Raw genomic sequence first — 57,671 nt, forward strand, 5'->3', positions numbered from 1 at the left:
TGGCGGTGACCGACGCCGTGGCCGCGACGTTGCTGGCGGTGGGGACTGGGGCTGGCGCGGGGGCCGCCGTGCCGGGGTAGGCCTGGAGTTCGGCGAGTCCGACGTTTCTGGTGGTGCCGCTGACGGTGGTGACGGTCAGCCGCAGGCTGGTGGTGGCGCGGTCGGGGAAGCTGACGCTGGTCGCTAGGCCGGCGTTGTCCAGGGCAGGGACCGGGACGGTGGTTCCGTCGGAGAAGGTCAGGGTTGCCCCGGTGACCTGGTCGTTGCTGTTGGGCCGGTCATAGAGCACGACCCTGTTGAGGGTGACGGCGGCGGGGAAGGTGAGGTTGAGGTAGCTTCCGGCCCGGCCGCCGACGGTGGCCCATTCCCGGGTGGCGTCGACCGGGTGACCGGCGATCACCCCGTCGACGGCCTTCGCGGCGGTCTGGCCCGACGTCGTGTTCTGGGAACTGGCGGTGACCGCCGCCGAGGCTGCAACGTTGGCGGGGTCCGGGCCGGCTGCGGGCGCCGCTGCGGGCGGCGCGACGGTGTAGGACCGGGACAGCCATTTGCCGACCGAGTTGTCGGAACATTCAAGGGCTGTGGTGCAGGTCTTGGAATCATGCTGGGCGTAGGCCAGGAAGGCATCGGTCTTGGCCGTCAGATCGGGATCGGCCACATTGGACGGGCGCTGGGAGGTTAGGTAGCCCTGGTAGCCGGTGATCGTGTGGGGCACGGTGTAGAGCTGCTGGGCGCCGAGCACGAGGTAGGCGACGGTGTGGTGGTCGCTGTGGTCTCCGTCACCGTAGCTGCCAGCGAAGTCCAGCGTGGCAATCTGGTCCGGCCGATAGCTGTTCATCAACGCCAGCAGGGTGCTCCGGAGCTCCGGGAGGGTGTACGAGGAGGAGCGGTTGACCGCGGTGATTGTGCTGATCGCGCCGCTGTAGAGCTTCTGCAGACTCTCATAGCCGTAGTTGGAACCGCCCCTTCCATCGCGGTGCCCGTCCGGCAGCCGGATGAAGGCCAGCGAGAGTTGTGTTGCCCCGTCCAGGGTGGCCACCGGAATCGGGTGCCCGGCGATACCGGCATCCGAAATTGACCAGGAGTTGCCGGTCCCGGCGAGGTGGGCATAGGCGGCCTTCACCCCGTCCTCGCGCGCGCTCCAGTAGTCCGCGTCGTCATTGGCGTCGCCGGCCGTGAGATAGACCGTGCGCACGCACAACCCGTCGCGGATGGCCGAGAGGAGCCAAGGGCTCTGGAATATCAGGTCGTCATCCTGGTGGGCGACGATGTTCATCGCCGTTCCGGCCGGACACCCGGGAGCCGCCGGGGCGTGGGGTGCGGTCGCCATGCTCCCGGTGAGCGCCGCGACTAGCGCTACCGCCAGCAGAACCAGGGACCCTCTGCGAGGCCGGGGAAACGGCATTTGACTCACCCTCACTGGTCATCAAGCAATTGCTCCTGGTGACAACCGCGCTGCCCGTTGCCGCCAGCTCTCACACGAGCCCTTACTGTCGAGGATGGTGGCCGTGTGGCACCTCACACCACGAGGGAAGCTACCCGAATAGGCCGTCACGGCACCCGTCTTTTGGCGCCCGCTACTTGGCCCCGGGGACAAGGGAAAGCACGTAGCGTCGAACGGGCGTTGCTTTCATTTGCCGGCGGTCCCGCCGGCGGCGGCAGCGACCCGCCGCGCCCTGTATTTCAGATCGGTAACGCAAGCTCCTATGCTTAGCTGGAGCCTTTGTAAGGATTTGGGGGCGAGTAGTCGTGAGGAAACCGTTATATGAGTAGTGTTCTGACAATCCGCGGAGGCGTCCCGCTGACTGGCCGCGTCACCGTGCGGGGGGCCAAAAATCTGGTCCCGAAGGCCATGGTGGCCGCCCTGCTGGGCAACGAGCCATCCGTGCTGCGCAACGTCCCCGAAATCAAGGACGTCGAGGTTGTCACCAGCCTGCTTCAGCTTCACGGCGTCACGGTGGAGAAGGACCCCATCACCGGGGATCTGACGCTCGACCCGACCAACGCGAAGACGGCGTCCCATACGGCGATCGACGCGCACGCCGGCGATTCCCGGATCCCGATCCTGCTGTGCGGTCCCTTGATCCACGCGATCGGCGAGGCCTTCATCCCGGACCTGGGCGGCTGCAAGATCGGTGACCGCCCGATCGACTACCACCTGAACGTGCTGCGGCAGTTCGGTGCCGTGGTGGAGAAGCGTCCCGGCGGCATCCACATCTCCGCGCCCGGCGGCCTTAAGGGCGCCAAGATCTCGCTGCCGTACCCCTCCGTCGGCGCCACCGAGCAGGTGCTGCTGAGTGCCACGAGGGCCGAAGGCATCACCGAGCTCTCCGGTGCGGCCACGGAGCCGGAGATCGTCGACCTGATCGCTGTGCTGCAGAAAATGGGTGCGATCATCAGTGTCCAGACGGACCGCACCATCCGGATCGAGGGTGTTCCGGACCTCGGCGGCTACAACCACCGAGCCCTCTCGGACCGCAACGAGTCGGCATCGTGGGCGTCCGCGGCGCTGGTGACGCGCGGCGACATCTTCGTCGAGGGCGCCACCCAGCGCGACATGATGACCTTCCTCAACACCTACCGCAAGGTCGGCGGCGGGATGGACATCGGCGAGGACGGCATCCGCTTCTACCACAAGGGCGGCAAGCTCAACCCGCTGGTCCTCGAAACGGACGTGCACCCAGGCTTCATGACGGACTGGCAGCAGCCGCTCATCGTGGCCCTGACGCAGGCCGAGGGCGTGTCGATCGTCCACGAAACCGTGTACGAGAACCGCTTCGGCTTCACCGAAGCGCTAATCCGGATGGGCGCCAACATCCAGGTCCACCGTGAATGCCTCGGCAGTGTGCCGTGCCGGTTCGGCCAGCGCAACTTCCTGCATTCCGCCGTGATTTCCGGGCCCTCCCAGCTGACCGGCACCGACATCGACGTGCCCGATCTTCGCGGGGGATTCAGCCACCTGATCGCGGCTCTGGCTGCCAACGGCACCTCCCGGGTCACCGGCATCGACATCATCAATCGCGGCTACGAGCGCTTCACGGAGAAGCTCGCGGGCCTGGGCGCCGATTTCGACATCACTCCGGCCGAGTAGCGGGTACCACGTGAAGGAATCGGCCAAGAGCCACATCACTTTTGTTGTCGTGGCCGGGATTGTCCGTCCGGTCATGAACCTTCTGATGCGGAAGGAATGGATCGGCCTGGAGAAGCTGCCCGCCGGCGGCTTCATCGCAGCACCCAATCACTGCACCGAAATTGATCCTCTGGTGGTGGCACACCTGCTCTACAACCAGCAGCGGATGCCGCGCTTCCTGGCCAAGGCCGGACTCTTCAAGGTGCCCGTGCTGGGATTCGTGCTGCGCGCCACCAAACAGATCCCGGTCGAACGCTCGACGGCGGGCGCAAACCGCTCGCTGCAGATCGCCAAGGAAGTGGTGGATGAGGGCGGAGCCATCATCATCTACCCTGAGGGCACGCTCACCAGGGACCCCGAGCTGTGGCCGATGAAGGGCCACACCGGTGCCGCGCGGATGGCGCTTCAAAGCGGAATCCCCGTGGTGCCGATGGCTCATTGGGGTGCGCACGAGGTCCTGCCGCGCTATGCCAAGCGGCTCTACCTCTTTCCGCGGAAAACCTCTCGCCTGGTGGTGGGCGATCCGGTGGACCTCAGTGCCTTCGCCGGGCGTCCGTTGGACAAGGCGACCCTCGCCGAGGCCACCAACGTGATCATGGCGGCCATCACGGAACTCCTTGCCACCCTCCGCGGCGGACAGCCTCCGCTGGTCCGCTGGGACCCTGCGGCCCATAATCAGTCCACCCACGGCCGCTTTATTGAGCAAGGCGGAAAAACTGGCGGTCCTGCAAAACCAGAAGAGAAACTTGGGGATAGCGACGAATGACATTCGATCAAACGCGGGGACTGTCGGCCACGAGAGTTGCTGTACTCGGCGCCGGATCCTGGGGGACCACTTTTGCGAAGGTGCTCGCCGACGCGGCCACTGCCTCCGGCGTCGAACGCGACATCCGGATCTGGGGCCGCCGCGGTGAAGTAGTCGACCAGATCAACCTCAAGCACCGGAACGAGCAATACCTCAAAGATATTGCCCTTCCGCCCAGCATCACCGCTTCAACCGATGTCGCCGAGGTCCTCGCCGGCGCTGAGCTGGTGGTCCTGGCCGTTCCGGCCCAGACTCTGCGGCCGCAACTGCGCCAGTGGAAGAACCTGCTGGCACCCGGCGCCCTGGTGGTTTCCCTCATGAAGGGACTCGAGCTGCATTCCGATGCCCGGATGAGCGAGGTGATCTCCGAGGAGCTCGGCATTCCCGAAAACCGGATCGCAGTGGTGTCGGGACCCAACCTGGCCATGGAGATCGCCCGGGAGGAACCCACCGCCTCCGTCGTGGCCTGCTCCGATCCGATTGCGGCCGGCTGGATCGCCCGCAGCTGCACCGCCCCGTACTTCCGCCCGTACACCACAGGCGACGTCGTCGGCGTCGAAATCGGCGGCATCGTCAAGAACATCATTGCCCTGGCCGTCGGCATTTGCGAAGGCAAGCAGATGGGTGACAACACCAAGGCCTCGGTTATCACCCGCGGCCTCGCGGAGACCTCCCGGCTGTCGCTCGCCCTGGGCGGCGAGGCGCAGACGATGGCCGGCCTCGCCGGCCTCGGCGACCTCGTGGCGACCTGTTCCTCGCCGCTGTCCCGGAACCACACGGCCGGACGCCTGCTGGGCAAAGGGTTGACCCTGGACGAGGTCGCGGCCGAAATGACGCAGACGGCTGAGGGCATCAAATCCGCCCAGGCCGTCCAGGAGCTGGCTGGCAAGCTCGGCGTTGAGATGCCCATCACCGCGGCGGTCGTAGCCGTGCTGGCAGGAAAACTGTCCGTCGACCAACTGGGGCCGCTCCTGCTGTCCCGGGACCTGAAACCTGAAGGCGATTACTGAGCGTGTCTGAAGAAAACATGAGCACAACGGGACGATCCGCCCAGGCACGGCCCCGGGTGGCGGTGCTGTTCGGCGGACGCTCCAGCGAACACGCGGTGAGCTGCGTGACGGCCGCCGGGGTCCTCGGCGCCATCGACCAGACGAAGTACGAGGTCATCCCGATCGGGATCGCCAAAACCGGCCAGTGGGTGCTGGCCTCCGGGGACACCCATGACTGGTCGCTCTCGGCCTCATCCCTGCCCGAGGTCGCGTCCTCGGCGCGGACCGTCGCGCTCACCGAAATCGGCGGTGAACACCAGCTGATCGTGGCCTCCCCGAACGAGGTCCCGCAGGAACTGGGCGCCGTGGACGTGGTGTTCCCGCTGCTGCACGGTCCGTTCGGCGAGGACGGCACCGTCCAGGGCTTCCTGGAACTTTCCGACACCCGATATGTGGGCGCCGGTGTGCTGGCGTCGGCCGTGGGCATGGACAAGCACTTCATGAAGGTGGTGTTTGAATCCGCCGGGCTCCGCGTGGGCCCGTACATTGCCGTGACGGACCGGCAGTGGCGCAACGACCCCGAGACCGTCCGCAAGCGCGTGGACCAGCTCGGCTTTCCGGTCTTCGTCAAGCCCGCGCGGGCGGGTTCGTCCATGGGCATTTCCAAGGTGGACTCGCTCGAAGGCCTGGACGCCGCGATTGAGGCAGCCCGCGAACACGATCCTAAACTCGTCATCGAGGCGGGCATCGTCGGCCGCGAAATCGAATGCGCCGTTCTGGAAGGCCGGGGAACCAACGCTCCCCGGACGTCCATGCCAGGAGAGATTTCCGTGGCAGGAGGCGGGCACGAGTTCTACGACTTCGACGCCAAGTACGTTGACGACGCCGCGGCCCTCAGCTGCCCCGCCGATCTCCCGCACGAAGCCATCGCCCGGGTCCGCGAGCTGGCCGCCGTCGCCTTCGACGCTGTCGGGGCCGAGGGCCTGAGCCGGGTCGATTTCTTCTACACCCCCGAGGGTGAGCTCATCATTAACGAGATCAACACCATGCCCGGGTTCACGCCCAAGAGCATGTACCCGCAGATGTGGAAGGCCTCCGGACTGGGCTACGCGGAGCTGATCGACGAACTGATCTACCTGGCCCTGCACCGCAAGACCGGCCTGCGCTAGGGCCCTACTGGCTCGGCGGCAGGTTCTGCAGGTCTGCCTGACCCACGCAGTTCCGCGCCGCCGGTACCTTCGCAGCGGCTGCGGCCAGGTCTGCGAGCACGGTGGCGGAACTGATCCTGTCCGGGTCCATCAGGATCTCCGTGGCCGGTTCGCGGCCGAACGTGGTCAGAGTCCACACCGGGTCGCCCTCCTTGATGACCCAGTCAACGCCGTTCACGCTGACGCAGCGGTCGGTCGTCGGCCCCGGAACATTCACCCCACAGCGCAGGATGACCAGGGACGGGTCGCCCCACGCTGCGGTGGCCTGGCTGTTGGTCTTCCGCAGCTTGGCCTCGCCGATCGCGTCCGGCAGCGCCACCATCATGGGGGCGCAGGCGGCGTTCGCCGCGTCTTTGGCGGGCGCGACGTCGACAACCGGAGCGCAGGCGCTCAGCACGAACCCTGCGGCCGCCGCCACGGCCAGAAGGCGGAGCGGACGTGCGGAGGCCGGGAAACGGAGCTGATGCATTGTTTAAGCCTATCCCGGCCTGCCGCGCGTCGCCGCACGGCGGGTCGCTCGTGAGCACGCCGGATGAACCTGAGATGAACGGCCCAAGTCGGCGTCGAGTAGACTGGAAAAATCGTGCAACTCTGGGGCGCTGCCGGCAATGACGTCCTTTTTGGCCAGAACCACGCACCATCGATTAGCTCATGTATCTGGGGGAGGGACGGCCATCACGTCGCGCAGCCTGAAATTCGACATTGTACGCACCGGACTGTCAGCACTGCTGGTCGCCTGGGCCCTGTCGGCGCCGCTCCCTTCCGCGCAGGCTGCAGATTTGCCTTCACCCGTTCCGGTACCGGAAATTGTCCTGCCTACTCCGGCGCCCCCGGAGATCGTGCCGCCAGCGGACCCCTCCGAGCCGGCAGATCCCGTCGTGCAGCCCTCCGACCCCGTCGTAGAGCAGCCGCCGGCAGTCGCTGAGTCGCCGGTCGTTCCCTCGCCGCCGGCCGCAGAGACGCCCGCCCCGGCTACAGCCCCGGCGCCGGGCTATCTGGTCGCTCCGCGGCAGGCTCCCCGGATCACCCAGCCCGCCGCACCGGGGATCGCGGAACCCGTCAAGACTTCAGTCGAGGCGACGGAGACGCCGTCGCCCACTCCCGAACCCAGCCAGTCGACGGCACCCGCGGCCGCTGCCCCACCGGCCGAACCTCCAGCCGTCATGCAGGCACAGATCCAGGCCGCCGTCGCCGTCGCCACCGGCAGCCCACTGGCGGTCCAGGTGGTCACGGTGTTGATTCTGCTCGCCGCCGGGTTCGCGTACAACAGGTTCCTCAGCGGGAAAAGCGACAGCTTCGCCTCCAAGGCCGGAGAGTAAGCATCCGGATGCGAAAACATGCCGGGCTGGACTCTGCCCGCCCTGAAGCGACAACCTCCCCGGTCCGCATGACGCTGCTGACGCACTCTTACTGGCCGGAGCACAGTCCGCCCCAGCGCCGGTGGACGGCCATGATCAAGGAATTTTCCCGCTTAGGCTGGGACGTCGACGTTGTGGCGCCCGTAGCGCACTACCCCTTCGGTCGCCGGGCGCTGCCCCGGCGGTTGGCAGGCAGGCCCTTCGTGCTGCAGGACGGACAATTCACCGAGAAGATCCTCCGCGTCCCGTATCTGCGCCACGGCAACTCCCGCGTCGCGCGCCTGGTGGACCAGTGCTTTTCGGCGGCGCTCTCCGTGCCCGCGGGCCTGCTTCTGCGCAAGCCCGACGTCGTCATTGTCACCGCACCAGCATTGCCGTCCCTGCTTGCCGGATACGCGCTCGCGAAGTTGCGTGGCGTACCGCTGATAGTCGAAATGCGGGATGCGTGGCCTGACCTTGCCCGCGATGCCCGCCTCGTCCAGGGAAGCGTCAAGAGCGTCGTGGAGCACGTCGTTGATTTCGTCCAGCACCGGGCAGACCTCGTGGTCACCGTGACCGAGGGTTTCGCCGAAACCCTTCGTTCACGCGGAGTCCGCAGGGTGGACACCATCAGCAACGGACTGCATTTGGACGCCATCCCGGTCCTCGATGCACCGGACCTGGAACGGCCCGTATTTGAGGCCCTTTACCTCGGGAACCACGGCGAGAGCCAGCGGCTGGAGGTTGCTATCCGGGCCAGCGCCTTGGTGGGCGATTCGATGCACCTGCACATGGTGGGGCACGGAACGCGGCGCCGGGCCCTTGAAAAGCTCGCCCGGGAGTTGAAAGCGCCGGTGACGTTCCACGCGCCGCTTCACGGGGAGGCCATGATGAAGCGGTACGCCTCAGCGGACACCTGCCTCGTTTCCCTCCGCGACGACTGGAAATCCTTCGAAACCACCGTTCCGTCCAAGACCTATGAGGTCCTGGCCGTAGGCCGCCACGTGACAGCAATGGTGCGCGGCGAGGCGGCCCGCGTCATTGCCGACGCGGAAGCCGGCGATATCGTGGCCAGCGACCCGGAGGCCCTGGCGGCCCTGTGGCGAGCGCTGGCCGCCGACCGGGGGCGACTCGTCCGCAACGGTGACAGCCGGCAGTGGGTCAAAACCCATGCCGAGTATGGGCTGTTGGCCAGCCGGTATGTGGACATCATCTCTGAACTCCTGGGCAAGGCATCCGTAGACCCCCGATGATCCAGGCCCTAAGAAACACGCGGCTCGCCGCGCACACTGCAGGACAGCACCTCGCAGACGATCCGATGCTGCTTTTCCTGCAGGTATCGCGGCGCGTCCCGTCCTCGGTGGTCCGCCCCCTGGCCCGGCTCACCTGCGCAGCGGCACCCAGGGGTTCCGCCGCCGTACCCGTGTTGCTCGCGTCCCTAGCACGCGGCGACACCGACGACGTCTCACGACGGCTGAGGATCGCCGCGGACCGCAACGTCTCCGGTGAAAAGGCCCGGAAGCTGGCGGACATCGCGCTCGTGGCCAATCAGCCGGAGCTCTCGGACCTCCTGCTGGCCGGTGCAGGCAGTGCGCCCGGCCGCAAGTCTGCGCAGGCACGCAGGCTCTGGTATGCCGGGGACCTCAGTGGCGCCGTCGCCGTCCTCGAGGGGTCCAACCGCGCGGGACGGCAGCAGCAGGCTCGGCTGGCCGGCGAGGCAGCCGTGTACACCGGCGCCGGGCCCTCATTGCGCCGGCAGGCGTTCACCCCCGTACCCGGCCGGGTGCTGCATTTGCTGACAAATTCCCTGCCCCACACCGCCAGCGGCTACGCCCAGCGGTCCCACTCGGTCATGGCGGCGCAGCAGGAGGCAGGCTGGGACGTACTGGCCGTCACACGGCTGGCCTACCCCGTGCAGGTAGGGAAGCTCCTGGCCCAGGCCAGGGATGTCGTGGACGGAGTCGAATACCGCCGTCTGCTCCCGGCGCGGCTGGCGCCGACCATGGACGCGCGGTTACAGCAACAGGCCGAGGAACTGCTGAAAGTGGCGCTGGAGTTCAAGCCCGGCATCCTCCACACGACCACCCACTTCGTTAACGGCCTGGTGGTCCGGGCGGTGGCTGAGGCCCTGGGGATTCCCTGGGTGTACGAGGTCCGCGGACAGCTGGCTGACACGTGGGCCGCCACGCGCGGACCTAACGCCCGGTCCAGCGAAAAGTACCGGCTCTTCCGGGAACGGGAAAGCGCCGTCATGCGCGACGCCGACCTCGTAGTGACGCTGGGCCAGGCCATGAAAGCCAACATCGTCGCGGCGGGCATCCCCGGGGAGAAGGTGCTCATCGCCCCCAACGCGGTGGGCGGGGCCTTCCTCGAGCCGCCGCTGGATCCGGCCGGCGCACGCCGCGAGCTGGGACTGCCGGAGGACGGACTCTTCATCGGCACCGTCAGCAGTCTTGTGGCCTATGAAGGCCTGGATGATCTCGTGAGGGCCTTCGCGCTCCTAGCGACGGAATACCCGCAGCTGCGCCTGCTGATCGTCGGTGACGGCGTTTCCAGACCCGCCCTGGAGGATCAGATCAGAGCCCTGGGACTGTCCGACCGGGCAATATTTACGGGGCGGGTGCCGCGGGATCTGGCCCCGCTCTACCACCAGGCTCTCGACGTCTTTGTGGTACCGCGCAAGGACCTGGACGTGACCCGGGCGGTGACTCCGCTTAAGCCCGTCGAGGCCCTGGCGAGTGCCCGGCCAGTGGTCGGGAGCGACCTGCCCGCACTTCGGGAGATAATAGACGACGGCGGTAACGGGATACTTGCCCCCGCCGAGAACCCCCGTGAGCTTGCCCAGGCGATCTCCACGCTGCTCTCCGACGCTCGCTACAGGGCGGCGTTGGGGCAGGCAGGCCGTGCAGCGGTGCTGGCCGAGAGGACCTGGGCGGCCAACGCCGAGGCCCTGACCACCCGCTACGCTGGGCTGCACCATGACCATGAGGAGAACGAATAGTGTCCGCAGATAGTGCAATAGACCCGGAGACGGTGGCCGTACAGCCGCTCTCCGTGGACATGCGGCGGCTGACGCGAGTCGGTTCGCGGCCATCGTTCCTGGATTATCTCGTCCGGCTCTGGGACTTCCGGCAGTTCATGTTCTACGACGCCCGTGCCCGCATTCAAAGCGGGACGCGCCGTGACCGACTGGGCAGCGCCTGGCTGCTGCTGAACCCCGTCTTCAATGGCCTGACCTACTTCCTGATCTTCGGGCTGCTGCTGAACACCAGCCGCGGGATCGAGAACTTCGTGGGGTACCTGGTGGTGGGCATCTTTGTGTTCCAGTACAGCTCCGGTGCCATCACGTCCGGCGCGCGCTCGATCCGGAATAACAAATCCGTGGTCCAGGCCTTCAACTTCCCGCGGGCAGCGCTTCCCATCGGCGCCAACGTGCGGGAGCTGCTCAGGGCGGTTCCCCTCATCCTGGCCATGCTGCTAATAGTGGTGGTGCTGCCTCCCGCGGAGGAAATCACCTGGCTCTGGATTCTTGTGGTACCGGCCATCATGCTGCAGGCGCTCTTCAACCTCGGGGTGGGACTCATCCTGGCCAGGATCATCTCCCGGGTCCACGACGTCACGCACCTGCTGCCTTTCGCGCTCCGGGCCTGGATGTACGGTTCCGCCATCTTCTTTTCCTACGACCGGTTCGTCACACATCCCGAAATCCTGGCCGTCATCAAACTCAATCCCTTGTTCAACGTGATCGACATCGTCCGGGACTGTGTCCTCTACGCCAGGGTTCCCCAGTGGCAGTCGTGGGCCATTCTCGCTGCCTGGGCCCTCGGGGCGCTCGGCGTGGGCCTCGTCTACTTCTGGAAGGGGGAGGAATCCTATGGACGCGGATGACCAGGAGCTCTACATCGAGGGCCACCCCTGCGTGGTGGTGGATAGCGTTGAGATGCGTTACCGCGTGACCTCCAGCGCGGCTTCTGACGCCGACACCGAAGAGGCCGCACCGCGCCTCTTCCGCCGCGCCGTCCGCAAACCCAACATGGTGACCGTGCACGCCCTGAACAGGCTGTCGCTCGTCGTCGAGCGCGGCGAGTCGGTGGGCATTATCGGCCGGAACGGCTCGGGCAAGAGCACGCTGATGAAGATCATCAGCGGCCAGTCCAAGCCGTCCAAGGGTGCCGTATTCGCCTCCAGCACCCCCATCATGCTCGGCGTGAATGCTGCTCTCGTGCAGGACCTTTCCGGCGACCAGAACGTGATCCTCGGGTGTCTCGCCATGGGCATGAGCCGGGCCGAGGTGGACGAGAAGTTCAACAGCATCGTTGAACTGTCCGGACTCGAGAAGTCCATCCACCTGCCGATGAAGTCCTACTCCTCAGGCATGGCATCCCGCCTCCGCTTTGCCATCGCAGCGAGCGTGGACCCGGAGATCCTCCTGGTGGATGAGGCACTCAACACCGGTGATGCCCAGTTCGCGGACCGCAGCAAGCTGCGGATGGATGAGCTCCGTGAACAGGCGGGCTGCGTATTCCTGGTCAGCCACAGCCTGGACACTATCAAGGACATGTGCACCCGGGCGATCTGGCTCGACAAGGGCGACCTGATCATGGACGGTGAGCCTGAGGCAGCCATCAAGGCCTACCAGGAGTTCACCCGCCACCTCTCCAAAGGCAACAACATTTCGGCCACCAGGATCCTCGACGAAGCCAAGGCGAATCTCGTGGCCACCGAGGTCCGCGGGCGGTCCTCACGCCGGAGCCGGGGTTGATGGCTGGTCTCCGGGAGGTCCGGACAGGGCTGTGGCATCTGCGGAGGGGAGGGCCGGCGCAGTTCAAGTCCTGGCGGTCCCGCCAGCGGATTGAACAGGGCTTTGCCGCGCCGCGCAACGTCCAGGGCGTCGAAGCGGCCTGGACCGGCCGCGGACACAAGCGGCGGCTCTCGCTCCTGCCGGCGATCCTGCCGCAACAGCAGCCATCCCGGCCGGATGTGCGTGCAGCCGTCATCCTGGATGATTTTTCCGCGCTGGCCTTCGGCTACGAGTGGTCCACCCTCCCGGTCCATCCGCACACCTGGCGCGCTGACCTGGCAGCCGGTGCCGTCGACCTGTTGTTCGTGGAATCGGCGTGGGCGGGAAATGGCGGACTGTGGCGCGGGAAACTGGCCGGCCCGAACGGTCCGAGTGCCGAGTTCCGCGAACTCGTCGGCTGGTGCCGGGAGCAAGGCATCACCACCGTCTTCTGGAACAAGGAAGACCCGCCCCACTATGATGACTTCCTCCCCGCCGCCCGGCTCTTCGATCAGGTTTTCACCTCCGATTCGGGCCGCATTCCGCAGTACCGGATGGATCTGGGCCATGAGCGGGTCAGTTCCCTTCCGTTCGCAGCCCAGCCCGCCATCCATAACCCGGTCAGGCCGGGACACGGCCGGCACAGCAGGGATGTTGCCTTCGCAGGGATGTACTTTGCCCATAAGTATCCTGAGCGCAGGGCCCAGATGGACTTCCTCCTCGGCGGTGCGCTGGACGCGTCCGCCAGGATGCGAACTGGCCTGGAGATCTTTTCGCGCCAGCTCGGCGGCAACGCCGAGTACCAGTTCCCGGCACCGCTGGACTCACGCGTTGTCGGTTCGCTGAGCTACCCGCAGACGCTGTCCGCGTACAAGGCGTACAAGGTTTTCCTCAACGTCAATTCGGTCGTCGACTCGCCCAGCATGTGCGCCCGGCGGATCTTTGAGATCACGGCATCCGGCACGCCTGTCGTGACCGCGCCCAGCCTGGCCATGGCGCAGTTCTTCACCCCCGCGGCGGTGCCCGTTGCCGCCACCCGCAAGGACGCCGAACACCTCACCCGCGCGCTGGTCTCCAACCCCGAGTTGAACGACCGCACCGCGCACCTGGCCCAGCGCACCATCTGGGCGGGCCACACGTACGCCCACCGGGCGGACACCGTCCTGCAGCACGCACTCCCGCGGCTGAAGGCCGGTGTGGGCCGGCCGTCGCTTTCGGTGCTGTTGCCAACCATCAGGCCGCAGAACCTTGAGAGTGTTTTCCGAACCCTTGCAGGACAACGCGGCGTGGAACCGGAACTGGTGCTGCTCACGCACGGCTTCCGACTCTCCACCGAACGGCTGGCGGAGCTTTCCGACCAGTCCGGGCTCCGGAACGTTGTGCTCCTGGAGGCGTCGCGGGAGGTTTCGCTGGGGGAGTGCCTGAACAGATGCGTCGCCGCGTCCGCTGGCCAGGTCCTCACCAAGATGGACGACGACGACCATTACGGCCCGCACTACCTGAGTGACCAGCTGCATGCGTTGTCGTACTCGGGTGCGGACGTAGTGGGCAAGCAGGCGCACTACATGCACCTTGAGCGGTCCAACGCGGCCATCCTGAGGTTCGCAGCCAGGGAGCACCGGTTCACGGACTTCGTGATGGGACCGACCATCATGGCCCGCCGGGACGTCTTCACGGACCATCCGTTCCAGCCCGTCACGGTGGGAGAGGACACCGCATTTCTCCGCGCCGTCCATGCCGCAGGTAAGGTCATCTATTCGTCGGACCGGTTCAATTACTTCCAGGTGCGCACCGGCGATGGACACACTTGGCAGGTCGAGGATGCCGAGCTGCTTGCTTCGGGCGACATAAAATTCTACGGAAAGCTGCACGGACATGTTGACATCTAGAACTGCCGAGACCGGGGCGAGCATCAGGACGGTCGCCGTCGTCGGCCTGGGTTACATCGGTCTGCCCACGGCAGCCATCCTGGCCACCAACGGTCTGGAGGTCATCGGGGTCGATCTGAACCAGGACACCGTGGACGCCGTCAACAACGGTCACGTGCCGTTTGTGGAACCTGACCTGGGCATCCACGTCGCGGGCGCGGTCAGCCGGGGAAGGCTCCGAGCCCAACTCGAAACTCCGAGCGCGGATGCTTACATCGTTGCCGTGCCGACGCCGTTCAATGCCGACAAGTCCGCGGACATGTCCTACATCGCAGCCGCCGCCCGTGCCATCGCGCCCCAGCTGAGCGGCGGTGAGCTGGTGATTCTGGAGTCGACATCACCTCCCGGGAGCACCCGCCGGCTCGCCGAACTCATCCTGGGCATCCGCCCGGACCTAAGCCTTGACGGCCGGGACGGCAAGGCTGCCCTTCTGGTGGCGCACTGTCCCGAACGGGTACTGCCGGGCCGGATCATGATCGAGTTGGTGACGAACGACCGTGTGGTCGGTGGCCTCACCGCGGAGGCCGCCGAGGCCGCGGCCGCGCTGTACGGAGTGTTCTGCCAGGGCGAAATCCACCTCACAGACGCCGCGACCGCCGAGATGTCCAAACTGGTGGAGAACGCCTACCGCGATGTGAACATCGCGTTTGCGAACGAACTATCGGTCATCAGCGACAACCTGGACATTGACGTGTGGGAGCTCATCCGTCTGGCAAATCATCATCCGAGGGTCAACATCCTCCAACCCGGACCCGGCGTCGGCGGGCACTGTATCGCTGTGGACCCCTGGTTCATTGTGGCCGCTGACCCGGATAATTCCGTCCTGATCCGTACCGCCCGCGAAGTCAATGACCGCAAGCCCGGCCACGTCGTGGAACAGGTCCGGAAAGCTGCCAGCGGCGTCAGCCGTCCGGTGATTGCCTGCCTGGGCCTGTCCTTCAAAGCAAACATTGACGATGTCCGGGAGTCGCCGGCGGTGGAGATCGTCCGTCGAGTGGCCACGTTGCAGCCACATGCGGATATCCTTGTCGCGGCGCCGCACAAGAATCAGCTGCCGCAGGAGTTGGCTGAGTGTGGCAACGTCCGGCTGGTGGAAACCGATAAGGCGATCGAGGCGGCCGACGTTGTGGTGCTGCTGGTCGATCACGACAGGTTCCGTGAGATAGAGCCGTCGAGCCTTGAGGGCAAGAAGGTCATCGACACCCGCGGTTTCTGGCGCTGAAGAAGTCGCCGAAAGCGTTAGGCGCTTGTCGGCAAAACGAAAAATGAGGGTCCAGGCCGCTGACAGCGGCCGGCCCAGGGGAGAGTAATGGATAACCGAAGTGACACATCCGCGCGGCTGCCCGCCGGCAAGCATTTTGCAGTCACCTGGAGCGTGCCTGTGGTGCACGGCGGTAGAACAAACTCCATGCTGCACCGCTCCCGGGCCTTCGCCGCCGAAGGCGGCGCGCCGGTGGAAATTCTCACCTTCGACAATTTCCGGGACTACCCGGACATCCGGAAGACGCTCACCGAGCAGGGGAAACTGACCGACGGCGTCACTCTTCGCAACATCTGGGAAGACCTGGCCCACCTTGCCGGCGATGCCCCCGTTCTCCCGGCGGAGGAGCTCGCCGGGTTCACTCCGCTCGGTGAGTCCGGAACGCCCGTCACCACGGTGGAGGGCGGCCCGAGCGGACGGACCCAGCGGTTTGCTGCTGACGGCACCACGCTGCTGCAGACGGACTACCTGCGAGAGGACGGAACGCTCTTCCTTTCGGACCGCAACGATGTGGAAACCCCGGGCCAGCACGGGGGCAGGTCGCTCACCCTCTGCAATGCCCAGAGCCTGCCGGTGGAGAAGTGGCGTTCATCCTGGGAAATGTACCGGTCCTGGCTGGATCACCTGACCGACGGTGACGACTCGTTCTTCATCGTGGACAACAAGCACGCCTCGACGTTCATGAAGACCTATCGGCGGCCATCCGCGACCGTATTTCTGATGGTCCATGATTCCCACCTCGCCACGGCTGTCAACGGGCCGGCGTCGCCGCTTTCGGGCTCCGGCGACGTGGTCGTCCCCCGCTTCGACAACTTCGACGGTGTGGCAATCCTGACGCAGATGCAGGCCGGGGACATCAGGGCACGCGTTGGGGACATCGGCAACATCCATGTCATACCCAACAGCCGTGCGGTGCCCGTCCAGCCCGTGGAAGGTGACCGCGACCCGACTGCCGGCGTCCTGCTGGCCCAATTGCGGCCCCTCAAGCAGATCGATCACGCCATCCGGGCGGTAGCCGACGTGAACCACCGCCTCGAGACCACCGCCACGTTGGGTATCTACGGCGAGGGCGACGAGGGTTCCAAGCTGGAAGGCCTCATCCAGCGGCTGGGCGTATCCGCACTGGTCCAGCTGAAGGGCCACACCCATTCGCCGGCCAAGGTGTTCGGCGAATCCTCTTTTTCGCTGCTGACGAGTTCGTCCGAATCGTTCGGCCTGGTGATCCTGGAGAGCATGTCCGCCGGCTGTGTACCCATCGCGTACGACATCCACTACGGCCCGTCGTCCATCATCACGCACGGCGTCAACGGCTACATCGTCGAGTACGGGAATGAGGAGGCGCTGGCCGAGTGTGTGGCAGCGTTCTTGGCACTGCCGGCAGAACAGAAAGCCGAAATGCGGGAAGCCGCGATTTCCAGGGCCGTCGACTTCTCCGACGCCCCTGTCGTTGCCATGTGGTCCGAGGCATTGGCGGCCGCGGCTGCCAGGAAAGCCGTCCCCGCCCCGGAACTCAGAGTGGCTGTTACGGACACTGTCTGGGGGACATGGTCTGACGGGGCACTCGATTTACGGGTAACCGCCCAGCTGACCGCTGAGAGCGACAGCCTCGAGGCGGCGACGCCGCGTTTCCTCTGCAGGCTCAGGGTCCGGGGCAGCGAGTCCTTCTTCAGGGCATCCGGTGAGTTGACCGGACAACCTGCCGACGGCGAATGTACAGTCGTGTTCCGCTTCGCCCCGGACGTCATGCAGGCGTTGAGCGAGTCCGTCGTGGACGCCACCCTTGAGACCCAACTTCTGGGCCGCCGCGTGACGTCGCGGCTGCCCTTCCGTGCCCCGGTCCCGACTCCCATGGACATCTATGGAACAGTGCACGGAAACCTGAGCCTTCGCCCGCTGCAGCCCGCAGCCTCCATATCCACAGCCAATGCAGTCTAAGTTTTCGGAGAACGTTATGAACCAGCAGGACGCGCGCGATGACCAGGCCAGCAGCCTTCCGTCCCTGCCCCAGGGGTATCACTGTGCCATCACCTGGGGGATCCCCACGGAGTACGGCGGAATGACAAATGCCCTCCTGCACCGTTCGCGGGCGTTTAGCCAGGAGGCAGGGGTGCCCGTGGATGTCCTGACCTTTGCCTGGTCACTTGGCTACAGTCAAATCCGTCGCGAGCTTGAAGCCGCCGGTGAGTTGATACCGGGGCTGCGGCTGCGAAACCTCTGGGAAGAACTGGGCCAGCTCACGGAAAGCCAGCTGGCATCGGCGAAACCCGGCAGGAACGTCGTCGGCGAGTTTTCGGCGATTGGCGCGGCGGAGGAGTCGACGGACGAAACAAGCGGCGGGGTCCTGCGCCGCCGGGTCCGTCATGCCTCCGACGGGAAGACGGTCCTCCAGATGGATTATTTCCGGCCGGATGGAACTGTCGTGGTCTCTGATCGTCGCGACGTCTCCGCCAGGGGAGTCGAGGGCGGGCGGTTGGTGTCCCTGTGCGGTTTCGACGGCCGTCCTGTGGCCTCCTGGAACCAGATCTGGCCGCTCTACCTCTTCTGGCTTGACTGCGTGGTCGCAGGCCGCGAGTCCTTCATGATCGTCGACAGCAAGTCGACCGCCAATTTCATGACCCGCTACCGCCGCGACAACGTCGTCACCATGCACCTGGTGCACAACTCCCACATGGCCAGCGGCGCCATTCCCCCGTACGGGGAACTCAGCCCGACCCGGCGGTATGTGTTCGAGCGGTTGAGTTCCTTCGACTCCGTGGTCTTCCTGACCGAAAACCAGAAAAAGGACGTGGATCTGGTCTTCGATAACCCCCCGAACACCTGCGTGATCCCGAACAGCAGATCTCTTCCCGCAGCGTCGGACCCGGAAGAAGGCCACGCTCCTGAGCTGGGGGTCATCCTGGGGAGCTTGACCGGCCGCAAGAGGCTTGACCACTCCATCCGCGCCGTGGCAGAGGCGAGAAAGTCCTCCGGCGCGGACTACTTCCTCGAGATCTACGGCCAAGGCTCAGAACAGGCCGCACTTTTGAAGTTGATTGACTCGATCGGCATGCAGGACCACGTCGCCTTGCGGGGTTACTCTATTGATGCCCGGCAGGAATTCGAGCGTGCTTCATTTACGCTCCTGACCAGCAAGCTGGAGGGGCAGGGGCTGGTCCTGATCGAGGCCATGAGTGCGGGATGCATCCCCATCTCCTACGACGTGCCCTACGGTCCCGCCGACATCATCCAGGACGGCGTCAACGGCTTCCTCGTGAAGGCGGGCGATATTTCGGCGCTGTCCGAGAGAATCCGTCAACTAAGCACCATGGGCGAGGAAGATCTCAAGAACATGCGCCGGGCGGCGGTCGCCAGGGCTCATGCGTTCAATGACGAGATGGTCGTTCTGAAGTGGGGGGCTGCCATGCGGGACGCGATAGAACGCAAACTGTGGGCCATGCCGGTCCCTCCGGTCCCGAACGTCGCGAACTAGAAACTGTACGATCTGCCCGCGACGGTCCGACGCCGGCTTCCGTTGCGGCTGAACGGCCACTGACTCCCTCACACTAGCCTGCGCCAATTTTGCGCCTACCCTGCGTCTCCTCTGGGCCACCAGCCGATAGCATCATCTCGCTACCTGCCGACAGTTGGCTGGAAAGTACCTGTCAGGTTCTTTCTCGACCGCCGTCAGCAGTTGGACGATGGATCACTTCGGGACAGGATTCCGGTGAGGGTGATCCCTACCTAAGGGTGTCAGATGCAGACCAAACGCTTGCCCAAAGCACTTCGGAAGTCCGCCATCGCGGTACTGACAGCGCTCCTGCTCTTCTCCAGCGTCGCGATCGCGCCCGCATCCGTAGCCTACGATCCTGGGTATGCGGTGCCGGCGGGATTGAAGAGCACGGGGCAGACGGACACGACGGTGAGTTTGTCCTGGGTGAAGTCGGCGAATGTGCCGCGGTATCGGGTGCAGGTGTACACGAAGGCGGATATGAGTGATGCGGTGTATTACCGGTTCACTGATTCGGCGGTGGTGATTCCCGATCTGGCGAAAAGCACGGAGTACAAGTTCCGGGTGCGGGGGATCAGTGCCGATGGGCTGGTGTCCCTGACGGCGTACTCGGCGGCGCTGACGGCGTCCACTGCCTCCACGGCGCCGGCGCCGACGTATGCGGTGCCGACGGGATTGAAGAGCACGGGGCAGACGGACATGACAGTGAGTTTGTCCTGGGTGAAGTCGGCGAATGTGCCGCGGTATCGGGTGCAGGTGTACACGAAGGCGGATATGAGTGATGCGGTGTATTACCGGTTCACTGATTCGGCGGTGGTGATTCCCGATCTGGCGAAAAGCACGGAGTACAAGTTCCGGGTGCGGGGAATCAGTGCCGATGGGCTGGAATCCCTGACGGCGTACTCGGCGGCGCTGACCGCGTCCACGGCGTCCACGGCGCCGGCGCCGACGTATGCGGTGCCGACGGGGCTCAAGACCACGGTTACGGGACAGGGCTCCATCTCGGTCTCCTGGAACGCCGTGGTCAATGCTCCGGGATACCGGGTGCAGGTGTACAGCAGGTCCGACATGAGCGACTCGGTCTACAAGCGGTTCACAGAGGTGTCCGGCGCTATGTCCGGGCTGACTCCCAATACGGCCTATTTCGCAAGGGTCAGGGTCATTGGCACGGCGGGCGAAAACCTCACCGCCTACTCCCCGGCTGTTACATTCACCACGCCCTCTGATTCCATTACAACTCCTACGGGATTCACCGGCACCACCACCCACCGGACAGTTGACCTGACCTGGAACGCTGTCCCCAATGCGCCGGGATACCGGCTGGCAATTGCAACCAAGGCGGATATGTCGGATGCCGAGTGGCGCCGCTATTACGGACCCAACACGGCGGAAATCCGGGGACTCAACGCGCGCACCGCCTACTACTTCCAAGTCAGGGTGATTGACGAGGCCGGGACCGGCCTCAGCGCCTATACGCCGGTGCTGAACCTGGCCACCAAGGCGGAGCCGCCGGCCCCGCTGGCCCTCAGCAACCCGTTGACGGTGGCAAGCTACAACGTGATGTGCGCAAACTGCGCTGTCGAAAGCGACAGCAACCCCAACGCCCTTCCCTGGTCCGAACGGCGCAGCGCCATCGTCGGCAACATCAAGTCACGGATGCCGGACATTATCGGCGTCCAGGAGGCCTCCCAGGGCTGGCTGAACGAGCCCGGCCAGACAGGCGGGCTGTCGCAGTTCGAGGATCTTCTGCAGCGCCTCAAGAACGCCGGAGCCAACTACGCGATCAGCAACAATAAGCGCAACAACTGCGTCGAGTCCACGACACCCACAAATTGCGTTTATGCAGACCAGGGCGCATCGCAAGGGACCCGGATCTTCTACAACGCTGCGACCATCGAAATCGTCAAGACGGGAAGCAAAGCACTTCCCCTGGCCAGCGTCCCGGAAAACCCCCGGTTCTTCGCCTGGGCGATTGCCAAACAGAAATCCACGGGAAAGCTCTTCTTCTTCGGTGACACGCACCTGTCCACCAGCAAGGCCGACGGATTCTATGAACTCCGGAAGCGACAGGCGGAAACAATCGTCAGCGTCATCAAGCAGGAAAACTCCGCCGGCCTGCCGGTCCTCATGACCGGCGACCTGAATTCGAGCAAGTGGCAAAAACCATCCAACGCCCCCTACGACGTCTTCACAAACTCCGGGCTCGTTGATCCGCTGGGCAACGACTACTGGCAGGAGTTCCCGAGCATGGCGGCCACGGCTGAGAAGCGGATCAACACGCACCTCGACAGCTGGAATGGTTTCGAAACACGCGCGCCCGCAACGGACGACAAGTCAGCAAACGGTTCATACATCGACTACATCCTGACGTCCAAGATGCGCGTCTCGCAGTGGGAAACAGTGGCAAACATCGACAGTGCCGGCAACTTCGCCGGGATCATTCCCTCTGACCACAACATGATTGTGGCGAAAGTCGGCCTGCCCTGACCCGCGGCGGGCGGTTCCGTCTCAGGACCTATTGACGACAACAGCTGTGGGCGCCCAGGGCGTCCACAGCTGTTGTCGTACCGCCATCCGGAGAATGGCGTGTTCATTCGGTTACCCGATGCCTGACGTAACTCCGGGCTTCTCCTGGCCCGGCCACAGCGCATCAAAGACCCGGCTCGTGGCGTCCCCGTCGCAGTACGGCGCAAACATCTCCACGAACGCCGCGTACTTGGGCTTGTAACGGCGGGAAACCGACGAGATGTTCTTGATGGACCGCACGACTTCCGCGGTGGTAGTGTGCAGCGGGCCGGGCGCCTTTGCCTCCAGATCGAAGTAGAAGCCCCGGGTCTCGTCGCGGTACCGGGCGATGTCCGGCGTCAGGAAGATGATCGGTTTGCCGGTGACGCAGAAGTCGAACATGACGGACGAATAATCGTTGACCAGGATGTCCGCGGCCGTGTACAGGTCGTTGACTTCGGGGTACTCGGTCACATCAATGACGAACTCGTTGGCCGCCGTCTGCCGCTGGCCGGCAATGTTGTGGTGCCCACGCAGGAGCAGAACGTAGTCGTCGCCAAGCTGCTGCTGGGCTTTCTCGAAATCGAGGTACGTGACCATTTCGTATTGCCGCGAGGCGTTCTTGGCGTCATCGCGCCAGGTAGGGGCGTAGAGAATCGCGGTCTTACCCTCGGGAATGCCGAGCCGGCCGCGGATTGCCGGCCGGTCCTGTTCCATCCGCTTGAGGGTGAGGCTGTCGTTGCGGGGATAGCCGTCGGCGACAACACGCCCCTCAAAGCCGAAGCATTTTGCCAGAACGCCGGCGGCGTAGTCGTTCTGCGCCAGGAGGGCATCCCAGTACTCGGCCTCGCGCCACATGAGGTTCCAGTACGACAGCGAGAAGTTCGTGCGGGCGACGTCGTTGCCGAGCTTCTTGAGGGGGGTTCCGTGCCAGGTCTGGATGTACACCTGCCCCTCGCGCTTGCGGAAGTAGAACGGGAAGTTGTTGTTGTTGATCAGGATTCTGGACTCGGTCAGGAGCTGGTACCACCGCCGGGATCCAATGAGGACCGGTTCGGTTCCTGCGGGCACCGGCACCGCGAAGTCGGCAACAGCCCAATACATCGGCCACTGGCTTCCCCGGCGCTGGAATTCCTCCAGCAGTCGCCGCGGGCTGTCCGTGGCGCGTCGTCCGCCGAAGCACATGAACAGGATCGCGTCCTTGAGTTCGGCCTCACGGCCCACCGTTACCGGGGTGCGCAGCAGCTGCTGGCCGAACCGTCCCACCTCGTCCGCCGCCAAGGGCGGCCGAAGGTGGATGGTCAGGGCGGCGTTCTTGGGGGTGCGGCTCACTCCGACTTCCACCCGGTCGGCCGCTATCCGCCGGGGCATCTGCGACTGAAGCCCGGACGACGCCGGGATCCAGTACCCCTGGTGGTCAGCGACCCCCGGGGGGACGAAGCGCACGCTGTACGCGCCGGCCTCGGGCATCACTTCCTCGCCGCCCCACGGGTGCTGGGGCAGCAGGAAGTCGGCAGTAAACGCGTTGCTTCCGTCGTTGGTCCGCACCGTCAGCGCAACGTCCGTTGCGGGGATGACCGCCTTCCCGCTGGAGAGCACGAAACGGGGCGCGTGGATCACCGGCAGATCCGCAGTGCCCTCGATCCGCAGCGTGCGCTGATCCGCTGACACCTCAACGGAGGAGGCGATAACGCGGGTCGTGCGCTCCTTCAAGGTCACAAACCCGTAGCCGGTCAATCCCAGCCTGAGGCTTCGGGTCTGGTCGGACTGGGCTTCGAGCTCCGAAGAACCTTCCGGCCAGGCAACCGGCCGCGGGGTTTTGAATCCGCTGTCCAAGCGCAACCGCCACTCATACTCGGCGGTCGCGACGGCACCGGCCGCCAGGTCGGGCACGTCGATGACGTAGAACGCCCGGTCGCCGTCCACACTGAGGCAGGTGGCCGTCTCGCGGATGCCGAACTTCGGCGACTCGAGGGAGACCTTCGCGGGCACCGGGGCGGAACGGGCTTCCACTGCCAACTTCAGGGTCCGCCCCGTCAGCTCCAGTGCGGTGGCAACATACTGGGGGGTGACCGGAACAAACGTCAGGCCGGTCGTGGCGGGTCGCATTTCCACGGCCATCCGGGATGCGTCCAGCATGGGTCCCACCGGCAGCGTGCCGGTGGAACCGTTGGCGTCCCGGCGCGTCAGGGGCGCCTCGAACGTCCTGCCGCCAGCAGTGACAGTCAGCAGCACGTGCCACTCGGCGGTGCCGCCGGACCCGGGTCCTTCCAGCATCGCGGCCGGGTCCATGATCGTGCGGAAACCGGCCTCGGCGTAGGAGGTCCAGTTGTCGCCGGATTCCCAATCGATGGACTGGTCCGTGTGGCGCTGCACCGCCAACGCGACAGGTTCCCCGCCGTCGGCGTTAACCAGGGACACCAGAATGGAAAGGTTCCCCTCGACGGGATCCACAGATGAGATGTACGCGTGACCGCCGATTGCCAGGCGGCCGTCAGCCTGCCACGCGAAGTGCGTCATCTTGCTGACCAACCGCAGGTCGACCTCGCGGCAGGACAGGAGCTCCGGTTCGTAATGGGAGAGCTCGGCCAGATACTTGGGCTGCGCCGATAGCGTGGACCCGGTGACCTGGGTGGGGAAGCTGGAGTTGTAGTCGCTCCGGTGGTTGCAGATCCTGACGACGTCCTCCCGCAGGTCCGCGAGGACAGCCGAGAGGATCAGTCGGTTGTGGATTCTGAGGCCGTCCCAGTCCAGCTCCAGGCCTTCACTCAGGCGGCGGACCGTGGTGTGGAGCCGGTCCCAGAAAGCCTGGTCGGTGCGGGGGACCACTTCGTAGAAGCGGAAAAGGCCGTTGCCCAGCTCCTGTGACAGCACCCGCCGGTACACTTCCGGGGCGAGGCTGGGGCGCAACCTGGCGGCGAGGGACTCAAGCCTGCTGAGGCGGTCCTCCAGGTACTGCATTTGGCAGAGCAGTTCGCGAGCCAGAGGGCGGACGGAGGCGTCCGCGGAGGTATTAACGACCTTGAGGTCAAGGATGTCAAACGATTCTGCCCGGGAGTAAAGAGTGGGAACCGCCTCGTACTGCCAGTGCTCACGCCCGGTCGCAATATCGGCGGTTGCCGATGTCCAGAAATCCCGCCGAAAAACCTTGTTGCCGAGGGCGCCGTCACGCAGAATGCCCGGAAGTTCCGAAACAGTCACAGCCGGCCGAGGCTCTGCATGGATGTCCCGCTGCCATACCGGCGTGGTGCTGGTCTTGCCCTTGGCCATTCCGGTCATACCGACGGCGAAGGACGAGCCGCTCTGACGCAGGGACCGGAACATGGGATCCAGGCTCGCCTTTTCGACCACGTCCCCGGCAGTAAGAAACACCAAATAGGGTGCCCGGCTCTGCGCGACGGCGTGGCCACGGGCTGCCTCTTCGCGGGAGCCTGCCAGGGGGAGGTACTTCACCCGGGCGTCGCGCTTCGCAAACTCCCGGACCTGCCCTCGGCCCAGGCCGGCCAGGGAGGTGTCCACGACAATCATTTCCATGGCGGCCGGCTCTTGGCCCACCAGGCTGCGCAACGTCACGGCCGGATCGCCGGCGTCGTCAGTCAGCAGGACGATGACGGCGAGCTGGGCCCGCTGCAGGGGCGCAACGGGCTTCGCCACGGCGGCCCGTTGGAGTTTTGCCAGGCTGGCAGGGTGCGCCACTTTGCGGATCTGCTTTTGCTGCTCCGGCGGCAATGCCCGCCACACACGCCGAAGATTTCTCTTAGCGGCAGCTTTCAGCGCAGCTAGTGCTTGGCTCTGCTTGGGATCTGGCATTCTTGGATTCGCTTCCCTCGTCCGGATCCAACCGGTGGTTGTCACTTCATTTCATTTGCTGCACGTCAATGGTGGTGCGGGGCGCAGCGGCCCGGCGCGTTCAGTCAATAGTGGCACGTCGCCGCGTCCGGCCGTCCGCGGGGCCTACGTCAAAAGGGCTTCCGCAGTATCAGGTCGACGTTCTGGTCCCCTGCGGATCCCGTCACGTCAGAGTGGTCGAGGCCGGGCCGGTTCAACGCCAGTTCAAGGCTTAAGGCAGCCATGGATGCCGGACTGTGAGGTCCTTCATAGAGCACGCTCTCCGGGGCCGAGTGGTCTACCAGGGTTGCGGCAATGGAGAGCGTTCCGTCTCCGTTGTCCATGAGTTCAACCACTCTCGATTGCTGCGGACAATCAATGAGCGACGCCGTCGTGATTTCCCAGAATCCACCCTGCTCAAATTCGGATTCGTGCGGTGTCACCTGGTGCCTGTGCGTGTGGCCGTTCAGCCAGGCCACCACGTTCGGAAAGCGGGAGATGAGCTGCAGTACAGCTGGACGGTCCAGGGGAGGTTCGCCGCTGCCCGGCGAACGCGTGACCTCGTCAAAGTAATGCAGTGGGTGATGGCTGAACAGGACCACGAGTCGATCTTCAATGTCCCTTGCGGTGCGTTTGCCCTTCGGATCGTAGGACTTCGCGGACACACCCTCGAGTTGCTCTTCCAGCCACGCCGCCTGGGCGGCGTCCAGCACTGCCCCGCCGCCGCCGTCGGGACTCGCCGTGTTCAGCATGATGCCGACAACCTGCGGCGATATGTCAAAGGTGTAGTACGGCTGGCCGTCGGGGCGTTGGGGGCCGGACGCCCCGCCAACGCCCCGGCCATTGCCTGCAACAGAATCCATGAAGTCTGCCTTGCTGAACTCGCGGCGGAGTTTGGAGGCCTGCACCTTTCGCGCAGGCATGGACGACATCAGGGCCCGGCGTTCGTTTGCGCTGGACTCATTGACTGTTTCCCAGAAGTCCAATTCGTCGATGCCGGGGGGCAGCCGCATCGGAAGCCGGTCACCGACACGGAGAGTGTCGACGAGGTCGGTTTTCGCCGAAACTGGATCCCCGGCTGAACGCCCGGCCTCGTCGTGGTTTCCGACGCCGACATACCAGGGGAAGTCCGAGCCCTCCGCGCCCACCGGCCTGATGGCCGCTTCGAGGAGCCCCGGCACGGTGGGATAACCGTGAACGGCTTTCCAGTCATCCTGGGGTGCCAGCGAGGGTTCCGGCTCCGGATGCCAGACGTTCTGCGACAGTTCCAGGGGGGCCGGTCCGTGGTCCTGGACACCCTCGTACGTGTCGGCCGGGTGCGATGTCACGGGGACGCCTTTGAATACCCCGACGGCGGCCGACAGTTCGCTGAGGGCAAAGGCGTTCGTGAGATCTCCCGTGGTGACGAGGCAATCCAGAGGACGTTGACTGATCGGGCCGCGTCCGACGGCGTTGAGCTTCCGGACCGTTGCGTCCAACACATGAACGGTGAGCAGGTCCTGCGGCCGGAACAGCCCCGAGGGGGGATACCCGTCGGTGAAATCGAAGTACTGCCAAAAGAAGGACAGCCGCCCGGGGTTGGCTGCGTCGAGAACGTGGCTATCCGTCAGGTGCCCGAAAGCAGCCAGCCCCGTGCGCTCGCCGTTGGCACTGCTGTTGCGCGCGCACAGCTCCTCGCGGACCTGGGTCGCGAGAGCCGGCCCTGGGCCAAGCTGCCGGTAGGGCAGCCGGGGCACGCGCTGCGGTCCGGGGACAACCGTGGCGTCCAGGGTCGTTCTCGGGGAAACCGGGGAAGGCCCCAGGTGCGCGCCGCCGCCAGTGTCCGTGCCTGCCTTGCCGGTGGAGTCGGACAACCCCAGCAGGGTGACTCCGGTCGCACCAGTGAGTGACCACTTGATGGCGTCCCGTCGCGATACTTGCATCCTGCCCTGTTGTCGCACTTGCTGGTGTGGCCCTTTGCTGTTGGGGTCGGCTGGGCGGAGGTCAGGACTGGTGTACAGCAGACGTCACCGGATTGCGGGCTGCCGCTAGATACTCGCGTTGGCCCTGACCAGGTCGTCCGGGAAGTCAACTTCAACGGCGTAGAAGTCGCTGATGTCGACCGGAGTCCATTTGACCTCGTCCTGTTTGATGGTCAGCTCGATTGCCTTCTCGAAGTAGTCCTGGTCGTCGACTTCAATGAGTCGCTTGAGGAGCTTCTTCTTGTCTTTGGAGCTGACAAAGTTGATGCCGACGGCCTCACCGTGGGCTGCGTCGGCAGGGACAACCTTGGACAGTTCCAGGATCTTGCCGTCTGTGTCGGTGGTGTACTTGACTTCCTCGTCCGAGACTGAGGAAATGTCGACGGTGATGAAGGACTCGTCACGCTTGATGTAGGGCAACAGCATTTCAAGAATGTCCGGGTCGAAGACGACGTCGCCGTTCATCCACAACACGCCGCCCTTGGCGGAGTTCCGAAGGGCCTTCAAGAGGCTCTTCGAGGTGTTCGTCTGGTCGAAGTTCTCGTTGTACACAAAGGATGCGTTGGGCACGTGTTCGAGGATCATCTCAAGCTTGAAACCGACAGCAATGGTGAGCCGAAGTTTCTTGCCAAACTTATTCTGCAGGTTCTGGACCTGCTGGTGCATGATGGTCCTGCCATCACTGAGCTCCGTCATGGGCTTCGGGTGAGGACGCGCCAAGCGCGTGCCCATTCCGGCAGCCAGAATTACGGCTTGAATTTTCATTAGTTTCCTCTTCAACGAGTGTGCCTTGGGACGGGGAGCGGCGGGCCGAAGCATCACTCGATCATGCGTCTCGGTACCGTAAAACGGGCCAAGGTGAGCGTCCCCCGCAGAAAAGCATAGCCGCTCGACGGCCGCCCACCCAAGAAAGCCAGCAACCTTACGGTATCTCTGCGTTTACCTCCCCGGCCCCGACTGTTAACTTCCCCGGCCCGGGCTCCCTGCGCTGTCGGTGCGTTGTGGCACTAACCGCCGGTGAACTCGCCGATGCGCGATCCGACGCCGAGAAGCTCTGCAATGGCCGCTACGGTTCGGCCGGCGGCCTCGCCATCCCCGTAAGGATTGACGGCGTTCGCCATGGCGGCGAAGTGCCCGGGGTCCTTAAGCAGGCGTGTCACCTCGGCAACAATCCGCTCCTCATCCGTGCCGATGAGAGCCACAGTCCCTGCCTTGACGGCTTCGGGCCGTTCGGTATTTTCCCGCATCACCAGCACGGGCTTGCCGAGGCTCGGAGCTTCCTCCTGCACGCCACCCGAATCTGTGATCACGAAGTGCGCCAAGGACAGCAGCCGCGTGAACTCGCCATAGGGGAGAGGCTCGGTGACAACGACATTGGCTTTTCCTTCGAGTAGCGGCAGCAACGCGTCGCGCACTATGGGATTCTTGTGGGCCGGCAGGACTATCACCAGTTCGCGCTCGGCGTCGGCGATCCGGGCCAGGGCCCGGGCCACGCCGCGCATCGCGTCCCCCTGGTTCTCCCGGCGGTGGGTTGTGACCAGGAGGATTTTCGTGCCGCCAGCTGCCAGGTCCTCGAGTTGCGGGTCAGTGAAGGGAACGGACTTGCCCACGGTGGTGAGGAGGGCGTCAATGACGGAATTACCGGTAATGACGACGTCTTCCGGCCTGATTCCCTCCGCGATCAGGTTCCCTTTGCTGGTGCTCGTCGGTGCCAGGTGCAGGCTCGCGATCTGGCTGGTGATCTTGCGGTTCGCCTCTTCCGGGAAGGGGGAGCGGAGGTCACCGCTGCGGAGCCCTGCCTCGACGTGCACCACGGGGATCCCGTGGTAGAACGCTGCTATCGCGGCGGCGGTGGAGGTCGTGGTGTCCCCTTGGACCACCACGGCATCCGGCCGCGTGTGGGTGAACAGCTTCTCCAGCCCGTCGATGGTCCGTGTCAGGATGGCGGACAGGGACTGGCCGTGCTGGAGGATGTTCAGGTCGTGGTGGGGCACGATCCCAAAGAGTTCGTTGACCTGGTCCAGCATTTCGCGGTGCTGGCCCGTCACCGTCACGATGCAGCGAAACTGAGGCGAGAGCTCAAGGGCGTTGATCACCGGCGCCATTTTGATGGCCTCGGGTCTGGTGCCAAAGATCGGCATGATGCTGTGCATGGAGGTTCCCCCAAGGATACGCGGGCGGTGCGGTCTGGTAAGACCGGTCGGACGGGGGTTCAGCCCAGAAGCAGAAGGGCAATGACCAAGGCGGGGACGCTGACGGCGACGAGAATGACTGCTATCAGCGCTGCCAGGCGCTTGCGGCGGTAGGCGACTTCCCCGTCGTCGGGGTCCAACGCGGCAGCGCGTTTGGCTGAGGCCGCGCTTCGAGGGGCCAAGGGAATGGGCTCAACACCAGGAACCAGGAGCGTGTCCGGAATTTCCTCGTGGAACGCACGCCGCCGCAGGTGGCGCGGGGCCGCCACTGGCCGGGGAGCATCGTCGGCGGGAACATCCAACAGCCGGTCCTCCTCGCCTCAATACATCGTCACAAGGCTGAGGGACTCAACCTGATCGCCTCCAATTCTTACATTCCCGTCCGCTGATCCGTGCATTCCGGCCGCAGGGACACATCAATCAGGCCTCCGGTTTCAATGACAAACCGCCGCAGCCACTGCCCCGGACTCAGCACGGGATGGGAGGCGACCATCTGGACGTCCGCCGTCGTGCACTGCTCAATCAGCCGTCCGGCACGGGTGGCGTGGTAGCTGGACGTCACCACGGTGACGGACTTCCACCCGTTTGCGCCAACAAGGCCGGCAATGATCTCTGCCTCACTCCGGGTGTCCATGCCACCGGGGCGGAAACAGACCAGTCCCGGACGGGGGAACACGGCCGAGTTGCAGATATCGTCGGCCGCCGCATTGCCCAGGGTGTCCGTGTGGGACAGCACCAGCACCGGTGCTTCGAGCTGGTCCCGGAGCTTCTGCGCCACCGGCAGGCGTTCGGATGCGGCCCCGCCCAGCACGATCACGGCGTCCGTGCGGTGCACGCTCAGGGGATCCACGTTGACGAACAACTGGATGGCCACCACCAGCCACAGCATCACGGCGCCGGAAACGGCGCCCAGTACCCAGCGGACACGCCGGGGTGCGGCGTTCAGCGCGGGCAGTGGCGGGGGCATGCCTACGAGTCTCGCATGGCCTCGCGGGAGCGTGGAAAACGTTGCCAGCGCGGCGCCTTGGGACAGTTTTGCCAGGAGACCCCGAAGCAACGAGCCTCCGCTGTTGTTGTCGCCCCGCGGTAGCGTAGGGCTGTGCCTGAACACAAGACTGTCCCCCCGTTTAAAGCGACCTTGCAAGGGACCCCGCCTGGAGCGATCCTGCCCAAAGCGCCCCTCACCGTAGCGGAGCTCTCCGAATCCGAGCTCCTGCAACGCATCTTCCCGCGCCTGCACTACGGCCAGGAACACAACCCGTCCCTGATCCTGGGCCCGGGCGACGACGCCGCGATCGTGGCAGCCCCGGACGGTCGGACAGTCTTCAGCATCGACACCCAGGTGGCCGACCAGGACTTCCGGCTCGAATGGAACAACGGCTACCGGACCACGGGCTATGACGTCGGCTGGAAGGCGGCCGCGCAAAACCTCAGTGACATCAACGCCATGGGGGCCCGCGCCACCTCCCTCGTCGTCAGCCTCACCATGCCCCCGGACACTCGGGTCGCCTGGGTCGAGGACTTCGCCGACGGACTCAGTGCCGGCATCCGGGAACTGGGCGCCCCGGACTGCGCCGTGGCCGGGGGAGACCTCGGCCGGGGCCGCGAACTGGCTGTCAGTGTGGCGATTCTCGGCACGCTCGACGGCGGCTCACCCGTGCTTCGCTCCGGCGCCCGCGCGGGGGACATTCTGGCGCTGGCGGGGACTGTGGGGCGCGCCGCGGCGGGTCTCGCACTGCTGGAATCGGCAATCCCGGTCGAGGCGCTGACCAAGTTGCAGCGCGCCCTGATGGACACCCAGTGCCGGCCCCTGCCGCCGCTGACGGGAGGACCGCTGGCCCGGGATTCCGGCGCCACGGCCATGATGGACATTTCCGACGGGCTGGTCCGCGACGGCAACCGGATGGCTTCCGCCAGCCACGCCGTCCTGAACCTGGACGCGTCGGTACTGGAGCAACTGGCGGTTCCGCTCCTGCCCGCCGCCGAACTGCTCGGCACGGATCCGATGACCTGGATCCTGGGCGGCGGCGAGGACCACGGACTGTTGGCCACATTCCCCCCAGGTCTTCAGCTGCCTCACGGTTTCACTGCGATAGGCTCGGTAGAAGCCCCTGCACCAACGGACAGCACGGGCGTCAAGATAGCGGGCAGGCCCGCTGACACTGTGGGATGGGATCACTTTGCAGACTAAAATTGCCGCCAACGCGCAAGCGATGAAGCGGTGGTTGAGCAAGGCAGAAACGACGCTTGGAAACCACAGCGACCGCCTGAACGCCATCAACATCTTCCCCGTCGCCGACGGGGACACCGGTACCAACCTCTACCTCACGGTGCGCGCCGCCGCCCAGGCACTCCACGGCCTTGACACCGCCGCAATACCGCAGATCACCGCGAATCCGCCCGTCCGTTCCGTTTCTCCGGCGGATCCAGCCCAGAACGACGTCGGCGCCATCCTGGCCCGGGCGGGCCTGGCCGCCATGGAGAAGGCCCGCGGCAACTCCGGCACGCTGTTCGCCGTTTTCCTGTGCGCCGCCGCCGAACCCCTCGCCGGCCACTCCCGGCTCAGCGCCCCGCTGCTGGCCGCCGCGCTGAACCGGGCCCAGCTCCGGGCCTGGTCCGCGTTGAGCGACCCGGTTCCCGGTACCATGCTCTCCGTGATGGAAGCCGCCGCCCGCGCCGCGGCCGCCGTGGATTCGGCGCACGACGGCGACGACAGCAACCACACCCTGGGCCTGGCCCTCGATGCCGCCGTGGAAGCCGCCCTCGCGGCCGTGGTGCGCACGGAGGACCAGCTGGAGGCGCTGCACGCCGCCCATGTGGTGGATGCCGGCGGCGTCGGGATGCTGCTGATCCTCGACTGCCTCCGCTCCGCCGTCCTCGGTGAGGAACTCCAAGACCAGCTTCTGGACGGCCTGCACGGCTACGACGTCCAGGACCCGCACATCCACGCCGGCATGCCGCGGGACGATGGCGTGGAAGTCATGTGCACCATCACTCTGTCACCGCTGGACGCCGCCATGATGCGCCAGCGGCTCGACGAAATGGGCGACTCCGTCATCATGAGCCAGGTCAGCGGGGCAGCCGACGCCTTCGGGGCCTACCGCTGGCGCGTCCACGTTCACGTGCCGCACGCCGGGCCCGCCGTGGCCCTGATCCGGTCGCTCGGCGAACCCTCGGACATCAGCGTCAGCGAGCTGGCCGTGCCGGAAGCCGAACCCCGCGACGCCGGTGACCGTGAACCCGCAGGACAGGTCCCCGACGGACATGAACGCTGACCTGGTCAACGCCGAACTGGGGCTGGACCTTGAACGCCGGATCGGCAAGCGCTCCGCGGCGGTCATCGAAAAACACCTCGGCATCACCACCGTCGGCGGTCTGCTGAACTACTTCCCCCGCCGCTACATGAACCGCGGTGAACTCACACCCATCAGCGAAGTTCCGCTCGACGAGGAAGTCACCCTCATTGCACGGGTGGTCAGCAGCAGCACCCGGTTTATGAAGACCCGCCGCGGCTCGCTGACCGACGTCGTGATCACCGACGACGCCGGCGCCGCGGCCCCCGGGACCGGGATGGGCGGCGGCACCCTGAAGGTGAGCTTCTTCAACGGCCACCGGGCCAAGGCCGAGCTGCAGCCGGGCCGCCGCGCCCTGTTCTCCGGAAAGATCACCCGCTACGCCGGCGCCCTCGGGCTGACCAACCCCGACTTCCAGCTGCTGGACAAGGACCCGGACATGCCCGGGATGGACCCGGAGAAGCTCGCCGCCATGCCCATCCCGGTGTACCCGGCCACCGCCAAGCTGACCAGCTGGTCCATCCAGAAGGTCGTCGAAACGCTGCTGGACACCGCGGACCTGGCCGCGGTGCCCGATCCGCTGCCGGAGGAGATCACGGCCCGGGAGAAGTTCGTGCCGGTCGCCGACGCCTACCGGCTCATCCACGCCCCGCACGGCCCCGCCGACTGGCAGCGCGCCCGGGACCGTTTCCGCTACCAGGAAGCCCTGGTGCTCCAGTCCGCCCTCGCCCGTCGCCGTGCCCAGCTCGCCGCCGAGGAGGCCACCGCCCGCCGTCCCGCGACGGCGGGGCTGCTGACCGCCTTTGACCGGCAGCTTCCGTTCACCCTGACCGCCGGCCAGGCCGCCGTCGGCAAGACACTGGCCGGGGAACTCGCCCAGGACTCGCCGATGAACCGTCTGCTCCAGGGCGAGGTCGGGTCCGGCAAGACCATCGTGGCCCTGCGCGCCATGCTCCAGGTGGTGGATGCCGGGGGACAGGCCGCCCTGCTGGCCCCCACCGAGGTGCTCGCCGCGCAGCATTTCGAATCGATCCGCCGCACCCTCGGGCCGCTGTCCCGCGACGGCATGCTGGGCGGTCTCGGTCCCGACGCGGTCCAGGTCACGCTGCTCACCGGTTCCATGCCCACCGCGGCCCGGAAACAGGCCATGCTGGACGCCGCCTCCGGAACCGCCGGGATCGTCATCGGCACTCACGCCCTGCTCAGCGACAACGTCTCCTTCTACGACCTGGGCCTGATCGTGGTCGACGAGCAGCACCGGTTCGGCGTCGAACAGCGCGATGTGCTCCGGTCGAAGGCCAGCAAGCCCCCACACCTGCTGGTCATGACCGCCACCCCCATCCCCCGGACCGTGGCCATGACCGTGTTCGGCGACCTCGAAACGTCCGTCCTCGACGAACTGCCGGCCGGCCGCGCACCGATCACCACCCATGTCGTCGGGCTCGCGGAGCACCCGGCGTGGGCCACGCGCATCTGGAGCCGCGCCCGGGAAGAGATCGACGCCGGCCACCAGGTGTACATCGTCTGTCCCAAAATCGGCTCGGACGACGACGGCGACTTCAGTCCCGGCGAGGCCGAACCGTCCGCCGCGGACCTGGACGGCGACAACGGGGCCCGCGAGCTGGCCTCCGTGACCGGTGTCGTCGAACTCCTGCGGGACGAACCGGCCCTGGCCGGTGTGCCCGTGGCGCCGCTGCACGGCCGGCTGGACCCGGTGCTCAAGTCCGAAACCATGGCCTCCTTCACCGCCAACCAGACCAAGCTCCTGGTCTCCACCACCGTGATCGAAGTGGGCGTGGACGTCCACAACGCCACCCTCATGGTGATCCTGGATGCGGACCGCTTCGGCATCTCGCAGCTCCACCAGCTCCGCGGCCGGGTGGGACGCGGCGGGCTGCCGGGCACCTGCCTGCTCGTCACCACTCTGGAACCCGGCCACCCGAGCCGCCGCCGGCTCGACGCCGTCGCGGCCACCACCGATGGCTTCGCACTCTCCCAGGAGGACCTCAAACTGCGCCGTGAGGGCGACATCCTGGGCGCCTCCCAGTCCGGCGGCCGGTCCACGCTGAAGCTGTTGCGGGTCCTTGAACACGAGGACGTGATCGCCCGGGCCCGGCAGGACGCCTGGCAGATCGTCGGCGGCGATCCGTCACTGGCCGCCCACCCCGTCCTCGCGGCGGCGATCGACGAATACCTCAATCCGGAAAAGGAGGCGTTCCTTGAACGCGGCTAACACCATCCATGCATCCAGGGCGGCCCGGCCATGAGCCGCATCATTGCCGGGGCCGCTGGTGGAACCACCCTGGTCAGCGTCCCGGGCTCGTTGACCCGGCCCACCACGGACCGGGTCAAGGAGGCCCTCTTCTCAAGGCTGGACGCCTTCGAGGTGATCGCGGACGCCCGGGTGCTGGATCTCTACGCGGGGTCCGGTTCACTTGGCGTGGAAAGCGCCAGCCGCGGCGCGCAGAGTGTGGACCTGGTGGAATCCGACGGCAAGGCCAGCGAGGTCTGCCAGCGCAACGCGGACCTCGTCAACACCGTCGCGCGGCGCAAGGTCGTCACCGTGAACCGCTCCAAGGTCGACTCGTTCCTGGACCGGACCCGGGAGGCCGTCCGCTGGGACCTCGTCTTCCTCGATCCGCCCTACCCGCTCGACGAACCGGCGCTGGGCGGGGTGCTGGCCAAGCTGCTCCCGCACCTGGCCGAGGGCGCCGTCGTCGTGGTGGAGCGCTCATCCCGTACCTCCGAGCCGTCCTGGCCCGATGGAATGGAACGGTTTGCGGAACGGAAGTACGGGGAGACAAAGCTCTGGTTCGCCGAACCCAGCGCGGAAGAGGGCCCGGACCTCGAGTTGGAGCAGGCGGCTGACACCGACGGTAGCTAGGCGCGACCGGTTACGGCGGGCCGGCGATCGTGATTAGCGCCTCGACGGTCTCCTCCAGCGGCTGCCTCGTGTCCAGCTCATGCGTTGACCCGGCGCGCAGCAGCGGCTCCACCTCGGCGATGTCGCGCAGTATCTTCGCCCGCTCGGCCGGGGACTTCCCGAAATCGTTGCCCGTCCGGGTGCGCAGGCGCTCGAGGATCACGCTGACGGGCGCGCTGAGGAGCACCACCGCGTCGAACCGGTCATAGAAGCGTCCCTGGTTGGCGACGGTACCCTGCACAAACAGGGGCCCGGGCCGCGGCCGGGACAGCAACCCGTCCATCAGGGGCTCGTGCCACAGCGGCTCGCCGCCGTCCCGTGTGATCCAGCCGCCGTCATCGGTGTCCACCGTCTCGAAACCGCGCCGCGCGAGTTCTGCCAGCACGGAGGTCTTGCCGGCGCCGGACATGCCGGTCAGGAGAAGGGCGACCATGGGACCTCAGCCGGACTGGTCCGAGAGCCCGTCGAGCCCGACGCCGGACAGCACCTTCGCGGGGTGTGGCCCGCGGGCGGTGAGTGCCGCCGTCCATACCGCCGGCCAGGGCCCCTGCGTTCCGGTCAGGATGATATTGCCCGGGTAGCGGCCGCTGAACATGCCTGCCTCGGCAAAGGCGGACACGTCGGCTACCGCCCGGCGCAGCGCGGCAACCTGGCTCCGGACCAGCGTGAGTCCGGGTTCGTCGCCCACGTTGACGATCAGCACGCCGCGGGGACTGAGTTTCGCTGCCGCCTCGCGGTAGAACCCGGTGCAGGCGATGTGCTCGGGGGCTTCCGGACCGGAGAAGATGTCAAGGATCACGACGTCGAAGCGCAGTTCCGGGGGCAGCTCGGCCAGGGCGTCCCGGGCGTCACCGATCAGCGGGTGCAGCTCCGTGCCTTCGGGCAGGGGGAGCTGCTGCAGCACAAAGTCCAGCAGTTCCCGTTCCAGCTCGACCGCGTACTGCACCGAGCCCGGGCGGGTGGCCTGGATGTAGCGCGCCAGGGTCAGCGCACCTGCGCCAAGATGCAGGGCCATGATGGGTTCGCCCCACGGTGCCGCAAGGTCCACCACGTGCCCGATCCGGCGCAGGTACTCGTAGAAGATGTCCGAGGGGTCCGCCAGGTTGACATGCGACTGTTCCGCCCCGCCGATGCTGAGCACAAAGCCGCCCTCGGTGAAGGCATCGGGCTCGATCGTGGCGTGCTGGCCGGTGGTGCGCAGGAAGCGCACGGCGGCGGGCGTGTCCGCCATCAGAGCCTGTCGCGGAGCGTCGCGAGCCGTTCGGCGGCTTCCTGCAGCACATCAATCCGTTTGCAGAACGCGAAGCGCAGCAGGCTCCGGGTGCGTTCGGCGCCTTCCGGGTGGCAGAACACCGGCACCGGAATGGCCGCGACGCCCACCAGGGCGGGCAGCCGGCGGGCCAGGTCGACGGCGTCGGAGATGCCAAGCGGCGCGGTGTCGACGTTGACGAAGTAGGTGCCCTGCGGCGTGAAGACATCCAGGCCCGCGGCCCGCAGCCCCTCGCTGAGGATGTCGCGTTTGAGCTGGAGCGTATCGGCGATGCCGGCATAGAACTCATCCGGCAGGCCCAGCCCGGCCGCGATGGCGCTCTGGAACGGGGTGCCGGAGCTGTAGCTCAGGAACTGCTTCACCGTGCGAGCGGCGGAGACCAAGTGCTCCGGTCCGCTCAGCCAGCCGATCTTCCAGCCGGTAAAGGAGAACGTCTTCCCCGCGGAGGAAATCGTCAGCGTGCGGTCCGCGGCGCCCGGCAGGGTGGCCACCGGGATGTGCCGGGCACCGAAGATGAGGTGTTCGTAGACCTCGTCGGTGATGATGATGGCGTCGTGTCGGACGGCGAGTTCGACGACGCGTTCCAGCACCTCGCGGGGGAACACCGCACCGGTGGGGTTGTGCGGGTTGTTGACCAGCACGACCTTCGTGCGGCTGCTGAACGCCGCTTCGAGGGCATCCAGGTCCGGCATGAAGTCAGGGGCCAGCAGCGGGGCGGTAACGTGGCGGGCGCCGGAGAGACCGATGATGGCCCCATAGGAGTCGTAAAACGGCTCGAAGGTGAGGACCTCATCGCCCGGACCGACGAGGGCGAGCAGCGAGGCAGCGATGGCCTCGGTGGCGCCGGTGGTGACGATGATCTCCGTCTGCGGGTCGGGTTCCAGGCCGTAGAAGCGCTCCTGGTGGAGGGAAATCGCCTCGCGCAGCTCAAGGATGCCCTTGCCGGGGGCGTACTGGTTGGCGCCGGCGGCGATGGCCGCCTGCGCGGCGGCCTTGATCTCCACCGGGCCGTCCTCGTCCGGGAAGCCCTGACCAAGGTTGATGGCGCCGGTCTGCAGTGCGAGGGTGGTCATTTCCTCGAAGATCGTGACGCCGAGCGTGCCGTCGGCGGAGAGCAGGTTGGCGCCGGTCGCGGTCCGCTGCCACGGTGACTGCATCGGGGAGCTCATCGGGTGCCCACCTTCTCGCCGCGGCCGGTGAACTTGTCCATGGTGGAGTAGATCCCGAAGACCTTCCCGAGATCCACGCCTCCGGACACGGTGAAAGGAATGCTCGATGCTGACATTTAGCCATGTTATCCCGGTCCGCGGCAGCAATACGGTAGGTTCGGAGCATGAGACGCGCCGTATGCCCTGGCTCCTTCGACCCCATCCACAACGGCCACCTGGAAGTCATCGCCAGGGCCGCCGGCCTCTTTGACGAGGTCATAGTGGGCGTCTCCACGAACTACGCCAAGAAATACCGCTTCACGCTCGAGGAACGCATCGACATGGCCCGGGAAACCCTGGCCTCCCTGCGCGGCATTGTGGTGGAGCCGGTGGGGGACGGGCTCCTCGCCGAGTACTGCCGGCAGCGGGGCGTGGACGCCATCGTTAAGGGGCTCCGTTCCTCCTCCGACTTTGACTACGAACTGCCGATGGCGACGATGAACCGCCAGCTCACCGGCGTCGAAACGGTCTTCCTGCCCGCCGAGGGCCACTACCTCCACCTGTCCTCCACCCTGATCAAGGAAGTGTTTACCCTGGGCGGCAACGTGTCCGAGTTCGTGCCCCGCTCGGTGCTGAAACGGCTGACCTCCGGCGAGCCGGTCCGGGATCAGCCGCGCAGAGGGTAGGCTTGATCGGTACTCGGCGGCCTGCTGCCGGTTGCGCGGCCCGAATTCAGAGCAGCTTGCGGTGAAAAACCGCAGGCGTGCCCCCGGTTTGAGTCCGTCCGGAAGATCAGGCTAAGATAGTACGTCGGTCATATGTTCAACAGGAGTTCTCATTAAACGAGATGCTAGTTCGCCCTTGGCGTTCGACGTCAAGGACCTCGGACGCAGTCCGGGAAGCATGCGGACGCTGACGGAACATGTACCCGCACCGGGTGATCTCGGTGTGGCACTCATTGGCGTGCAGGAAGGCTCGGATGTCGAGCTGGATCTGCGGCTTGAGGCCGTACACGAAGGAATTTTGGTATCAGGAATCGCAAACGTCGAAGTTACTGGCGAATGCGGCCGATGCCTGGATCCCCTTGCGTATGACCTAGAGGTCAATGTGCAAGAACTTTTCTTCTACGAGGACGCTGAGTTCTCGGACGAAGAAGACGAAGAAGAGCAACGTCGAGTCGAGCACGATCTGATCGATCTTGAGCCGGTGTTGCGGGACGCAGTTGTAACCATGCTGCCGTTCCAGCCGGTGTGCCGGGAAGACTGCCAGGGCCTTTGCTCCGAATGTGGAGTTCGCCTGGAAGACGAGCCGGGGCATCACCACGAGGTGGTAGATCCTCGCTGGGCTGCCCTAGCTGACTTGGCTAAGCCTGACCGGCAAAACTGATTTGTAAGTGTTGGACTAGAGAGAAATGAGTTAGCCGTGGCTGTCCCGAAGCGGAAAATGTCTCGCTCGAATACCCGCGCCCGCCGCTCCCAGTGGAAGGCAACCGCCCCCCACCTGGTGAAGACTGTCGAGAACGGCCAGGTCACGTACAGCCTGCCGCACCAGGCAAAGGTCGTTACCGACTCGGCTGGCACCGCGCTGTTCCTTGAATACAAGGGCCGCAAGGTCGCAGACGTCTAATCCGCCAACCGGCTGAATAAGATGTCTTCAACTGAAGAGCTTCTGAAGCGTCTCGGTGTCACTATTGACGCCGGGACGCTTCGTCTTGCGCTCACACACCGTTCCTACGCCTACGAAAACGGCGGCATCCCCACCAACGAACGCCTTGAGTTCCTGGGCGACTCCATTCTGGGGTTCTCGGTAACCGACGCGCTGTACCGTGACAACCCCACGCTGCCGGAAGGGGACCTGGCCAAGCGCCGCTCCGCCGTCGTCAGCACCCGGGCCCTGGCGGGGATCGGCCGCAGCATCGGTCTTGGCGATTACATCTACCTTGGGCAGGGCGAAAAGCTCACCGAGGGCAAAAACAAGGCCTCCATCCTTGCCGACACAATGGAGGCGCTGATCGGCGCCACCTATGTCTCCAACGACATCGAGACGGCGCGCCAGCTGGTCATGCGTCTGGTCGGGCCGCTGCTCAAGGACGCTGCCGCGCTCGGCGCAGGCACCGACTGGAAGACAAGCATCCAGGAATTGGCGGCCAGCCGGCAGCTCGGGACGATCAATTACGCCGTGGAGGGCTCCGGGCCGGACCACGCCCGGACCTTCGAGGCCATCCTGCGGATCGGCGGTAACGACTACGGCACCGGCTCGGGCAACTCCAAAAAGGAAGCCGAGCAGGAAGCTGCCGCGGACGCCTGGCGCAGGCTGTCGGCGCCGTCGGCTGCCGCGCCCGAAGCAGTGGCCCCCGTCGAAGCAGTGGCGCCCGAAGCGCAGCAGCTGCAGTCCCAGACCGGCACCTAGGCACGCTCCGTGCCCGAACTGCCCGAGGTCGAAGTCGTCCGCCGCGGCCTGGTGAGCTGGGTGCTGGGCCGGACCATCACCGCTGTCGACGTGGTGGATCCGCGCTCCGTCCGCCGGCACGCGTTGGGCCCGGAGGACTTCGCCGGCAACCTCGAGGGCGCCCGCGTCCTGGACGTGGTCCGCCGGGGGAAGTTCCTCTGGCTTCCGCTGGCGGACACTCCCGCCGCTGACCCCGCCGCCGGACCCGTTCAGCCCTCGGTGGCCCTGATGGCGCACCTGGGCATGTCCGGGCAACTGCTGATGCAGGATTCCTCCGTCGCGGACGAGAAGCATTTGAAGGTGCGGTTGCGGCTCAGCCCCGCCGACGGCATGCCGGAACAGCTCCGATTCGTGGACCAGCGTATCTTCGGCGGGCTCTTCCTCACTTCCCTGATCCCCACGGCCGATGGCGCTCCTGGCGGACTCGCCGAAACGCCGCTGCCGCTGATCGCCGAGGAAGCCGCCCACATCGCACGCGACCCGCTGGACCCGTATTTCTCCTTCGACGAGTTCTACCGCCGCCTGCGGACCCGCAAGACAGGTCTGAAACGCGCGCTGCTGGACCAGGGCCTCGTCTCGGGTATCGGCAACATCTACGCCGACGAGGCACTCTGGAAGGCCCGGCTGCACTTCGCCCGGCCGACCGACACGCTCCGGCGGGCCGAGGCCGGGCGTGTCCTCGACGCCGCGCGTGAGGTCATGACCGAGGCCCTGGCGGCCGGCGGCACCAGCTTCGACTCGCTCTATGTCAACGTCAACGGGGCCTCCGGCTATTTCGACCGCTCGCTCAACGCCTACGGCCGCGAGGGCAGGGAATGCAAACGCTGCGCCGCCGCGGGCCTGGCCAGCGTGATGCGGCGGGATAAGTTCATGAACCGTTCGTCCTACTGGTGCCCGGTCTGCCAGCCGCGGCCGCGCAACGGGCGCTGGTAGGGACTGTAGTGCTGGGCCAGCCTCGCCAGGCCCTCGTCAAGTGAGACGGCGGGGGTCCAATTGAGGAGTTCGCGGGTCTCGCGCTGGTCGAACCAGTGGGCGGTGGACAGCTGCTCAGCGAGGAATCTGGTCATTGGCGGCTCCCCTGCCCGGCCGGCGATGACCCACGCTTTCTCCGCCACCGATCCTGCGGCCCGCGCGAGCCTGCCCGGCACCCTCCACGACGGCGCAGGGACGTCGGCGGCGGCGCAGATGCCTGCCAGTAGTTCGCCGACCGGTCGGGGTTCGCCGTTGCTGACGACGAGCGCCCGGCCGTGGATGTGCTCCATGCGGTGCAGCGCGGCGACGATCGCCGCGGCGGCGTTGTCCACGAAGGTGGTGTCGATCAGGGCCGCCCCGGCGTCGAGAAGCGGCAGGCGGCCGCGGCCGGCGCGTTCTAGCACCCGTTCCACCAGCTGCGTGTCGCCGGGGCCCCAGACGATGTGCGGGCGCACCGCCGCGACGCGGATTTCCGGCGAGTCAGCGGCCAGCGCCAGCAGTTCGGCCTCGGCCTTGGTGCGGGAGTAGTTGCCGTGCGCGCGGGCCGGGTCCGCCGGCTCGGCACCCAGACCGGCGATGGCGGCCCCGGAGTTGGCCACCGACGGGGACGAGACGAACACCAGGTCCCGCACGCCGGCGCCGCGGGCCGCACGGAGCAGGCGGCGCGTGCCTTCGACGTTCACCTCGTTGAAGTCCGCAGCGCGGCCGGTGAAGGAGACTTTCGCGGCCAGGTGGATGACGCCCTCGGCGCCGGTGACGGCGCGACGGACGGCGTCATCGTCCGCGATGGACCCGGAGAGGTCCGCGGTGCCGTCGACGTCCGCGGGACGGCGCTGGAACGTGGTGACGGCGTGGCCCTGCTGGACCAGCACCCGTGCCACTTGCCGTCCGAGCAGGCCGCTGGCGCCGGTGACAAGGACCCTCACGGCGTGCCCGGACGGCCGCCGGTCAGGACCGCCGAGGCCCACCGGGACAGGCGGGTCCTGTCGATCTTGGCGTTGTGGCGGATGTCGGTCGGTTGGGAAGAGACAATGAGTACCGCGGCGACGCTGACGCCTGCCTGACGGGCCGCCTCGCGTACGCGCCCGGCGAGCTGCGGCGCGGCAGGGCCGGCCCGGCGGGCGGGAGGTACAGTCTCGACGACGGCGACGACGGCCTGCGTCCCGGACGGGCCGACCCCGACGACGGCGGCCAGCCCGACGTCGTCCAGTCGTTCGATGGCCTGCTCGGCGCCCACGGGCGTGACCACGGTCCCCGGTGCCGTTATGACGTGCGCGAGGCGTCCTTCCACCCAGAGCCGGCCCGCGGCGTCGAAGTGCCCGACGTCGCCGGTGCGGTGCCATCCGGCCGTGCGGACGCTCTGGCGCTGGGTCAGCCAGAGCCTGTCGTAGGCTTCCTTCACGTGCGGGGCGCTGACGAGGATCTCGCCGGTGACTCCCGCCTCTGTGACGGGGTCGTTCCCAGGTGCGGTGCCGTCCGTGGCGAGTGGGATAACGGCCATACGGGCGCCGTGCACCGGCCGGCCCACGCACACGCCGTTGCCAGCCCCGGCCACGGTTCCGGCGGCGGCGTCGGCCTCGGCGGCGCGGATCTGTTCGAGGCTGACGTCGGTGGCAGGCAGCGCCTCGGTCATCCCGTATGGGGTGTGCAGCGAGGCCCGGGGCAGCAGCCGCTGCACCTCTGCGAGCAGTGATTCGGGGACGGGCGCGCCGGCTGAGAGCAGCAGCTCCACGCGCCCCAGGGCCGCGTGTTCGGCCCGGCTCAGACCGCCCTGGGTCGCGAGTAGGTTGCGCAGCGCAGCGGGCGAGGCGAAGACCACGTTGGCATCGATGGCAGCGGCGGCGTCCGCCAGTGCGCGGGCCGTCAGGGTGCGGGGCGCGGTCACGTCCATGGCGGGCGTCACCGAGACGGCCCCCAGCGCCGGTCCCAGCAGGGCGAACGGCGCGAAGCCCGCCACCAGGCGTGCGCCCGGGCGGATGCCCAGTGTCGCGGCCACGGTATCCCGCATCGCCGCCAGCTGCCCGTGCGTGTAGAGCACGCCCTTGGCGGGACCGGTGGAGCCGGAGGTGAAGAGCACGGCGGCGTCGGCGTCCGGGTCCGGAGCCAAGGCCGCATCCCGGCAAGGGAGTTCCGTGCTGGCTCCGCGGCGGCGGAGGGCGACGAGGGAGGTATCCACGGCGAGAAGCCGGCGAGGGGCGGCCGGCAGGTCCCGGACACTGATGCGCCGTCCCGGCCAGCCGAGCACAGCTGCGGCGGCGAGGGCCTTGTCGATGCCGATGAGGAAATCCGGGGTGGCGCCCTTGACGGCGCGGTTCAGGCCGCGGGTGCCCAGGCCCGCGTCGGCCACGACGACCACCGCGCCGAGCCGCAGGCAGGCGTAGAGGACCACGGTCAGGTCCACGCCCGGCGGGATCATCAGGCTTACCCGGCTGCCGTGCCCTACACCGGCTTCCTGCAGGCCCGCCGCGAGGGCGGCGATGTTCCGTTCCAGCTCCTGCCAGCTGAGCGAGCGGGCGGCGCTACCGTCCGCTGCCATTTCCGCAACGGCGGTATCCCCGGCTGCGGGTCCCGCCGCCAGTGCGGTGAGCGGCGCCCAAAGGGGCGGAGGCCCGGTGCCGGGTTCCGCGTTCTCGGCCCCGTCCTCCAGCGTCGGGCCGTCGCGCAGGGTGTTCGCCCGCTGAAGGTTGCCGCCGCTGTCTCCGTCGCACTCGGCAAGCCACTCGAAGACGGGAGTGGCGATATCCCGGTCTTCCGCGACCAGGTGGCCGGCACCCTCGAAGCGGTGGACTTTTGCGTCGGGCAGCCGGCTGATGAGGTCCTTGAGGTACCGGTCGGAAAAGATCGGATCGCGCGGGCCCCAGAGCATCAAGGCCGGAATGCTCAGCCCGCGCACCCCTTCCGCGACGCGGCTGAGCGCCGGGAAGCTGGGATGGGTCGCGTCGGCGGGAATGTCCGCGACAAAGTTGCCCACGCCGGCGCGGCGGTCGGCGCCGCGGTAGGGGGCCATGAAGGCGCTGCGGACATCCGCGGCGAGCGGCGGGTGGGCCAGGGAATGCGTCACGCGCAGGAAGGTGTCCGACGTCGTCGTTCCCCAGCGGTGCACGGCCGGGTGCAGGGCAAGCCGCAGTGCCGGCGGGATGCGGGAGCCGGAGGGCTGGTGGACGGCGGTGTTGGTCAGCACGACGCCGGCGAGCTGCTGCGGATGTGCCACGGCCCAGCCGAGGCTGATCACGCCGCCCCAGTCGTGGCCGACGGTGACCACCGGCCCGCCCAGTCCGAGCGCGGCGGTGAGGTCGCCAAGGTCGTTAATCCGGTCCTCCAAGCGCCGGAACGTGCCGGTGCGCTCGGAGAAGCCCATATCCAGCTGGTCCACGGCCACCACGCGCCACGGATGCGCGGGGTCGGATCCGGCGGCCAGCAGGGTCCGCCACAGGTAGGACCACGTCGGGTTGCCGTGCACGCACAGCAGGGTGCCGGCAGGAGTCAGGCCGCGGCGCGTGAGCTGGGCAGCGTTATCGAGCAGGTGCCAGCGGCGCACGGTTCCGGGCTCATCCGCGGCGGAGGTGGACGCCACATCGATTTCGCGCGACCATTCCGGGTCGACGCCGGGCCAGTCGGCGGCTACCAAACGATTTCCACCATGGCGGTGTTCAGACCGGAACCGACACCCATGCACAGCACGCGGTCCCCGGTCGCGAGAGTCTGCGCTTCGGCCGCGAGGGTCATTGGGAGGGAGGCCGGACCCACATTGCCCCAGTGCGGGAAGGTGATCGGCACCTTGTCCGGGTCCAGGTCAATGGCGTTGATGATGGCCTGGGTATAGGCGTTGCTCACCTGGTGCGTGACGTAGCGGTCCATCGAGGCCCAGTCCCACTCCGGTTGGGCCTCGTGCCAGGCGTCGACCACGAGCTGCAGGCCGCCGTCGAGCAGGCCCTTGGTGTCGGTGGCCATGCCGTCGATGCCGCCCACGCACAGTTCATGGTGCTCGGTGCCGGCACGCATCACGCCGCCGAGGATGCGGTGCGCCCCTGGGTGCTGGTCAGCCGGGCCCAGGACGGCCGCAGCGGCTCCGGAGCCGAGGGTCAGTGTGGCGAACTCGCGGTTGAAGTCCTCGCGGGTCGTCTCGGGCCGCTGCAGCCGGGCCAGGGTGGCCTCCTGCGTTGCCTGGGCATCCTCACCGTTGACGATCATCGCGTACTTGATCTGGCCGGAGTCGATCATGTTGGCCGCCAGCGTCATGCCGTTGACGAATCCGAGGCAGGCGTTGGCCAGATCAAAATTCATGGCCGACGACGGCAGGCTGAGTCCGTGGTGGATCTTCACCGCGACGGACGGTTCGAGGTTGCGCCGCGTAACGGAGGTGTTGATCAGCAGGCCAATCTCGGACGCTTCGATGCCGGACTCGGCCAAAGCCTTTGCGCCGGCCTCGATGGCGGCGTCATCGAACGATGTCCCGGGGGCCCACCAGCGCCGGTGCGTGATGCCGGCGACCCGTTCGAGCAGCTTCGGGGGGACCCGCAGCCGCCGCAGGGTCGAAGCCAACCTGCGGTCGAAATCCATGGAACTCACGATCGTCGGAGCTTCGACACTGCTCACCGAAAGTAAGGCGGTGTTGCTGTGCCGGAATGTTGCGTTGCCTACCAAAATCAAGCCCCTGTTCACGTACGTCCTGCGCTCCGGCGGTTCACCGCACCCTCGAGCGAAAGCCCAAGAGCTTAACTATGCCCGGTGCAGGTCAGTTCCTGCATATTCTGCGGCAAAACCCGCGGCTTTGCACGGGTTCTGCGCGGACTTGTCGCGACACCGCAGTAGATTGGAAGTATCCGGGGCCGTCCCGAACACCCGCGTCCGTCCGAATCATGCTTTCGTCCAACAGCGGGCCCCAGTCCGCCGACCAGGAGAGCCGAAGCACCTTGCACCTCAAAAGTCTGACCGTCCGGGGATTCAAGTCCTTCGCTTCGGCGACGACATTCGAATTCGAACCGGGCGTCACCGCCGTGGTGGGCCCTAACGGTTCGGGCAAATCCAACGTCGTGGACGCGCTGGCCTGGGTCATGGGCGAACAGGGCGCCAAGACCCTGCGCGGCGGCAAGATGGAGGACGTGATCTTCGCGGGCACCTCCGGGCGGCCGCCGCTGGGACGGGCCCACGTCTCACTGACGATCGACAACAGCGACGGCGCCCTCCCGATCGAATACAGCGAGGTGACGATCTCGCGGACCTTGTTCCGGACCGGCGGCTCGGAGTACGCCATCAACGGCGCCGGCTGCCGGCTGCTCGATATCCAGGAGCTGCTCTCCGACTCCGGACTGGGCCGCGAGATGCACGTGATCGTCGGGCAGGGCCAGCTGGACAAGGTACTGCACGCCACCCCGGAGGACCGGCGCGGCTTCATTGAGGAGGCCGCCGGCATCCTCAAGCACCGCCGCCGCAAGGAAAAAACGGTCCGCAAACTCGAAGCCATGCAGGCCAACCTCGCCCGGCTCAGCGACCTCACCGGCGAAATCCGTCGGCAGCTCACGCCGCTGGGCAAGCAAGCCGAAGTGGCACGCCGGGCCCAGACCGTGCAGTTTGAGGTCCGTGACGCGCGTTCCCGCCTCCTCGCGGATGATCTGGTCCAGCTGCAGCAGGCCTTGGCGAAGGATGTTGCGGACGAGAGTGCGCTCAAGGCCCGCCGCGGCGTCGCCGGGCAGGAACTCGAACTCGGCAGGCAGCGGCAGGCCCGCCTCGAGCAACTCGCGGCCGAAGCCACGCCCAGGCTCAACGCCGCCCGCGACACCTGGTACCAGCTCTCCGCCGGACGGGAACGGCTGCGCTCACTGGGTTCGCTGGCCGAGGAACGCCGCCGGCTGCTCGGCGCCTCCGACAGCGTCCCCGATTCCGGCCGCGACCCGGAGCAGCTCGACCGGCAGGCCGCCCGCATCCGGGAGGAACAAGCCGGGCTGGAGCGCCAGATCGCGGACCGCCGCGGCGGTCTGGAGGCCGCCACCGCCGCCAAGCAGGACGCCGAAAACGCCGCCGCCGCCGAGGACCAGCGGCTCGCGTCACTGCTCCGCGCCGCCGCGGACCGCCGCGAAGGCCTGGCCAAACTGGCCGGACAGGTGGGGGCCGCACGCTCCCGGGTCGAATCCGCCCAGGCGGAACTCGGCCGGCTCCGGGAGTCCCTCAAGGCAGGGGAGGAACGCCGCCGGCAGGCCCACAGCGAGTTCACCGCCCTCGAATCCCAGGTGGCCGGCGTCGAGGACGGCGAGGAGAGACTCGACGCCGACTACGAGGATGCCAGTGCAGCCCTCGACGGCATCGTCGCCGAGATCGACGCGCTCACGGCGGCTGAACACGACGGCGAACGGGAGCGCGGCGCCCTGCTGGCCCGCCGCGATGCGCTCCAGCTCGGGCTCAACCGCAAGGACGGCTCGGACCACGTCCTCGGCGCCGGAATCCCCGGGGTGCTCGGAGCCTTCGCCTCCATGATCAAGGTGGAACCCGGTTTCGAAGCCGCCATTTCGGCGGCCCTGGGCGCCTCCTCCGATGCCATCGTGGTGCAGAACAGCGAAGCCGCGGCCACCGCCGTGCAGCGGCTGAAGGACGACGACGCCGGCCGGGCCGCCCTGCTGTTGGCCGCAGCAGTCGCCGACCACACCAGTGCCCGGCCCGCTGCCGGCGGGGAGCTCCCCGCCGGAGCCCGGTGGGCCTCGCAGCTCGTCACGGCATCCGGCACCGAGGAGGCCTCCCGGCTGCCGCTGTCCGGGCTGCTGGCGGGCATCGCCATCGTCGAGGGCCTGGACGCTGCGGCCGGACTGGTGGCGGCGCGCCCTGAACTGACCGCCGTGACACGGTCCGGCGACGTCCTGACCTCGCTGACAGTCAGTGGAGGCTCCGCGACGGCGCCCTCGCTGATCGAAGTGCAGGCCGCCGTCGACGAGGCCTCCTCCCGGCTGGCCGCGGTGACCGCCGGGCTGGAACGGCAGCGTTTCGCGCTCGCCGCCGCCCGGGCACGGCGCGCCACAGCACAGGACCGGGCCGATGCTGCCCTGGAGAAACTCCACGATTCGGATGCCCGGCTGGCGGCCGTCGCCGAACGCCTGGGACACCTGAACTCCGTGCTGCGCAGCGCCGTCGGCGAAAGCGAGCGGCTCGCCGCCGCCCTGGCCAAAGCCGAGGCCAACATCGTCAACGAACAGGTCGCGCTGGAGGCTGTCGCGGCACGGCTCGCCGCCGCCCAGGAAGCGCCGGCGGAGGAGGAACCCTCTCCGGAACACCGGGATGCCCTCGCGCTGGCCGCGTCCCTGGCGCGCAACGCAGAAATGGAGGCCCGGCTCGGCCTGCGCAGCGCCGAGGAACAGCTCTCGGCCACCCGCAACCGGGCGTTGTCGCTGGAACGAGCCGCCGCCACGGAGCGGCGCGCCCGCGAGGAAGCAGCCGAACGGGCCCGCCGCCGCAGGCTTCAGGCCAAACGCGCCGCGGCCGTCTCCGCCGCCGTCGCCCAGGTGGTTGGCTTCCTCGACGTGTCCGTGGAACTCGCCCGGCAGGAGCGGGACAGCGCCGAGGAACGCAAGGAACAGATGGACGGCGAGCTGGCCGCCCTGCGCAGCAGCAACGATGCCCTCGCCCGCGAACTGGCCGAACTGACCGATTCGGTGCACCGCGATGAACTGGCCCGCGCCCAGCAGCGCCTCCGGATCGAAGCCCTTGAGGCCAGGAGTGTCGAGGAGCTGGGACTGACCGCCGACCAACTGGTCGCAGATTTCGGACCGGACCAGCCCGTTCCCGTGCCCGCCGCGGAATCGGCGGACAAATGGGCTGCCCTGCGCGCCCCGGTGGACGGGGACGGCCGCGAGATCGTGGCCGGCAAACCCTTTGTCCGCGAGGAGCAGGAGAAACGGCTCAAGCGGGCCGAACGGGACCTGTCGGCCCTGGGCCGGGTCAACCCCCTGGCGCTGGAGGAATTCGCAGCCCTTGAGGAACGCCACCAGTTCCTCAGCACCCAGCTCGAAGACCTCAAGTCCAGCCGCAGGGACCTGCTGGACATCATCAAGGAAGTCGATGAGCGCGTCCAAAAGGTCTTCGCCGAGGCGTTCGAGGACACCTCGGCGCAGTTCGTCCGGATCTTCGCCCGGCTGTTCCCCGGCGGCGAGGGCCGCCTGGTCCTCACCGACCCCGCTGACTTGCTCACCACCGGCATCGAAGTCGAGGCGCGCCCGGCCGGCAAGAAGATCAAGCGGCTCTCGCTGCTCTCGGGCGGCGAACGGTCGCTGACCGCGGTGGCCCTGCTCGTGGCGATCTTCAAGGCCCGGCCCTCACCGTTCTATGTCATGGACGAGGTGGAAGCAGCCCTGGACGACACCAACCTGGGCCGGCTCATCACGATCTTCGAGGAGCTGCGCGAATCCAGCCAGCTGATCATCATCACGCACCAGAAGCGCACCATGGAAGTTGCCGACGCCCTGTATGGCGTCACGATGCGCGGCGACGGCGTCTCCACCGTTATCAGCCAGCGTCTCGGCGCCCAGATCTGAGGCACGTCCGCAGCACTTTTAGGGTTCCGCGCCGGCTTTCCGGTTTGTGAGAAGCTAGGGGAGTGAACGACATCCTCCCCATTCTTCTGCCCATTCTCGCCGCCCTGGTGGTCCTCGGTGCACTCATTCCGGTCCTGATGAAGACCCGGAAGAACATCACCAACTACCCCGGAAAGCGTGACGAGAACGATCCAGTGGCTCCCGGTGCCGGCGGCGGAACACTTCTTGAGGACCGCCCGGCGCCGACGCGCGAACGCCAGACACCGGAGTCCGTCGGCCCCGAGGGACCGGCAACAGTCGAAGTCCCGGATGACGTGGCCGGCCTCGAAACCGTTCCGGTCGAAACGCCGCTGCCGGTGGCCGGCCGCCTGATCCGGCTGCGCGAACGCCTCGTCCGGTCCAACAACATCCTCGGCAAGGGCCTGCTGGCACTGCTGTCCGCGGACAAGATCGATGAAAACGTCTGGGACGAAGTGGAGGAAGTCCTCCTGCTCGCCGACCTCGGCACCGAGCCGACCCTGCAGCTCGTGGACGCGCTCCGCGAACGCGTCAAGGTGCTCGGGACCCGCTCCCCGGAGCAGGTCAAAGCCCTGCTGCGCGAGGAACTCATCAAGCTGGTCGACCCGACGATGGACCGCAGCCTGCGGGTCGAACGGCACGCCGACAAACCCGCCGTCGTGCTGGTCGTGGGCGTCAATGGCGTCGGCAAAACCACCACGGTGGGCAAGCTCGCCCGTGTGCTCGTCGCCGAGGACAAGGACGTGCTGCTCGGTGCGGCCGACACCTTCCGCGCCGCTGCCGCCGAGCAGCTCGCCACCTGGGGCCAGCGCGTCGGCGTCGCCACGGTGAAGTCCGACGTCGACGGTGCGGACCCGGCGTCTGTCGCCTATGAAGCGGTCAAGGCCGGCATCGACCAGGAAGTCGACGTCGTGATGATCGACACCGCCGGGCGCCTGCAGAACAAGGTAGGCCTGATGGACGAGCTCAGCAAGGTCAAGCGCGTCATCGAGAAGCTCGCCGAGGTGGACGAGGTGCTTCTGGTCCTCGACGCCACGACCGGACAGAACGGCCTGAACCAGGCCCGGGTCTTCGCCGAGGTAGTGAACATCACCGGCATCGTCCTGACCAAGCTGGACGGCACGGCCAAGGGCGGCATCGTGGTGGCCATCCAGAAGTCGCTCGGCGTCCCGGTCAAGCTGATCGGCCTCGGCGAAGGGGCGGACGACCTCGCCCCGTTCGACGCCGAGAGCTTCGTCGACGCCATCCTGAACTAGACCCACCGCAGTAACGCCTTAAACCCGACTGGCTCCCAGCCGGTGCCGCCCGGACTTACCGGAACGTCACCAACTGGGAGCCAGCTGTGTGTGGGCTGCCTAGTGCTTGAAGTTCAACACGGTCACCGTGCCGGCCGTCAGCTTGAACGTCTGCGTCTGTGAACCGTAGGTGAAACCCTCAACCGTGGCACGGTCCGCGAGCGGAATCGGTTCGGACTTGGCGCCGTCGATCACCGTGCTGTCCTCGGCCCCGTAGCTGGGCCCGGTCATTTGGGTCATGGTTCCGGTCAGTGCCCGCGCGGGCAGCTTGACCGTGACTTCGGTCTGTGCCGCCTTCTCGGGGTCGTTCTCGTTGACCAGGACAACGGTGGTGCTGCCGTCGGCGTTCCGCAGGGCGTAGCTGAACATCAAGCCGCCGCCCTTCGCATCCAGCTTCAGGAACTTGCCGCCCTCCATCTCGGCGACCATGGAGACGCCGAAAAAGTTGGCCCGGCCGGAAACCTCGCCGTTCGGCTTGAGGTAGGGGCCGCCGCTGCAGATAACTGACATGGGCGGACCGCCCTTGCAGGTCAGCAGCGAGCTGTGGAAGCCGATCCGCGTGATGCCAAGCTGTGCGGCGTTCAGCGCGTAGTCCGCCGTCCAAAGGGCGGAGGCGTGGGTGCGGGAGGTCTCATTGGATCCGGGGCAGGCCGCGATTCCCGTCTCGGGAAGCCAGGTTTCAATGCCCGCATCATTCCCGGCCTTCAGCGCCGCCTTCTGATAGTCCTCGGCCCGGACGTGTACCTGCGCGTTCATCAGGTTCGCCAGGGTCGGCGAGGCCAGCGGGTCCGCTTGTCCGTCGCAGCTATGCATCGGGTAATTGTGGAAGGACAGGATCTTCTTCTGCGCGATGTCTGCATCGATAAACGGCTGCCACCATTTCTGGTCGTAGGCGCCCGGGCCGGAGATAGGCACGTTCGGGGCCACGGCGTTGATCGCGTTCGCGTAGGCCTTGAGTTCCTCCACGTACTGCCCGGTGCTGTAGCCACCCGGCCGGACACCGTTGCTCCCGTAGCCGTTGGGCTCGTTGCCGACCGTGATGCTCAGCAGCCGCGGGCCGAAGATCTCCGCCGCGTGCTTGGCCATGTCCGCGGCACGGGTCGGGTCGTAGTGCCCCAGGTCCACGGTGAGGCTGACGGTTGCATCGGAAGCCTCCAGCAGGGTGTTCAGCCGCGCCAGATCCGCCGGGCCGACAGCCCTGACCGGGTGTGCCTTGTCTCCGCTGTATCCGGTGGCCGGGACGGCCTCGTTGCTCGACGTCCAGAAGAAGCGGCGGTCAACCGCGTTGCCTCCGAAACGGAGCACCGGCTGGTCGGCTTCCTGCAGCAGTTTCACCGTCGAGGCGTTGCTGCTGCTCAGGGCGGGATCGGCGAGGTCGGTGGCTTCGAGTGAGATGCCGACCAGGCCCTTGGTCAGCGACGTGCCCACCGGATCCTGCGAAACATTCACATCGAGCGGTTCCACCGCTTCCAGGGGTGAGCCGGCGGGCGGGCCCGGCTGCTTATAGGACGTGACGGCCGGGGCTGGAGGCAGGGCCGCCTCCGGCGCGGCCGAGGTGGGCGCCGGGCTCCCGGCGGGGGCCACCGTGTCTCCTCCGGTACCCGGCCGGAGGAAAAACACCAGCGACGCGAGCACGGCAATGACCGCGAGCACCGAGATCACGACGGCGGGACGGAGGTTCCTGCGCTTTGCCCCGGCCACGTCCTCCGGTCTGTCATTGGCGGTGGGTTCGGGCGAACGTTCAGTGGGTGGCATGTAAAGACTTCTCCAGCTTCTGGGTGGGATCTCCCAACAGCCTAACGAAGTCCGCCGGTGCCGTTCGACGCGGTCCGGGCGGACGGGCACGCCCGGGCGAGGTCAGGCGCCGCGGCGGGCCTCCGGCCGGTGGAAGGTCTCCCGGGCCAGCAGCCAGCCAGCTGCGGCCGCTACGAGGACGCCGCCGGTGACGCCGAAGGCCCAGCCATAGCCCAGCCGGTCTGCGAGGAGCCCGGCAAGGACCGGTCCGATGATCGCCCCGCTGTCCGCGGTCATCTGGAAGATGGCCAGGACCCGCCCGCCGGAGCGCTCGTTGCCGATCACGTCGGCCATGGCTGCCTGCTGCGCGGGACCGAGCAGCCCTGAACCGATGCCGGCGACAGCTGTCGCCACAAGGAACCACAGCAGCTCGTGCGTGAAGCCGATGGCTGCCGTTGCGGTTCCGGTGACCAGCAGTCCGGAAACCATCATGGGTTTCCGGCCCAGGCTGTCCGCCAGTTTGCCGGAGAATGTCAGCGCCACCGCGTTGGCTGCGGCGAACATGGCCAGAGCCCAGCCCGCCGATTCGGGTCCCGCGTTCAGGGCGGCGACGGCGAAGAGCGGCACCGTGGCCATCCGCACCCCGAAGGTCGCCCAGCCGTTGGCGAAGCTGGAGAACAGCCCTGCCCGGTACGCGCTGTCGCGCAGTGCCTCGCGCAGCTCCATCGCCGGCGCCGTGCTCCCGTCCGGGCGCGACGCCGCCGGCACGTGGCTTAGCTGGGTCTGCACCACGAGGGCGGCCAGGACCAGGGCAGCCGCGTAGACGAGGAACGGCACCCGCAGGCCAAAGCCGGCCAGCAGCCCACCCACGACCGGCCCGCACACATTTCCAATGAGGAACGCCGAGGCATAAGCCCCGGAGACCCGTCCGCGGCTCTCGGGGGGCGCCAGCCGGACCACCAGGGCCATCGACGCCACCGTGAACATCACCGAGCCGGCCCCGCCAAGACCGCGGAAGATCAGGAGCTGCCAGTAGTCCTGGGCGAAAGCACACGCCGCCGTGGACGCCGCAACAATCAACAGCCCGCCCACGTAGACCGGCCGTTCACCGAGCCGCACAATCAGCGCGCCTCCCGCGGGAGCAAACACGAGCCGCATGAACGCGAAGATGCTCACGATCACGGCAGCCGCCGTGGCACCGACGTCGAAGGTGGTGGCGAACTGGGGGAGGACCGGTGCCACGAGACCGAAACCGAGGGCGATGAGGAAGGCAGCGACCAACATCACCTTGATGTCCCGGGGCAGCACCGCCTTGCCGTGGGTCCGGGCACCGGCCTGCGGCAGGGATCCCGTGGGGCGGGGGGTCTTACTCATGGCGATGGCTTCCTGGCGGTACGGGCGGGGCAGAGCGGATGTTGGAACGCGTGAAACATAACCGTAACAAGAAGGAATCGCACCATTTACTTCCGGGAGGTTCTTGTAACAACCCGGCAATCTAAATCCTCCGCCGGCGAAACACGCCAACGACAAACTCTTCTTAGAACGCAAACCGCGTTGAGGCACGCGGAGAACTCCGCAACATTTTTTAGATCGCATCTAAGCAAGGGAGGACGTGCACCATGGAACTTACCGCAGGTCACGTATGGCTGATGGTGGCAGCAGCACTCGTGCTGTTCATGACACCAGGACTCGCATTTTTCTACGGCGGCATGACGCGCGCCAAAGCCGCACTGAACATGATGATGATGAGTTTCATCTCCATCGGCATGGTCGGTGTGGTCTGGGTGCTCTGGGGCGCTTCGATGAGCTCCGGCGAGGGCTTCATGCAGATGGTCGGAAACCCGTTCGCCACCTTCGGGCTGGAGGGCATCGACACTCCTGACGGACTCATCAAGGTCGGCTACGGTGCCACCTTCGCCATTATCACCGTCGCCCTGATCAGCGGCGCGATCGCCGACCGCGCCAAGTTCGGCGCCTGGACGGTGTTCGTCCCGGTCTGGGTCACCCTGGTGTACTGCCCGTTGGCCTACATGGTCTGGGGCGGCGGGCTGTTCGGCCCGGAAGGCGCCATCGGCCAGGCCCTCGGCCCGGCAATTGACTTCGCCGGCGGCACGGTTGTCCACATTAACGCCGGTGTTGCCGCGTTGGTCCTCGTGCTGATCATCGGCAACCGCAAGGGCTTCGGCAAGGACCCCAACCACCGCCCGCACAACATCCCGTTCGTCATGCTCGGTGCTGCGATCCTGTGGTTCGGCTGGTTCGGCTTCAACGGCGGCGCAGCGACAACGGCAGAACAGGGCGGCCTGATCTGGGTCAACACCCTCGCGGCCCCCGCCGCGGCAATGCTCGGCTGGCTCATCACCGAGCGTATCCGCGACGGCCACCCGACCTCGCTCGGTGCCGCCTCCGGTGTGGTTGCCGGCCTCGTCGCCATCACCCCGGCCTGCGCCAACGTCAGCCCGATCGGCGCCCTGTGCCTCGGCCTGGTTGCGGGTGCGGCGTCCGCCCTGGCCGTCGGACTCAAGTTCCGCTGGGGCTTTGACGACTCGCTCGACGTCGTCGGTGTCCACCTCGTCTCGGGCATCATCGGCACCGTGGCGCTGGGCTTCATCGCCCTCCCGGCCGACGGTGTTGGCGGCGGCCTGTTCTACGGCGGCGGACTCACCCAGCTGTGGGCCCAGCTCGCAGCGGCCGGTACTGCCATCGCCTACTCCGCAGTGATGACCGCACTCATCGCCTTCGCCATCCACAAGACCATGGGCTTCCGGGTTTCCCAGGAGCAGGAAGTCGTGGGCGTGGACCTCAGCCTGCACGCCGAAACGGCTTACGAATTCGGCGTCAGCGGCCACGGCGGAAGCTTCACCCCGCTGCACGAACTCATCACCGGCAAGGCCCAGGCCGAAGCCGGGGCGGCCCCGGCTGCCGAGACCGTGGACGCGACGTCCAACGGCAAGAAGACCGCAGCGCCAGGTAAGGAAAGTGTGGAGGCATGAAACTGATCACAGCAATCGTCCGGCCCGAAAAGCTCGACACCATCCGCGAGGGCCTTGAGGCCTACGGAGTACAGGGCCTGACCGTCAGCGCGGCCAGCGGCTACGGCCGGCAGCGGGGCTACACCGAGGTGTACCGCGGCGCCGAGTACAACGTGGACCTGCTGCCCAAGATCCGGGTAGAGGTCCTGGCCACCGACGAACAGGCGGACGACATCCTCGATGTCATTATCGCCAGCTCGAACACCGGCCGGGCCGGTGACGGCAAGGTCTGGACGATGGATGTGTTCGAAGCAGTGCGGGTCCGCACCGGAGAACGCGGCTCGGCGGCTATCTAGCCAGCAGCCTCAGTCAACACAGCGGGCCGGGAACCTGAAAAGGTACCCGGCCCGCTTTTGTGCGTCTGACCGCCTCAACTGACGGCGACGCCGGTCAGGCCCGCCAGCCTTCCGGCCCGGCGCTCCCGGCGGTGTACTCCTCCAGCGGTGCGCTGTCCCGGGCCCAGGCCTTGAGGACGGGCTCCAGGATCCGCCAGCAGTCTTCCGCGGTGTCGGCGCGGACGGAGAGCAGGGGATCGCCGGTCAGGACACCCTCCAGGACCTCCCCGTACGGCAGCAGCTCGGACCCGCTGAGCTCGGCCTTAAGGGTGGCGCGGTCCAGGCTGAGGACATCGCCGGGGCCGTTCACATCGACGTCGAACTGCAGGGTGTCCGGACCGAAGCCGATCCGCAACTGGTTGGGGGAGTCCACCCCGGTGAATCCCTTGGGCAGGTGCGGCACCGGGCGGAAAGTCACCACGGCCTCCTTGCGTTTGATGCCCAGGGCCTTTCCGGAGCGAAGGATGAAGGGGACGCCCTGCCAGCGCCAGTTGTCGATCAGCACTTCCACCTCGGCGAGCGTTTCGGTGCCCCGGGCCGGGTCGACGCCGTCCTCCCCGGCGTAGTCCGGGACCTTCCGGCCGTCAAGCGCTCCCGTTGTGTACCTGGCGCGTCGTGTGCTCTTGGCGTAGGGCGCCTTGACGCTGCTGGCCCGCAGCACCGTGGCCACGGCGTCGCGGAGGTCCCGCTCGTCCACCGAGGCAGGCGGTTCGAGCGCCAGCAGCGCCATGATCTGCAACAGATGGCTCTGGATCATGTCGCGCAGGGCGCCGGCGCCGTCGTAGTAGCGGGCGCGGCCCTCCAGCGCGAGGTCCTCGTCAAAGACAATCTCGACCTTTTCGATGTGCTCGCGGTTCCACACCGGCTCCAGGAAGGTGTTGGCGAAGCGCAGCCCCAGGATGTTCAGCACCGTCGCCTTGCCCAGGAAATGGTCCACCCGGTGGATGTGGTCCTCCGGGACCAGGGCCGACAGGGTTTTATTCAGGTGCCGGGCGGACTCCTCGCTGGAACCGAACGGCTTCTCCATGACCAGCCGGGTCCCTGCCGGCACCTGGCCGGGGGTGAGCGCCTCGCAGGCCAGCTGGCTGACGCGCGGCGGCAGCGCGAAGTAGATGGCCACGGGCCCCTCCAGCCGGGCCAGCAGGCCGGCCAGCTCCCCGTCGGACGTGACGTCGAGCTGGTGGTACACGGTGGTGTCGCGGATCCGTTTCAGCTCCCGCCGGCCGGAGGCCTCGGCCTGGGAACTGGCGTCGGCGAAGGACGCCTCGATGCGCTC

Annotated in this window: 44 protein-coding genes (1 of these 44 running past the window's edge); 27 read left to right on the plus strand and 17 right to left on the minus strand. The window is 66.8% G+C overall.

Features of this window, described 5'->3' with window-relative positions; all coding sequences use genetic code 11:
• Window positions 1-1,330 (minus strand): PIG-L family deacetylase (locus ACZYZ5_RS15245; RefSeq protein WP_463902762.1); only part of this gene is annotated, 1,330 nt, incomplete at its 3' end.
• 435 nt (window positions 1,331-1,765) lie between these two features.
• On the opposite strand from ACZYZ5_RS15245, the gene murA reads away from it, so the two are divergent.
• The 4 genes from murA to ACZYZ5_RS15265 are packed head-to-tail and all read left to right on the plus strand — an operon-like array spanning window position 1,766 to window position 6,093.
• Window positions 1,766-3,091 carry a UDP-N-acetylglucosamine 1-carboxyvinyltransferase gene (gene murA, locus ACZYZ5_RS15250; protein ID WP_463902763.1) on the plus strand — a complete coding sequence of 442 codons (1,326 nt, stop codon included), beginning with the start codon at window positions 1,766-1,768 and terminating at the stop codon, window positions 3,089-3,091.
• Window positions 3,092-3,101: 10 nt separating this feature from the next.
• Complete coding sequence (locus tag ACZYZ5_RS15255; RefSeq protein WP_463902764.1) at window positions 3,102-3,896, plus strand: lysophospholipid acyltransferase family protein; 795 nt, start codon at window positions 3,102-3,104, stop codon at window positions 3,894-3,896.
• Window positions 3,893-4,945, plus strand: coding sequence for an NAD(P)H-dependent glycerol-3-phosphate dehydrogenase (locus ACZYZ5_RS15260; RefSeq protein ID WP_463902765.1), 1,053 nt, complete (start codon window positions 3,893-3,895; stop codon window positions 4,943-4,945). The genes ACZYZ5_RS15255 and ACZYZ5_RS15260 overlap by 4 nt, the downstream gene beginning before the upstream one ends.
• 17 nt (window positions 4,946-4,962) lie before the next feature.
• On the plus strand, window positions 4,963-6,093 hold the full coding sequence (locus ACZYZ5_RS15265; protein ID WP_463902876.1) for a D-alanine--D-alanine ligase family protein: 1,131 nt from the start codon (window positions 4,963-4,965) through the stop codon (window positions 6,091-6,093).
• Window positions 6,094-6,097: 4 nt separating this feature from the next.
• On the opposite strand, the gene ACZYZ5_RS15270 is transcribed toward ACZYZ5_RS15265, so the two are convergent.
• Window positions 6,098-6,601, minus strand: a complete 504-nt coding sequence (locus ACZYZ5_RS15270) for a DUF3515 family protein (RefSeq protein WP_463902767.1) — start codon at window positions 6,599-6,601, stop codon at window positions 6,098-6,100.
• Between the two features lie 310 nt (window positions 6,602-6,911).
• Here ACZYZ5_RS15270 and ACZYZ5_RS15275 point away from each other — a divergent pair, with 310 nt between their 5' ends.
• The 10 genes from ACZYZ5_RS15275 (at window position 6,912) to ACZYZ5_RS15320 (ending at window position 21,412) form a co-directional block, all read left to right on the plus strand.
• On the plus strand, window positions 6,912-7,451 hold the full coding sequence (locus ACZYZ5_RS15275) for a flagellar biosynthesis protein FlhF (RefSeq protein WP_463902769.1): 540 nt from the start codon (window positions 6,912-6,914) through the stop codon (window positions 7,449-7,451).
• A 68-nt stretch (window positions 7,452-7,519) separates the two neighbouring features.
• Window positions 7,520-8,722: a glycosyltransferase family 4 protein gene (locus ACZYZ5_RS15280; protein WP_463902878.1), complete on the plus strand. Its 1,203-nt coding sequence runs from the start codon at window positions 7,520-7,522 to the stop codon at window positions 8,720-8,722.
• Window positions 8,719-10,470: a glycosyltransferase family 4 protein gene (locus ACZYZ5_RS15285; RefSeq protein ID WP_463902772.1), complete on the plus strand. Its 1,752-nt coding sequence runs from the start codon at window positions 8,719-8,721 to the stop codon at window positions 10,468-10,470. Before ACZYZ5_RS15280 ends, ACZYZ5_RS15285 begins: the two co-directional genes overlap by 4 nt.
• Entirely contained in the window at window positions 10,470-11,357 is an 888-nt protein-coding gene (locus ACZYZ5_RS15290; protein WP_463902773.1) for an ABC transporter permease, read from the plus strand. The genes ACZYZ5_RS15285 and ACZYZ5_RS15290 overlap by 1 nt, the downstream gene beginning before the upstream one ends.
• Window positions 11,344-12,231 (plus strand): ABC transporter ATP-binding protein, encoded by an 888-nt coding sequence (locus ACZYZ5_RS15295; RefSeq protein ID WP_463902774.1) that lies wholly within the window; start codon window positions 11,344-11,346, stop codon window positions 12,229-12,231. Before ACZYZ5_RS15290 ends, ACZYZ5_RS15295 begins: the two co-directional genes overlap by 14 nt.
• On the plus strand, window positions 12,231-14,138 hold the full coding sequence (locus tag ACZYZ5_RS15300; RefSeq protein ID WP_463902776.1) for a glycosyltransferase family protein: 1,908 nt from the start codon (window positions 12,231-12,233) through the stop codon (window positions 14,136-14,138). Before ACZYZ5_RS15295 ends, ACZYZ5_RS15300 begins: the two co-directional genes overlap by 1 nt.
• Window positions 14,125-15,399: a UDP-N-acetyl-D-mannosamine dehydrogenase gene (wecC, locus tag ACZYZ5_RS15305; RefSeq protein ID WP_463902779.1), complete on the plus strand. Its 1,275-nt coding sequence runs from the start codon at window positions 14,125-14,127 to the stop codon at window positions 15,397-15,399. Before ACZYZ5_RS15300 ends, wecC begins: the two co-directional genes overlap by 14 nt.
• 186 nt (window positions 15,400-15,585) lie before the next feature.
• Entirely contained in the window at window positions 15,586-17,373 is a 1,788-nt protein-coding gene (locus ACZYZ5_RS15310; RefSeq protein ID WP_463902781.1) for a glycosyltransferase, read from the plus strand.
• Between the two features lie 178 nt (window positions 17,374-17,551).
• Window positions 17,552-18,907, plus strand: a complete 1,356-nt coding sequence (locus ACZYZ5_RS15315) for a glycosyltransferase (protein WP_463902782.1) — start codon at window positions 17,552-17,554, stop codon at window positions 18,905-18,907.
• A 264-nt stretch (window positions 18,908-19,171) separates the two neighbouring features.
• Window positions 19,172-21,412 (plus strand): fibronectin type III domain-containing protein, encoded by a 2,241-nt coding sequence (locus tag ACZYZ5_RS15320; protein ID WP_463902784.1) that lies wholly within the window; start codon window positions 19,172-19,174, stop codon window positions 21,410-21,412.
• Between the two features lie 111 nt (window positions 21,413-21,523).
• On the opposite strand, the gene ACZYZ5_RS15325 is transcribed toward ACZYZ5_RS15320, so the two are convergent.
• The 6 genes from ACZYZ5_RS15325 to ACZYZ5_RS15350 all read right to left on the minus strand — a co-directional run bounded on the left by ACZYZ5_RS15325 (window position 21,524) and on the right by ACZYZ5_RS15350 (window position 30,378).
• A complete protein-coding gene (locus ACZYZ5_RS15325; RefSeq protein WP_463902785.1) occupies window positions 21,524-25,171 on the minus strand; it encodes a CDP-glycerol glycerophosphotransferase family protein in 3,648 nt (1,215 codons plus the stop codon).
• A 218-nt stretch (window positions 25,172-25,389) separates the two neighbouring features.
• Window positions 25,390-27,180 (minus strand): TIGR03767 family metallophosphoesterase, encoded by a 1,791-nt coding sequence (locus tag ACZYZ5_RS15330; protein WP_463902786.1) that lies wholly within the window; start codon window positions 27,178-27,180, stop codon window positions 25,390-25,392.
• 105 nt (window positions 27,181-27,285) lie between these two features.
• On the minus strand, window positions 27,286-27,984 hold the full coding sequence (locus ACZYZ5_RS15335) for a phosphocholine cytidylyltransferase family protein (RefSeq protein ID WP_463902788.1): 699 nt from the start codon (window positions 27,982-27,984) through the stop codon (window positions 27,286-27,288).
• A 242-nt stretch (window positions 27,985-28,226) separates the two neighbouring features.
• On the minus strand, window positions 28,227-29,372 hold the full coding sequence (gene wecB, locus ACZYZ5_RS15340; RefSeq protein ID WP_463902789.1) for a non-hydrolyzing UDP-N-acetylglucosamine 2-epimerase: 1,146 nt from the start codon (window positions 29,370-29,372) through the stop codon (window positions 28,227-28,229).
• 59 nt (window positions 29,373-29,431) lie between these two features.
• Entirely contained in the window at window positions 29,432-29,593 is a 162-nt protein-coding gene (locus tag ACZYZ5_RS15345; protein ID WP_463902790.1) for a hypothetical protein, read from the minus strand.
• 188 nt (window positions 29,594-29,781) lie between these two features.
• Complete coding sequence (locus tag ACZYZ5_RS15350; protein WP_463902792.1) at window positions 29,782-30,378, minus strand: YdcF family protein; 597 nt, start codon at window positions 30,376-30,378, stop codon at window positions 29,782-29,784.
• A gap of 171 nt (window positions 30,379-30,549) precedes the next feature.
• Here ACZYZ5_RS15350 and thiL point away from each other — a divergent pair, with 171 nt between their 5' ends.
• Genes thiL through rsmD form a run of 4 tightly spaced genes read left to right on the plus strand, consistent with a single transcriptional unit; the run spans window position 30,550 to window position 35,588 of the window.
• Window positions 30,550-31,602 carry a thiamine-phosphate kinase gene (thiL, locus tag ACZYZ5_RS15355; RefSeq protein ID WP_463902794.1) on the plus strand — a complete coding sequence of 351 codons (1,053 nt, stop codon included), beginning with the start codon at window positions 30,550-30,552 and terminating at the stop codon, window positions 31,600-31,602.
• A 22-nt stretch (window positions 31,603-31,624) separates the two neighbouring features.
• Window positions 31,625-32,686, plus strand: coding sequence for a DAK2 domain-containing protein (locus ACZYZ5_RS15360; protein WP_463902879.1), 1,062 nt, complete (start codon window positions 31,625-31,627; stop codon window positions 32,684-32,686).
• Window positions 32,676-34,937 carry an ATP-dependent DNA helicase RecG gene (locus ACZYZ5_RS15365; RefSeq protein WP_463902796.1) on the plus strand — a complete coding sequence of 754 codons (2,262 nt, stop codon included), beginning with the start codon at window positions 32,676-32,678 and terminating at the stop codon, window positions 34,935-34,937. The genes ACZYZ5_RS15360 and ACZYZ5_RS15365 overlap by 11 nt, the downstream gene beginning before the upstream one ends.
• Before the next feature lie 30 nt (window positions 34,938-34,967).
• Entirely contained in the window at window positions 34,968-35,588 is a 621-nt protein-coding gene (gene rsmD / locus ACZYZ5_RS15370; RefSeq protein WP_463902799.1) for a 16S rRNA (guanine(966)-N(2))-methyltransferase RsmD, read from the plus strand.
• Between the two features lie 10 nt (window positions 35,589-35,598).
• On the opposite strand, the gene ACZYZ5_RS15375 is transcribed toward rsmD, so the two are convergent.
• The 3 genes from ACZYZ5_RS15375 to ACZYZ5_RS15385 are packed head-to-tail and all read right to left on the minus strand — an operon-like array spanning window position 35,599 to window position 38,066.
• Entirely contained in the window at window positions 35,599-36,060 is a 462-nt protein-coding gene (locus ACZYZ5_RS15375) for an AAA family ATPase (protein ID WP_463902801.1), read from the minus strand.
• Window positions 36,061-36,066: 6 nt separating this feature from the next.
• Window positions 36,067-36,858 carry a spermidine synthase gene (locus tag ACZYZ5_RS15380; RefSeq protein ID WP_463902802.1) on the minus strand — a complete coding sequence of 264 codons (792 nt, stop codon included), beginning with the start codon at window positions 36,856-36,858 and terminating at the stop codon, window positions 36,067-36,069.
• Window positions 36,858-38,066 (minus strand): aminotransferase class I/II-fold pyridoxal phosphate-dependent enzyme, encoded by a 1,209-nt coding sequence (locus ACZYZ5_RS15385; RefSeq protein WP_463902804.1) that lies wholly within the window; start codon window positions 38,064-38,066, stop codon window positions 36,858-36,860. The genes ACZYZ5_RS15380 and ACZYZ5_RS15385 overlap by 1 nt, the downstream gene beginning before the upstream one ends.
• 164 nt (window positions 38,067-38,230) lie before the next feature.
• Between ACZYZ5_RS15385 and coaD the strand changes: the two genes are divergently transcribed.
• The 5 genes from coaD (at window position 38,231) to mutM (ending at window position 41,426) form a co-directional block, all read left to right on the plus strand.
• Window positions 38,231-38,731, plus strand: coding sequence for a pantetheine-phosphate adenylyltransferase (coaD, locus tag ACZYZ5_RS15390; protein ID WP_463902806.1), 501 nt, complete (start codon window positions 38,231-38,233; stop codon window positions 38,729-38,731).
• A 175-nt stretch (window positions 38,732-38,906) separates the two neighbouring features.
• On the plus strand, window positions 38,907-39,431 hold the full coding sequence (locus tag ACZYZ5_RS15395; RefSeq protein ID WP_463902808.1) for a YceD family protein: 525 nt from the start codon (window positions 38,907-38,909) through the stop codon (window positions 39,429-39,431).
• Window positions 39,432-39,467: 36 nt separating this feature from the next.
• A complete protein-coding gene (rpmF, locus tag ACZYZ5_RS15400) occupies window positions 39,468-39,671 on the plus strand; it encodes a 50S ribosomal protein L32 (protein ID WP_009356569.1) in 204 nt (67 codons plus the stop codon).
• Window positions 39,672-39,692: 21 nt separating this feature from the next.
• Window positions 39,693-40,454, plus strand: coding sequence for a ribonuclease III (gene rnc / locus ACZYZ5_RS15405; RefSeq protein ID WP_463902810.1), 762 nt, complete (start codon window positions 39,693-39,695; stop codon window positions 40,452-40,454).
• 9 nt (window positions 40,455-40,463) lie between these two features.
• Window positions 40,464-41,426, plus strand: a complete 963-nt coding sequence (gene mutM / locus ACZYZ5_RS15410; RefSeq protein ID WP_463902812.1) for a bifunctional DNA-formamidopyrimidine glycosylase/DNA-(apurinic or apyrimidinic site) lyase — start codon at window positions 40,464-40,466, stop codon at window positions 41,424-41,426.
• On the opposite strand, the gene ACZYZ5_RS15415 is transcribed toward mutM, so the two are convergent.
• Genes ACZYZ5_RS15415 through ACZYZ5_RS15425 form a run of 3 tightly spaced genes read right to left on the minus strand, consistent with a single transcriptional unit; the run spans window position 41,378 to window position 46,109 of the window.
• Window positions 41,378-42,391 (minus strand): NAD-dependent epimerase/dehydratase family protein, encoded by a 1,014-nt coding sequence (locus ACZYZ5_RS15415; RefSeq protein ID WP_463902813.1) that lies wholly within the window; start codon window positions 42,389-42,391, stop codon window positions 41,378-41,380. The genes mutM and ACZYZ5_RS15415 overlap by 49 nt on opposite strands.
• Window positions 42,388-45,093 (minus strand): alpha/beta fold hydrolase, encoded by a 2,706-nt coding sequence (locus ACZYZ5_RS15420; protein WP_463902814.1) that lies wholly within the window; start codon window positions 45,091-45,093, stop codon window positions 42,388-42,390. Before ACZYZ5_RS15420 ends, ACZYZ5_RS15415 begins: the two co-directional genes overlap by 4 nt.
• Complete coding sequence (locus tag ACZYZ5_RS15425; RefSeq protein ID WP_463902881.1) at window positions 45,087-46,109, minus strand: 3-oxoacyl-ACP synthase III; 1,023 nt, start codon at window positions 46,107-46,109, stop codon at window positions 45,087-45,089. Before ACZYZ5_RS15425 ends, ACZYZ5_RS15420 begins: the two co-directional genes overlap by 7 nt.
• A gap of 269 nt (window positions 46,110-46,378) precedes the next feature.
• On the opposite strand from ACZYZ5_RS15425, the gene smc reads away from it, so the two are divergent.
• Together smc and ftsY are read left to right on the plus strand one after the other, a co-directional pair.
• Window positions 46,379-49,981, plus strand: coding sequence for a chromosome segregation protein SMC (gene smc / locus ACZYZ5_RS15430; protein WP_463902817.1), 3,603 nt, complete (start codon window positions 46,379-46,381; stop codon window positions 49,979-49,981).
• Between the two features lie 62 nt (window positions 49,982-50,043).
• Window positions 50,044-51,255 (plus strand): signal recognition particle-docking protein FtsY, encoded by a 1,212-nt coding sequence (ftsY, locus tag ACZYZ5_RS15435; RefSeq protein WP_463902819.1) that lies wholly within the window; start codon window positions 50,044-50,046, stop codon window positions 51,253-51,255.
• Between the two features lie 99 nt (window positions 51,256-51,354).
• Here the strand turns inward: ftsY and ACZYZ5_RS15440 are convergent, their stop codons facing one another.
• The gene (locus ACZYZ5_RS15440; RefSeq protein WP_463902821.1) at window positions 51,355-53,049 is read right to left on the minus strand and encodes a glycoside hydrolase 5 family protein; all 1,695 of its coding nucleotides are present in this window, start codon (window positions 53,047-53,049) and stop codon (window positions 51,355-51,357) included.
• A gap of 102 nt (window positions 53,050-53,151) precedes the next feature.
• Window positions 53,152-54,402 carry an MFS transporter gene (locus ACZYZ5_RS15445; protein WP_463902824.1) on the minus strand — a complete coding sequence of 417 codons (1,251 nt, stop codon included), beginning with the start codon at window positions 54,400-54,402 and terminating at the stop codon, window positions 53,152-53,154.
• Between the two features lie 245 nt (window positions 54,403-54,647).
• Here ACZYZ5_RS15445 and ACZYZ5_RS15450 point away from each other — a divergent pair, with 245 nt between their 5' ends.
• Window positions 54,648-56,021, plus strand: a complete 1,374-nt coding sequence (locus tag ACZYZ5_RS15450; protein ID WP_463902826.1) for an ammonium transporter — start codon at window positions 54,648-54,650, stop codon at window positions 56,019-56,021.
• A complete protein-coding gene (locus ACZYZ5_RS15455) occupies window positions 56,018-56,356 on the plus strand; it encodes a P-II family nitrogen regulator (protein WP_024366371.1) in 339 nt (112 codons plus the stop codon). The genes ACZYZ5_RS15450 and ACZYZ5_RS15455 overlap by 4 nt, the downstream gene beginning before the upstream one ends.
• Before the next feature lie 94 nt (window positions 56,357-56,450).
• Here ACZYZ5_RS15455 and ACZYZ5_RS15460 read toward each other — a convergent pair whose 3' ends face one another.
• A protein-coding gene (locus ACZYZ5_RS15460) for a glucose-6-phosphate dehydrogenase (protein WP_463902829.1) crosses the window boundary here: on the minus strand, window positions 56,451-57,671 show its 3' portion. It continues 168 nt past the right edge of the window; the window shows 1,221 of its 1,389 coding nt (coding positions 169-1,389); its start codon lies off the right edge, out of view; the stop codon is at window positions 56,451-56,453.

Source organism: Pseudarthrobacter ribosi, assembly GCF_055412865.1.

Excerpts from the sequence above, each read along its gene's own strand:
- ACZYZ5_RS15300 (WP_463902776.1), top strand. The coding sequence starts at position 12,231 with ATGGCTGGTCTCCGGGAGGTCCGGACAGGGCTGTGGCATCTGCGGAGG.
- ACZYZ5_RS15440 (WP_463902821.1), bottom strand. The coding sequence starts at position 53,049 with ATGCCACCCACTGAACGTTCGCCCGAACCCACCGCCAATGACAGACCG.
- ACZYZ5_RS15285 (WP_463902772.1), top strand. The coding sequence starts at position 8,719 with ATGATCCAGGCCCTAAGAAACACGCGGCTCGCCGCGCACACTGCAGGA.
- wecC (WP_463902779.1), top strand. The coding sequence starts at position 14,125 with ATGTTGACATCTAGAACTGCCGAGACCGGGGCGAGCATCAGGACGGTC.
- ACZYZ5_RS15265 (WP_463902876.1), top strand. The coding sequence starts at position 4,963 with ATGAGCACAACGGGACGATCCGCCCAGGCACGGCCCCGGGTGGCGGTG.
- ACZYZ5_RS15280 (WP_463902878.1), top strand. The coding sequence starts at position 7,520 with ATGACGCTGCTGACGCACTCTTACTGGCCGGAGCACAGTCCGCCCCAG.
- ACZYZ5_RS15375 (WP_463902801.1), bottom strand. The coding sequence starts at position 36,060 with ATGGTCGCCCTTCTCCTGACCGGCATGTCCGGCGCCGGCAAGACCTCC.
- ACZYZ5_RS15380 (WP_463902802.1), bottom strand. The coding sequence starts at position 36,858 with ATGGCGGACACGCCCGCCGCCGTGCGCTTCCTGCGCACCACCGGCCAG.
- ACZYZ5_RS15310 (WP_463902781.1), top strand. The coding sequence starts at position 15,586 with ATGCTGCACCGCTCCCGGGCCTTCGCCGCCGAAGGCGGCGCGCCGGTG.
- ACZYZ5_RS15270 (WP_463902767.1), bottom strand. The coding sequence starts at position 6,601 with ATGCATCAGCTCCGTTTCCCGGCCTCCGCACGTCCGCTCCGCCTTCTG.
- murA (WP_463902763.1), top strand. The coding sequence starts at position 1,766 with ATGAGTAGTGTTCTGACAATCCGCGGAGGCGTCCCGCTGACTGGCCGC.
- ACZYZ5_RS15330 (WP_463902786.1), bottom strand. The coding sequence starts at position 27,180 with ATGCAAGTATCGCGACGGGACGCCATCAAGTGGTCACTCACTGGTGCG.
- ACZYZ5_RS15360 (WP_463902879.1), top strand. The coding sequence starts at position 31,625 with ATGAAGCGGTGGTTGAGCAAGGCAGAAACGACGCTTGGAAACCACAGC.
- ACZYZ5_RS15350 (WP_463902792.1), bottom strand. The coding sequence starts at position 30,378 with ATGCCCCCGCCACTGCCCGCGCTGAACGCCGCACCCCGGCGTGTCCGC.
- rsmD (WP_463902799.1), top strand. The coding sequence starts at position 34,968 with ATGAGCCGCATCATTGCCGGGGCCGCTGGTGGAACCACCCTGGTCAGC.
- coaD (WP_463902806.1), top strand. The coding sequence starts at position 38,231 with ATGAGACGCGCCGTATGCCCTGGCTCCTTCGACCCCATCCACAACGGC.
- rnc (WP_463902810.1), top strand. The coding sequence starts at position 39,693 with ATGTCTTCAACTGAAGAGCTTCTGAAGCGTCTCGGTGTCACTATTGAC.
- ACZYZ5_RS15385 (WP_463902804.1), bottom strand. The coding sequence starts at position 38,066 with ATGAGCTCCCCGATGCAGTCACCGTGGCAGCGGACCGCGACCGGCGCC.
- ACZYZ5_RS15455 (WP_024366371.1), top strand. The coding sequence starts at position 56,018 with ATGAAACTGATCACAGCAATCGTCCGGCCCGAAAAGCTCGACACCATC.
- ACZYZ5_RS15320 (WP_463902784.1), top strand. The coding sequence starts at position 19,172 with ATGCAGACCAAACGCTTGCCCAAAGCACTTCGGAAGTCCGCCATCGCG.
- ACZYZ5_RS15260 (WP_463902765.1), top strand. The coding sequence starts at position 3,893 with ATGACATTCGATCAAACGCGGGGACTGTCGGCCACGAGAGTTGCTGTA.
- ACZYZ5_RS15365 (WP_463902796.1), top strand. The coding sequence starts at position 32,676 with ATGAACGCTGACCTGGTCAACGCCGAACTGGGGCTGGACCTTGAACGC.
- ACZYZ5_RS15450 (WP_463902826.1), top strand. The coding sequence starts at position 54,648 with ATGGAACTTACCGCAGGTCACGTATGGCTGATGGTGGCAGCAGCACTC.
- wecB (WP_463902789.1), bottom strand. The coding sequence starts at position 29,372 with ATGCACAGCATCATGCCGATCTTTGGCACCAGACCCGAGGCCATCAAA.
- ACZYZ5_RS15445 (WP_463902824.1), bottom strand. The coding sequence starts at position 54,402 with ATGAGTAAGACCCCCCGCCCCACGGGATCCCTGCCGCAGGCCGGTGCC.
- ACZYZ5_RS15295 (WP_463902774.1), top strand. The coding sequence starts at position 11,344 with ATGGACGCGGATGACCAGGAGCTCTACATCGAGGGCCACCCCTGCGTG.
- ACZYZ5_RS15335 (WP_463902788.1), bottom strand. The coding sequence starts at position 27,984 with ATGAAAATTCAAGCCGTAATTCTGGCTGCCGGAATGGGCACGCGCTTG.